48 protein-coding genes (2 of these 48 running past the window's edge) are annotated in these 57,671 nt (G+C 47.1%); 22 read left to right on the forward strand and 26 right to left on the reverse strand.

Annotated features, from left to right (window positions below; all coding sequences use genetic code 11):
- The 3 genes from QT979_RS00450 to QT979_RS00460 all read right to left on the reverse strand — a co-directional run.
- Positions 1-1,059: the start of a PAS domain S-box protein gene (locus QT979_RS00450; RefSeq protein WP_445304749.1), read on the reverse strand. It extends 2,886 nt beyond the left edge of the window; the window shows 1,059 of its 3,945 coding nt (coding positions 1-1,059); the start codon lies at positions 1,057-1,059; its stop codon lies beyond the left edge, outside the window.
- A 450-nt stretch (positions 1,060-1,509) separates the two neighbouring features.
- Positions 1,510-4,251: a family 10 glycosylhydrolase gene (locus tag QT979_RS00455; RefSeq protein WP_333344756.1), complete on the reverse strand. Its 2,742-nt coding sequence runs from the start codon at positions 4,249-4,251 to the stop codon at positions 1,510-1,512.
- Between the two features lie 457 nt (positions 4,252-4,708).
- Positions 4,709-7,447 carry an RNA helicase gene (locus tag QT979_RS00460; RefSeq protein ID WP_333307480.1) on the reverse strand — a complete coding sequence of 913 codons (2,739 nt, stop codon included), beginning with the start codon at positions 7,445-7,447 and terminating at the stop codon, positions 4,709-4,711.
- 373 nt (positions 7,448-7,820) lie between these two features.
- Here QT979_RS00460 and QT979_RS00465 point away from each other — a divergent pair, with 373 nt between their 5' ends.
- Positions 7,821-8,954 carry a succinylglutamate desuccinylase/aspartoacylase family protein gene (locus QT979_RS00465; protein ID WP_333307888.1) on the forward strand — a complete coding sequence of 378 codons (1,134 nt, stop codon included), beginning with the start codon at positions 7,821-7,823 and terminating at the stop codon, positions 8,952-8,954.
- 65 nt (positions 8,955-9,019) lie between these two features.
- Here QT979_RS00465 and QT979_RS00470 read toward each other — a convergent pair whose 3' ends face one another.
- Positions 9,020-9,784 carry a sulfotransferase domain-containing protein gene (locus tag QT979_RS00470; RefSeq protein WP_333307483.1) on the reverse strand — a complete coding sequence of 255 codons (765 nt, stop codon included), beginning with the start codon at positions 9,782-9,784 and terminating at the stop codon, positions 9,020-9,022.
- Between QT979_RS00470 and QT979_RS00475 the strand changes: the two genes are divergently transcribed.
- The 5 genes from QT979_RS00475 (at position 9,783) to QT979_RS00495 (ending at position 18,145) form a co-directional block, all read left to right on the forward strand.
- Positions 9,783-10,067 (forward strand): hypothetical protein, encoded by a 285-nt coding sequence (locus QT979_RS00475; protein ID WP_333307486.1) that lies wholly within the window; start codon positions 9,783-9,785, stop codon positions 10,065-10,067. The genes QT979_RS00470 and QT979_RS00475 overlap by 2 nt on opposite strands.
- Before the next feature lie 377 nt (positions 10,068-10,444).
- On the forward strand, positions 10,445-15,622 hold the full coding sequence (gene hpsA / locus QT979_RS00480) for a hormogonium polysaccharide biosynthesis protein HpsA (protein ID WP_333307488.1): 5,178 nt from the start codon (positions 10,445-10,447) through the stop codon (positions 15,620-15,622).
- 40 nt (positions 15,623-15,662) lie between these two features.
- A complete protein-coding gene (gene hpsB / locus QT979_RS00485; protein ID WP_333307491.1) occupies positions 15,663-16,331 on the forward strand; it encodes a hormogonium polysaccharide secretion pseudopilin HpsB in 669 nt (222 codons plus the stop codon).
- 58 nt (positions 16,332-16,389) lie between these two features.
- On the forward strand, positions 16,390-17,475 hold the full coding sequence (gene hpsC / locus QT979_RS00490; RefSeq protein ID WP_333307494.1) for a hormogonium polysaccharide secretion pseudopilin HpsC: 1,086 nt from the start codon (positions 16,390-16,392) through the stop codon (positions 17,473-17,475).
- Between the two features lie 58 nt (positions 17,476-17,533).
- Complete coding sequence (locus QT979_RS00495; RefSeq protein ID WP_333307497.1) at positions 17,534-18,145, forward strand: GspH/FimT family pseudopilin; 612 nt, start codon at positions 17,534-17,536, stop codon at positions 18,143-18,145.
- A 322-nt stretch (positions 18,146-18,467) separates the two neighbouring features.
- Here QT979_RS00495 and QT979_RS00500 read toward each other — a convergent pair whose 3' ends face one another.
- Positions 18,468-19,256 carry a cobalt-precorrin-6A reductase gene (locus QT979_RS00500; RefSeq protein ID WP_333307500.1) on the reverse strand — a complete coding sequence of 263 codons (789 nt, stop codon included), beginning with the start codon at positions 19,254-19,256 and terminating at the stop codon, positions 18,468-18,470.
- An 81-nt stretch (positions 19,257-19,337) separates the two neighbouring features.
- Between QT979_RS00500 and QT979_RS00505 the strand changes: the two genes are divergently transcribed.
- Positions 19,338-20,156: a tetratricopeptide repeat protein gene (locus QT979_RS00505; protein WP_333307503.1), complete on the forward strand. Its 819-nt coding sequence runs from the start codon at positions 19,338-19,340 to the stop codon at positions 20,154-20,156.
- A 307-nt stretch (positions 20,157-20,463) separates the two neighbouring features.
- Here the strand turns inward: QT979_RS00505 and QT979_RS00510 are convergent, their stop codons facing one another.
- Positions 20,464-20,700 (reverse strand): hypothetical protein, encoded by a 237-nt coding sequence (locus tag QT979_RS00510; protein ID WP_333307506.1) that lies wholly within the window; start codon positions 20,698-20,700, stop codon positions 20,464-20,466.
- A gap of 569 nt (positions 20,701-21,269) precedes the next feature.
- Positions 21,270-22,070, reverse strand: coding sequence for a TIGR01548 family HAD-type hydrolase (locus QT979_RS00515; protein WP_333307508.1), 801 nt, complete (start codon positions 22,068-22,070; stop codon positions 21,270-21,272).
- A 177-nt stretch (positions 22,071-22,247) separates the two neighbouring features.
- On the opposite strand from QT979_RS00515, the gene QT979_RS00520 reads away from it, so the two are divergent.
- The 4 genes from QT979_RS00520 (at position 22,248) to obgE (ending at position 27,098) form a co-directional block, all read left to right on the forward strand.
- On the forward strand, positions 22,248-22,559 hold the full coding sequence (locus QT979_RS00520; protein WP_333056906.1) for a 30S ribosomal protein PSRP-3: 312 nt from the start codon (positions 22,248-22,250) through the stop codon (positions 22,557-22,559).
- A 389-nt stretch (positions 22,560-22,948) separates the two neighbouring features.
- Entirely contained in the window at positions 22,949-24,109 is a 1,161-nt protein-coding gene (locus QT979_RS00525) for a class I SAM-dependent methyltransferase (protein WP_333307511.1), read from the forward strand.
- A gap of 416 nt (positions 24,110-24,525) precedes the next feature.
- Positions 24,526-25,422 carry a Mo-dependent nitrogenase C-terminal domain-containing protein gene (locus tag QT979_RS00530; RefSeq protein WP_333307514.1) on the forward strand — a complete coding sequence of 299 codons (897 nt, stop codon included), beginning with the start codon at positions 24,526-24,528 and terminating at the stop codon, positions 25,420-25,422.
- Positions 25,423-26,057: 635 nt separating this feature from the next.
- Positions 26,058-27,098 carry a GTPase ObgE gene (gene obgE, locus QT979_RS00535; RefSeq protein WP_333209984.1) on the forward strand — a complete coding sequence of 347 codons (1,041 nt, stop codon included), beginning with the start codon at positions 26,058-26,060 and terminating at the stop codon, positions 27,096-27,098.
- 280 nt (positions 27,099-27,378) lie between these two features.
- Here obgE and QT979_RS00540 read toward each other — a convergent pair whose 3' ends face one another.
- The 6 genes from QT979_RS00540 to QT979_RS00565 all read right to left on the reverse strand — a co-directional run bounded on the left by QT979_RS00540 (position 27,379) and on the right by QT979_RS00565 (position 32,279).
- The gene (locus QT979_RS00540) at positions 27,379-28,137 is read right to left on the reverse strand and encodes an HNH endonuclease (protein WP_333209986.1); all 759 of its coding nucleotides are present in this window, start codon (positions 28,135-28,137) and stop codon (positions 27,379-27,381) included.
- A gap of 93 nt (positions 28,138-28,230) precedes the next feature.
- Complete coding sequence (locus tag QT979_RS00545) at positions 28,231-28,659, reverse strand: HNH endonuclease signature motif containing protein (RefSeq protein ID WP_333209988.1); 429 nt, start codon at positions 28,657-28,659, stop codon at positions 28,231-28,233.
- Entirely contained in the window at positions 28,656-29,012 is a 357-nt protein-coding gene (locus QT979_RS00550) for a hypothetical protein (RefSeq protein WP_333209990.1), read from the reverse strand. The genes QT979_RS00545 and QT979_RS00550 overlap by 4 nt, the downstream gene beginning before the upstream one ends.
- A 113-nt stretch (positions 29,013-29,125) precedes the next feature.
- Positions 29,126-29,527: a hypothetical protein gene (locus QT979_RS00555; RefSeq protein ID WP_333232593.1), complete on the reverse strand. Its 402-nt coding sequence runs from the start codon at positions 29,525-29,527 to the stop codon at positions 29,126-29,128.
- A 65-nt stretch (positions 29,528-29,592) separates the two neighbouring features.
- Positions 29,593-31,185, reverse strand: coding sequence for a serine hydrolase (locus QT979_RS00560; RefSeq protein ID WP_333307519.1), 1,593 nt, complete (start codon positions 31,183-31,185; stop codon positions 29,593-29,595).
- A 305-nt stretch (positions 31,186-31,490) separates the two neighbouring features.
- Positions 31,491-32,279, reverse strand: a complete 789-nt coding sequence (locus QT979_RS00565; RefSeq protein WP_333209996.1) for an RNA methyltransferase — start codon at positions 32,277-32,279, stop codon at positions 31,491-31,493.
- Positions 32,280-32,334: 55 nt separating this feature from the next.
- Here QT979_RS00565 and QT979_RS28930 point away from each other — a divergent pair, with 55 nt between their 5' ends.
- Positions 32,335-32,607, forward strand: a complete 273-nt coding sequence (locus QT979_RS28930) for a hypothetical protein (RefSeq protein ID WP_445304747.1) — start codon at positions 32,335-32,337, stop codon at positions 32,605-32,607.
- A gap of 51 nt (positions 32,608-32,658) precedes the next feature.
- Positions 32,659-33,594, forward strand: coding sequence for an isoaspartyl peptidase/L-asparaginase (locus QT979_RS00575; protein ID WP_333209999.1), 936 nt, complete (start codon positions 32,659-32,661; stop codon positions 33,592-33,594).
- Positions 33,595-33,882: 288 nt separating this feature from the next.
- Here QT979_RS00575 and QT979_RS00580 read toward each other — a convergent pair whose 3' ends face one another.
- Positions 33,883-35,187, reverse strand: coding sequence for a WD40 repeat domain-containing protein (locus QT979_RS00580; RefSeq protein WP_333210001.1), 1,305 nt, complete (start codon positions 35,185-35,187; stop codon positions 33,883-33,885).
- Positions 35,188-35,330: 143 nt separating this feature from the next.
- Between QT979_RS00580 and QT979_RS00585 the strand changes: the two genes are divergently transcribed.
- From QT979_RS00585 to QT979_RS00595, 3 genes are all read left to right on the forward strand, one after another.
- Entirely contained in the window at positions 35,331-35,936 is a 606-nt protein-coding gene (locus tag QT979_RS00585) for a hypothetical protein (RefSeq protein WP_333210003.1), read from the forward strand.
- Positions 35,937-36,012: 76 nt separating this feature from the next.
- Positions 36,013-36,501, forward strand: a complete 489-nt coding sequence (locus tag QT979_RS00590) for a hypothetical protein (RefSeq protein WP_333307526.1) — start codon at positions 36,013-36,015, stop codon at positions 36,499-36,501.
- 496 nt (positions 36,502-36,997) lie between these two features.
- Positions 36,998-37,750: a hypothetical protein gene (locus QT979_RS00595; RefSeq protein WP_333307529.1), complete on the forward strand. Its 753-nt coding sequence runs from the start codon at positions 36,998-37,000 to the stop codon at positions 37,748-37,750.
- Between the two features lie 171 nt (positions 37,751-37,921).
- On the opposite strand, the gene glmU is transcribed toward QT979_RS00595, so the two are convergent.
- Positions 37,922-39,310, reverse strand: coding sequence for a bifunctional UDP-N-acetylglucosamine diphosphorylase/glucosamine-1-phosphate N-acetyltransferase GlmU (gene glmU / locus QT979_RS00600; RefSeq protein WP_333210009.1), 1,389 nt, complete (start codon positions 39,308-39,310; stop codon positions 37,922-37,924).
- Between the two features lie 484 nt (positions 39,311-39,794).
- Here glmU and QT979_RS00605 point away from each other — a divergent pair, with 484 nt between their 5' ends.
- Both QT979_RS00605 and QT979_RS00610 read left to right on the forward strand, forming a co-directional pair.
- On the forward strand, positions 39,795-40,763 hold the full coding sequence (locus QT979_RS00605) for a hypothetical protein (protein ID WP_333210010.1): 969 nt from the start codon (positions 39,795-39,797) through the stop codon (positions 40,761-40,763).
- A 26-nt stretch (positions 40,764-40,789) separates the two neighbouring features.
- A complete protein-coding gene (locus QT979_RS00610; RefSeq protein WP_333307532.1) occupies positions 40,790-41,614 on the forward strand; it encodes a sulfurtransferase in 825 nt (274 codons plus the stop codon).
- Positions 41,615-41,843: 229 nt separating this feature from the next.
- Here QT979_RS00610 and QT979_RS00615 read toward each other — a convergent pair whose 3' ends face one another.
- The 7 genes from QT979_RS00615 to QT979_RS00645 all read right to left on the reverse strand — a co-directional run bounded on the left by QT979_RS00615 (position 41,844) and on the right by QT979_RS00645 (position 49,390).
- Positions 41,844-43,316: an MBOAT family protein gene (locus tag QT979_RS00615; protein WP_333210014.1), complete on the reverse strand. Its 1,473-nt coding sequence runs from the start codon at positions 43,314-43,316 to the stop codon at positions 41,844-41,846.
- A 585-nt stretch (positions 43,317-43,901) separates the two neighbouring features.
- The gene (locus QT979_RS00620; protein WP_333210016.1) at positions 43,902-45,458 is read right to left on the reverse strand and encodes an ATP-binding protein; all 1,557 of its coding nucleotides are present in this window, start codon (positions 45,456-45,458) and stop codon (positions 43,902-43,904) included.
- The gene (locus QT979_RS00625) at positions 45,455-46,474 is read right to left on the reverse strand and encodes an ATP-binding SpoIIE family protein phosphatase (protein ID WP_333307536.1); all 1,020 of its coding nucleotides are present in this window, start codon (positions 46,472-46,474) and stop codon (positions 45,455-45,457) included. Before QT979_RS00625 ends, QT979_RS00620 begins: the two co-directional genes overlap by 4 nt.
- Positions 46,475-46,784: 310 nt before the next feature.
- The gene (locus QT979_RS00630) at positions 46,785-47,183 is read right to left on the reverse strand and encodes an anti-sigma regulatory factor (protein ID WP_333210020.1); all 399 of its coding nucleotides are present in this window, start codon (positions 47,181-47,183) and stop codon (positions 46,785-46,787) included.
- A 264-nt stretch (positions 47,184-47,447) separates the two neighbouring features.
- Positions 47,448-47,825, reverse strand: a complete 378-nt coding sequence (locus QT979_RS00635) for an STAS domain-containing protein (protein WP_333210022.1) — start codon at positions 47,823-47,825, stop codon at positions 47,448-47,450.
- A gap of 55 nt (positions 47,826-47,880) precedes the next feature.
- On the reverse strand, positions 47,881-48,750 hold the full coding sequence (locus tag QT979_RS00640; RefSeq protein WP_333056896.1) for an STAS domain-containing protein: 870 nt from the start codon (positions 48,748-48,750) through the stop codon (positions 47,881-47,883).
- A gap of 145 nt (positions 48,751-48,895) precedes the next feature.
- The gene (locus QT979_RS00645) at positions 48,896-49,390 is read right to left on the reverse strand and encodes an adenylyltransferase/cytidyltransferase family protein (protein WP_445300131.1); all 495 of its coding nucleotides are present in this window, start codon (positions 49,388-49,390) and stop codon (positions 48,896-48,898) included.
- Between the two features lie 796 nt (positions 49,391-50,186).
- Between QT979_RS00645 and hpsJ-B the strand changes: the two genes are divergently transcribed.
- Together hpsJ-B and QT979_RS00655 are read left to right on the forward strand one after the other, a co-directional pair.
- Positions 50,187-51,017, forward strand: a complete 831-nt coding sequence (hpsJ-B, locus tag QT979_RS00650; RefSeq protein WP_333210026.1) for a hormogonium polysaccharide biosynthesis protein HpsJ — start codon at positions 50,187-50,189, stop codon at positions 51,015-51,017.
- An 86-nt stretch (positions 51,018-51,103) separates the two neighbouring features.
- A complete protein-coding gene (locus QT979_RS00655; protein ID WP_333210028.1) occupies positions 51,104-52,021 on the forward strand; it encodes a glycosyltransferase family 2 protein in 918 nt (305 codons plus the stop codon).
- A gap of 391 nt (positions 52,022-52,412) precedes the next feature.
- Here QT979_RS00655 and glgB read toward each other — a convergent pair whose 3' ends face one another.
- The 4 genes from glgB to QT979_RS00675 form a co-directional block, all read right to left on the reverse strand.
- Complete coding sequence (gene glgB, locus QT979_RS00660; RefSeq protein ID WP_333210030.1) at positions 52,413-54,707, reverse strand: 1,4-alpha-glucan branching enzyme; 2,295 nt, start codon at positions 54,705-54,707, stop codon at positions 52,413-52,415.
- Between the two features lie 358 nt (positions 54,708-55,065).
- Positions 55,066-55,224 carry a hypothetical protein gene (locus QT979_RS00665; protein ID WP_333307541.1) on the reverse strand — a complete coding sequence of 53 codons (159 nt, stop codon included), beginning with the start codon at positions 55,222-55,224 and terminating at the stop codon, positions 55,066-55,068.
- A 132-nt stretch (positions 55,225-55,356) separates the two neighbouring features.
- Positions 55,357-55,581, reverse strand: coding sequence for a hypothetical protein (locus QT979_RS00670; protein WP_333307544.1), 225 nt, complete (start codon positions 55,579-55,581; stop codon positions 55,357-55,359).
- Positions 55,582-56,049: 468 nt separating this feature from the next.
- The gene (locus tag QT979_RS00675; protein WP_333210036.1) at positions 56,050-56,250 is read right to left on the reverse strand and encodes a serine protease; all 201 of its coding nucleotides are present in this window, start codon (positions 56,248-56,250) and stop codon (positions 56,050-56,052) included.
- A gap of 337 nt (positions 56,251-56,587) precedes the next feature.
- Between QT979_RS00675 and QT979_RS00680 the strand changes: the two genes are divergently transcribed.
- Complete coding sequence (locus QT979_RS00680) at positions 56,588-57,163, forward strand: hypothetical protein (protein WP_333210038.1); 576 nt, start codon at positions 56,588-56,590, stop codon at positions 57,161-57,163.
- 299 nt (positions 57,164-57,462) lie between these two features.
- Positions 57,463-57,671, forward strand: partial view of a penicillin-binding protein 2 gene (locus QT979_RS00685; RefSeq protein ID WP_333307545.1) — the 5' end (the start) only. It continues 1,720 nt past the right edge of the window; the window shows 209 of its 1,929 coding nt (coding positions 1-209); its start codon is at positions 57,463-57,465; the stop codon falls past the right edge of the window.

Genomic DNA, 57,671 nt, shown 5'->3' on the forward strand with positions numbered 1-57,671 from the left:
AGTCGTGCGCGTATTGGCGTTAATTTGTTCCATAAAGTCCGATTCTGGCACAACTACTACAATCAGCCAATCCAACCCTCGATCGTCTTTAAAAGGAGCTACCTGAATAAAATTTCGCTTGCCATCAACATCAAAAGTAAGTTGTTGAGAATTATTGATTTTAGCTAAGCTATCGTAGGATTTATCTAAATATTGTGCAGTTTGGCTAATTACCCGATTCTCGCTTTCTGAAGCTTTAATGCGCCTTGTTTCTTTACCTTCCACCACGAATTCTGGACTCGCCGTTGAAGTGGCAATTAACATCCCCGATCGCTCCATGACAAAAGTTTGTCCTGATTTTCCTATTTTTAGGCTAACCAGAAATTCTTTGATTCTGGAAAAGAGCAAATCGCTGCCAGCTACTCCTAACAATTTGCCAGCATCGTCGTAGATAGGCAAAGCAGCAGTAATTGCCAGTTCCCTGGTCAAAAAATCTGTATAAATTGGAGTCCAAATAGGTTTTTTTGCGGCAGCGGCAGCTAGGTACCAAGGACGAGTTCGCGGATTGTAAATATTGGGTGAAATTTGCACTAAGTGAACGCGATTTCCCTGAGAGTCGGCAGTATATCGAGCTAATTTATTGCCAGTAGAGCTGTCAGCAGCCGATATCAAAATCCCATCTTTAGTGCGAATTGCTCCAGAGTGTTCTCCATTTTCTTTGCCTGTGTAAATGATGCTGATAGAATCAAAATATTGAATTTGTTCGAGGAAATGATGTTCGAGTTTTGGCTTTTCTTCTAGGTTCAACTGCCCCAGTTTTATGCCTTGAACGTTCAGGTGATTGACAATGTGGGGAATTGACATATAATGTTCCATGCGGTCTTTGATACGATCGCTAATTTCTCCCCGCAACTGAGCGGCAACATCGTTGACTGCTCGCTGACCGTTTTGGAAAGATAGCCAACCTACAAGTCCTACCGTGCCGACAATTTGCACTAAAAAAGGAACCACAAGCACCGTTTGTAATGGAACTTTGCCGATAATTTTTGTAGCCAAACGATTGAGGGGTTTAGGAAACATATTCATCCTCAGAGGAATTGGGCATTGGGAATTGGGCATTGGTAATTGTTGGGAGTTTTGAGTGTAAATTATGTTCCCTTTGCCCTTCCTTTTCTCCTTATGCTGTAGTTTACTGACGACAGTACCGTCGATCAATTCATATCAAAATAGCGTATTTCTACTCAGAGTTTTTTCGTAACTACTGATACAGATCATTGGGCGCGATCGACCTAAGTCGAAATCATCTGATCTATTGCACCATTCTCAATTACTTATTTAGGAACAGGCTTTTCAGCCTGTTCGACAAGAGATGAATTTTATTGTGGAACAGGCAAGATTCCTGTTCCACAACAAGTACATTTTCTTGTGGCGTGGGCATCCTGCCCGCCCAGGGAAGGGTTATTGAGAATGGTGCAACATCTCAGTTTGAACAAACAGTAGCTAACAAGCACACACCCCAAAAATCTGTATTTATCTGCGATTCAACTCCATCCTTTCGCCGTAGCGTAAAAGCATATCCAAACTTTCCAAACGATTTTGCCAAGTTTGCACTTGATAGCTATTTTCCGCAGAATGCAAGCGCATCGAAGATTGAAATTGAGATTGAAAACTCCTTAACAATCTTTTAGTAGTTGCTAAACTTTCGGTAGAAGGATTTGCCGCCAACTTGCTCAAAGATTGCGCCAATTCATCCGCTCGACTTTGCAAAACTTTCAGTTCAGATTCGGACACCCGCAACTGATTGTTAGCCAATAAAAAACTCCATTCCTGCTTGAGAGCAGTATACCGCGAAGCCGCCGCCGCAAACGGCTGTCGGTAAGGAATCGGCTCCGCAGCAGAAGTGGAACGCACTGGGGTGCCTTGAGTGCGGTTAAAAAAGCCCTGCATCCCGCTGCTGATACTTTCCACCGCAAAAATAGCATAGCCCCCTGTCGGCAAATCGCGCAAAGCTTGGATTTGGTCGATCGCCACAACTTCCGGGAGAGTCAACAGCTTAACCGACGGAGAAATCAAAGCCGAACCTAGCATTTGTTCCTTTACCAGCGGTTCGGTGATACGCTGAAGTCGGTTCGTATCCAAAGCATAAGTCATCGGCACAATCAAATCTACAATGCCCTGACGAGCCCAAACTTCCCAATTTTGCTGAATTTTGTAAATCCGCTGACTTTCCGGGTGCGGAAACACTGCCACCGACAGAATTGTGCGCGGATAATTCTGCCGCAAAAGCTGAGAAACTTCAGCTACAAAACTATTAATTTGATTAGTTTTAAACTCAACCCACTGCCGCCACAAACTGCCATTCCTGGGGGAAATATTCACGGGATCAGCACCAGTCAACTGCCTAAATTGCTGCCTCGCAGCAATACCATAACCGTAAGTAAAATTTGCATTGTCATCTTGAAAAGGATAGCGAATATAGTCTAATTGCACCCCATCTACTTTGTAGTTATTGGCAATTTCGTTGACTATTTGTAGCAAATAATTCCGCGCTTCCGGGTTGGCAGGATCGAGATAAAATTTACCATCGTTAGGATTTTGCGTGCGTCCTTTATTGTCAATATTTGCCCACTGTGGATGGGCGGAAAGTACCGGGCCTGGATAAGAGCTAGGCTGGCCAATTAAAGTATTGTGGCGCTTATTTCCTGTGGCAAAAACCCAAACCCAAGCGTGCAGTTCCATGCCTCGATCGTGAGCTAATTTAACCGCAGATGCCAGCGGGTCCCAGCCAACAGTCAGGGGATTTTGTTGCGGTGCAACTTGACTGGGATAAATGGTATATCCGGCATTTAAAGTTTCAAAGAAAACGGTATTGATCCCGGCGGCGGCGAGCCGATCGAACACTGCAGCCAAACCCTGTTCCGATCGCGCTGCGACGATCGTCCCGCGATCGAGCCAAACCGCCCGAATTTCCGCCCCAACCCGCTGTCCTTCCTTCGGGTAATTTTCCCACAGCAACTGCCGCGCTTCCACCCACTGCGATCTCGCCTCCGCGTAGTTTTGCTGTTGCAGGAGTTGGTCAAAAGTTTGCAAAACCTGTCGCGCTTGGGCGATCGCCCGCACCCTGATCGCTTGCAGAACAGGGGGGCGGCTGGTTGTGGGGCCGCCTCCGCCCTGTTCTGCAGCCACCAGTTGAGGGGAGGTAGCAGCATTGAGATTGATGGCGGTATTGGCTGAATTAGATGCTGTCAGGGCGCTTTCAAACCGGCCGAGGAGGTTAGTGAGTTCTTGGCGCATCAAGTACGCTTCAATGCTGACGATCGGCTTATTGGAATTTGGCTGCACGTCCAAACCCGCCGACGCCGACTGATCCGAAGGGTCTGTAAAAGTTGCAGGTACTGGATCGGAAAGCGAGCCAGAGGGAGAAAGTCGGCTCAGCGGGGTAGTACGTGGCAAACTAGGGCTGTTTCTAGTGACTCTGGAGGGGGGAGTTGGCAGTGGGGTCGCGGCCGCAGTGGGCGGCGCTACAGGCCCAGAAGCGATTGTGCCTCCCCAGCGGGCGATCGAGGCTTGCAGCCAAGCCTTATCTACATTTGCCGAACCGTCGCTACCCCAGCGCCAGCCGAGATAGGTAGCGCGATCGGTGGCGATGGCTGCGGAGGAACCGGAACTATCTTTCCAAGTAGCAATAGTTTGACTGTTCGCATCAGCCGGAATTAAGACACCGCCTTGGACTGAGGCATTTTGTTGGACAGCGGGTATCCAATTGCTAGAAGCGGTGCAGGCGAGATCCCGACAGCGGCTGCGTGGTTGTGGCGTCGCTGGCTGGGTTAACGGAAAAGCCCAATAGGCCCCAAGGAGCGATCGCAAAGATTGGCGCACCAAGGCCGGGGAACTGCGGCCGACGGGGCCCGAAGCAATCAAGCGGCCACCCTGGGAGGCCCAAGCTTCTAAAACTTTAATTTGTGCCGGAGTCAAAGTTTCAATGTTGGGCAAAAACAGCACGTTAACGCCTGTTAAATCCGCCGTACTTTTGATTTCTTCGAGATTGATTGGTTTGTAAGCAATGCCGCTTTCCCAGAGGCGCGTGGTAATCTTTACCCAGTCGGGAGAATTCTCGGAACTGCGAACAACGCCCAGAACTACTTCTGCGAAACTCGGAGAGGGAAATAGGATGAAGAGATTGAGTAATGTACTCGCTATAGTTCCAATTAAGACTTTTTGCAAGAAAGTGAAAAAGCGAATTTTTTGAGCCTGGGAGCAGGCATCAGGCATTTGATCGGGCTTTTTGATTTGTTGCATCATAAAATAAGAGAATTACCCAGCGCACCGTTTCGGAAAATTTCAATAACAATTAAGATCGATCGATCCGCACCATACAATTTTCTATCCTGCCCTGCAACCTGAATCAGGAAAAAGTGCGATCGATCGATTTTAGATTTTAGATTTTAGATTTTGGATTTTGGATTTTAGATTTTGGATCTATTCCTCATGACTGTTGACAGTTGACTGTTGACAGTTGACTGTTGACAGTTGACTGTTGACTGTAAGCTGTCCGGCATCTAAATTGTATTTTGGGTTTTTCAATCCAAATGCACGCAGATTTTAATCTAATATCGTTTGCGGTTGCATCGGTATTGTTCAAATGTCCAAATGTCCGAACTGTCAACTGTCAACTGTCAACAGCCAACAGCCAACAGCCAACTGTCAACAGTCAACTGTCAACAATTTTCTAAGTTGCAGCTTCATTCACCGGGAATCTATCGATTAACTGCATCGCCCGACAAGCATTCCTCCGCAAAGAATCGGAAACATGAGGAACATGAGGAATCTGAGACAAGAAATCCAAAGTCCGGCGCAAAATCCGCACCACATCTCCTTCATCCAAACTCGTATGGCTAATCAGTTCCAGCCATTCAACGCCCAGAGCCCACTGTTCGACCAAAGTCACTAAATCCCGTTCCAGCCAAATCGGGATTGCAGCTTCATGACGGTACTGCACTTGAAACAATCGGCGACGCAAGCCTTTTTGTAGATTGTCCAAAGGTGCCAAAACTTCCGGCGACAGCGAGTAGTGAGTCCAACTGTCGGGCCTGGAAACTTCTGTAACTAAGGCGGCACAAGCAGCAGCGAGGTGGTGGGGGTCGAGTTCGTCAAACTCGGCAGACATCAGGGACAAACCCAGCCACAGTTCGTTATCGCCACGAATGGCGGCGCAAGCTTGGCCCAAGATTGTGGGCACCAACCTGTCAGAGGAGTCATCTCGGTTCCCATGTGCCGAAACTACTCTTTCCAAGCAGCCAAAATTCAGCAAGATATCGATTAAGTTGAGAAATTGCTCCCAGTAGCGAGCTCGTTGCTTTTCTAACTCTTGTTCGCTTTTGCGGATTTCTTTTTTCAATTCTTCCCGGCGGCGCTGGCGTTTGAGCAAAGTACCGGGATTCCCCCATTGTAGAACCGGGTGAATTTCTAGCTTAGCTTCTACGGCTGCGATTTTCTGCTGTTGCTCGATCGCCTCTGGGCTCGGTTCCGGTGTCGGCAATTGTGGGATCGATGCAGCAATTGCAGCAGTTTCTTCATTTGCCAAGCGGCACTGGCCGAGTCTCAGGGGCATTTCCGACGGCGGGTTCAAGGTATCTGCAACGCTCAAGCGAGGTAATTCGGCGTGCAAGGTAGCGACATCGCTAATCGCGACGACATACCAACGGTTATCTTTCCCCAAGCACACCAAATTTGGTGCTTGGCCAGAACCTGCGATTTTGGCAACCAATACGGCGGGTACAGGAGTTGTGTGCGATCGTTTGGCTGTCGGAACGTGTTTACCTTTGAGACTCAGAACCGTTCCGAGCACTGCAAAAGCCACAGCTACGGACATCTCCTTAAATCTGGCTTCTTCAGCTTGCTGCAATAGAGTTTTCAGCAAACGTTTGTCTTCTTTGAGTCTTCCCTGCAATTTTTCGTAATGAGCGAGCTCTTTTTCCAGGGTGGAGACATTTCCTCCCGCTGCCAGGGACTGTTCAAGCACCGCCAATTCTGCTTGCAATCCGTCTAATTCTTCTTGCTGCGGCTGCAAGTACAAGGTAGAAAGGTATTGACCGAAACTCCGCTCTACCAACTCTTGAGCTTCGTCGAGAGTGTGTGTTTGCAGCAAATTCAGCACCATGCCGTAGCTGGGAGTAAACTGACTGGCGAGGGGGTCGGCTTTGGCTGTTGCCAAATACGAGGCTTCTTTTGCGCCTTCAAAGCGCGTCTGAACTGCAACCACGTGCCCCAGCTTGTCCATGCCCCGCCGACCCGCCCGACCGGCCATTTGCAGGAATTCTGAAGCGTTTAGCAGTCGGTGTCCCTTGTCGGTGCGCTTGGACAGGGTGGAAATGACTGTGGTGCGGGCGGGCATATTAATCCCGGCGGCTAGGGTTTCGGTGGCAAATACGACTTTGATCAAACCTCTCCCAAAGAGTTCTTCTACTAAACCTTTCCAGGCTGGCAAAATGCCTGCGTGGTGGGCGGCGATGCCTTTTAAAAGTGCTTCTTTTTGACCGAAGCGTTCTGCTTCTGGGTTTCGCTGTAAAAAATCGTCAATGATGCGTTTGAGTTCGGCTGTTTCGGCTTCGTTAACTAGGGAGAAATTGCCGACTTCTGCGACTGCTTGGTCGCACCCGCGACGGCTGAAGATGAAGTAAATTGCTGGTAACATATCTCGATCGTCCAACCGAGCCAAAACATCGGTCAAACTCGGAGTGGGGATGCTGCCTCTTTCTACTTTTTGCTGCTTCTTTTTGGGGACTAACCGGACATTCGCTCTTTTGCCGGTCTCGTCTAGTAGGGGAAATATCCCTTTTTGGTTGGCGAAGTGGAATTGCAGCGGTACTGGCCGAAAGTCTGAGTAGACGAGTTCTGTGGGCCCGTGGACTTTGTTAATCCAGTCTGTGAGTTGGTCGCTATTGGCAACGGTTGCTGAGAGGGCGAGCAGTTGAATTTCGCTCGAACAGTAGATGATCGATTCTTCCCAGACGGTACCACGCTGGCGATCGTTCATGTAGTGACACTCGTCGAGTACCACGGTTTCGACTCCGGTGAGGGAAGTACCGACTTCTCCGATCGGCGTACCGTAGAGCATATTCCGAAATATTTCGGTAGTCATCACCAAAATCGGCGCATCTCGATTTACGGAGATGTCGCCCGTGAGCAAACCTACGTTGTCGTCTCCAAATTGACTGCGGAAGTCGCGCAGCTTTTGGTTAGAGAGTGCTTTGAGGGGTGTGGTGTAGAAGACGCGCCGCCCTCTGGAGAGTGCTTGATGGATGGCGTATTCCCCGATTAACGTTTTCCCAGAGCCTGTGGGAGCACACACGACAACGGATTTACCTGCATCGAGGGCGGCGATCGCCTCTCTCTGAAAGTTATCTAGCTCGAATGGAAATATGGTCTTCAGATCCAGCTCTGGGCGGTTCTGGGCAGTGTCTGGCACAAGGATTATTATAAGGTTGCAGGATAAGTATGCTTAAATCTTGCTGAAAGCAAGTCAGCAGAGGACTGTATTGATTTTAGACCAACGCCCGCAAATCGGCTATTAAGGAATAAGTCTGTTGGCAGTTGGCAGTTGGCAGTTGGCAGTTGGCAGTTGGCAGTTGACTGTTGACTGTTGACTGTTGGCAGTTGGCAGTTGGCAGTTGGCAGTTGGCAGTTGGCAGTTGACTGTTGGCAGTTGGCAGTTGGCAGAAGAAATAAAAAAAATTGTGCCTTCTTCCCTCTTCCTTATTCCTTCTTCCCTCTTCCTGACATCCGTTACATCCGTTACATCCGTTACAGAATCCGTTGCCGAACTTCCCTCTTCCTTCTCTATGATTCCAGTTATTTCGACTATTCCTGTGGTGCAGCTTGCTTCGGGCGATCGGCTTTCACTGCAAGTCTATCAGTTCCAAGGTGCGATTCCGGGCAAAAAAGCTTATCTGCAATCTAACCTCCACGGCGCTGAGATTAGCGGTAATGCTGTGATTCACCAATTAATTGAGTTTTTAAGGTCTTTGGACAGCAGCCAGTTAAGCGGGGAAATTTGGCTGGTTCCGGTTTGCAATCCTGTGGGTGTAAGTCAGCGATCGCACCATTTTTCTCCTGGTCGCTACAATCTTTATGATGGGGTAAATTGGAACCGAATTTTCTGGGATTTTGAAAAGCAAGGGGAAGATATTCTGGGTTTTGCTAATTCTCACATTCACCTCGATGCCGATACTGTCAAAGTTAATTACAGAAAAGCGATTGCTTTGAGTTTTGCGAAAGAGTTGGTAAAAATTAATGCTCCTAGTTGCCGCCCCTACAGCGAACTTTACCGATATCAGCTACAATCTTTGTGTTTGGATGCGGATTATGTGCTGGATTTGCACAGTTCTACGAATCAAAGTTTAGATTATCTTTACTGTTTTAATTCCCGCGAGGAGAGTGCGAAAGCTTTTTTGCTCGATCGCGCTATCTTGATGGATGAGTACGACGGCGATGCTTTTGACGAGGCGTTTCTCAAGCCTTGGCTGGCTTTGGAGAAGGTTTTGGCCCAGTTGGGAAGTGCGATCCAATTTGATGTGGAAGCTTGGACTTTAGAATTAGGTTCGGGGATGGAAATGAATCCCGATTCGGTGGCGAATGGCTTGCGGGGCATCAAAAATTACTTAGCAAGTAAGGGTTTATTGAAAATTGATGGATTTCCTCTGCCGGAAACTGCGAATTATCAAGTTATTTTCACCCCCAAGAATTCGGTGTTCAAATACTACGCGCCGGCGGGCGGGATGATTCAAAATCGAGTGCAATTGGGGAGTTTTGTCAAAAAGGGCGATCGGCTTTATCAAATTCTCAGCTTTAATAAGAATGGGGAATTTCCGAGTTTGGTTGATGTTTTTGCTGAGTCGAATGTTTTCATTTTTGATGTTTCGACCAATCAGTCAGTAAATCAAGGAGAGTATGTGTTGTCGGTGATGGCAGATTGAGAATACTAAGAAACCGCGATTTTGTAGGGGCGGTGCCAAGAATGCCCGCCCCCTCCCACTCAAGATTAGTCCCAGCCGAAGTCTCGATCGCACAATTCGGCTAGTCTTTGGTTGTGCGATCGAAAATATGCTCTCAATTGCTCGTATACTGTCTCGCTGATGGGGGGATATTGGGTGGCGTTGTATTTTTCGTAGGTTTGTAGTTGGTGCGGCGGTAAATCTAGAAATTCTAAGACGCTGTTGTATGTGCCGAAGGGATTGGTATACAAGTCTTCGCTTTTGAGGATTAAAAGTTGTGATTTGGGAAAAAGTTTTATCCAGGCTGGGAGTTGATCGGCGTAAATGCCGCGGGTTAGATAGCTGTGGTGTTGGTGTTCGTAACTGTAGTAGTTTGGGTTGGCTATTAGTTTTTCTATTTCGCCTTTGAGTCTTTCGGGCTCGGCGGCGATCGCACTTTCTAATGATAGCGATTCGTAGCCTATTTTGATATAGTAATAATAGTGGGAGATTGCGCGTTCTACTGGGTTTCTCAGCAGGGCGATTATTTTAACTTTCGGACATAAATCATAAATTCGCTGGGGAACTTGGGGGTGACAAATGTAGTAGGGGCTGGCTTCTCCGGTTACTAGATTTTCGCCTGTTTGGGGCTGGGGAAATTGGGCATAGTACCAGTCTGGGCTTTTGTCGAATTTTAAGTCGAAGTAATGGATTTCTTTTTGGGCGGCGGGGGCGATTTGGGGATGTTGGATTAAGTAATTGTACAGGGATGTTGTGCCGCCTTTTTGGGCGCCGATGATGATGAAGTCGGGAGGTTTGGAGGGTTGTTTCATGGGTGGGGATGGTAGGTTTATATTTTGCAATTGTACTGACAGTGTTTCGGATTTGGCATTTGTACCGATAGTCCGCCGGGGGGGCAAACGAAAATTCGATCGCACTTGGAGGCATTACCACAATTCGATCGCACTTGGAGGCATTACCACAATTCGATCGCACTTGGAGGCATTACGAAAATTCGATCGCACTTGGGGGCATTACGGCAACTCGATCGCCCAATTTACATTTGAGCGCACGGATACGCCTAATTACAATTCGATCGCCCACTCTACATTCTAGATTCCGGTGGTTGAAACCGAGCCTAAACAAACAAAGCCTGCAAGGGATGGGCAATACGTTGGATAAGATCGCGATCACTGTTTTTGGGTGATCAAATTCACTCGCGCTCTTGGTACTGACATTTCAATTTAACTCGATTAGAGTGGAGTTAGGGAGTTCTAATCCGTGCGGGGCAAATCTTTCTCTGAAAAATATATTATCGGTGGCGATTTTGCTTGGGGGTTTGTGGGTTTTATTTTTCAGCCAAGGTACAGATTTAAATTTGTGCAAGAGGCTGATATGCAAGTTGCAAAAAATGGGAACAATAAAGATGGGATTGTACTGTCGAGCAGTAAGTACCAGCAATACCATCTCTGAAATTATTCAGGAAGGCGTCAATGTTTAAGAGCAAATTATCCAGAGTTATCGTATCCCTGCTGCGGCGGATTGCTGGTGTTACCAGATCCGGGGCCAAGCGGCTGATGAGAGCAATGCTGCAAACCCTGATGGCTATGGGCCGGAGGGCGAGACTGCCGGTGGCGGGGTTTGTGCTGCCCACGGTGACGATGGTGTTGCTGGTAGTGATTTTGTTGACTGTGGCGATTACCCTACGATCGTTCGATCGGGCGAATACGGCGCGTAACGTGCGCGTGAACCAGCAGGTGCTGGCGGCCGCGACTCCCGCGCTCGATCGGGCGAAAGCGAAAATTGAATATCTGCTGCGGGAAGACCCGCAAAGGCCGACGGCGACTCCATCCGATGCAGAAATGTATCGCATTATGTCGTCTTATGATACAAATAATGACTTTTATACATTCGCGGGTGAGGAACGCCTTGTACTCCGAGCCGATTTAGATAACGACGGTACTCCAGAGCCTACCCCTGCGAACCTAAGAAGCTCGCTTTTTAGCGCACCCAACCAAGAAAATGAAGAGCTAAATACTGCTTGGAGATATCCCGTCGATACCAATAATGACGGGATCTTTGACACTTTTACTCTTTACGGAATCTATTTTCGTACTCCAAAAAGTGTAACTCCAAGACCGAGAAAGGAACTGGACGCCAGAACACGCCCAATGCAAACAGGAACCATCAACCCAGCCTGTGCTCAAGGAGAGGGTACGGTTGCAAGTTTGGTAGGGGACTCCGGTTGGGAAAGAATAACTGGCCGGCTCCAGAAAAGTTTCTTTGTTTACACGGTTAACGTACCGATTACACAGACAGAAGCTAGCACCTTGGGTTCGAGGTATCAAGCTTTCGCTGGAACCTCCAGCATATCAGCTCTCGAATACCAGCAAGATCAAAGCCGCATTCCCCTCAGCAACAATGCGGTTGTATATGAAGACGACTTAGATATATCGCCTGGACCTCCGTTGAATCTAAACGGGCGGATATTGACAAATAGCAACTTATTGGTGACAGGCTTAAATAATCCAAATAGCGTACAACTATATCAAGTTAGTAGCAAGCAATCTTGTTTTTACGATCAAGAAAATAGCAGAATAATCGTAGGCGGTAATGTTGTGAACGGGTGGGCGGGCACCAGTGGTAATCGAAATGCCGTGGGAGTACATCTTTTCAGAAGCATAAGCGACCCAAACCAACCTAATACAAATGCGCCAACAATTAACGGCGCCCTCAATCAATCTGTAGAGCAAAACAGCCTTCAGGTACTGTACAACAACAATGCTTACTCCCAGCGGTTAGCGGCTCTAGTAACCGCTCAACTAGCGAATGCACCAGGTACTGACCCGACTTCTGTTCAGCAAGCAAGGCTGACCCCCAAAAGCCAGAGCCGCGATCAAGCATTACAAGATTATTTTAAAGAACGGCTGCGGAAAGTTCCTTTTGGAGAGCCTGCGACGCCCGTGGCCCCTCCCTTCATTGAAGGAACTGGTAACACCCTTAGACCCAAAGATAGTCTGAACTGGAGCATTCCTACTGGAACTGCGACAGTAGGAAGTACCGCCGTCGGGCCGACGGGACTTACTATTCGTCCAGAGCAGCTACCAGCCGAAGACCCCGCTCAGTTAAAACTTACTGACAGCGAAAATTTCTTGGGCAATCGAGTCACGGTAGGCAACAACTTGCCAACACTGCGGTGGAACGGCACAAGCTTTACTAATGAGGATCAGAAAGTAGATAATGACATCACTAAATGGGCAAATAACGGCCCAATTCGCACCCGCACACCGCAAGTAACCAAACTGGCTGACGTGGGAGCAACTGACCGCGGCAACGGTGTCGGCGAAGCACCGGACCCCGCAAATCCTTTCCGAGATGGTTTCTGGGAAAAAAGCGCCACTGAAAAACCGAAAACTCCCCTTGACGGTGTTGGCGGTCTGCGGGTAATTACCAGTGCAGGAGTATACGATCGCACTAATTCCTTCCTGCCGCCACCTACCTGGATACATAGTGACGGTACAAGGAGAACGGGCCCCGCATCCATTGGTATCACTCCCATTCCTCCCGCCAATACTTACGACGACCCGGAAACTCCGGCTGTGGAACAGTACCGCGTCGTGTGGCCCGACTCGATGCCGATGTCACCGCTGGGCCCTGGTTCTCAAGTATGGAACAATACTACCGTTGGTCCTAACCCCGGTAGCTGGACTCCGTGGCCGGCTGCAGCAACGCCAGACGGTACTAACTTACCAGTAGCACAGAACAATCCTAATTTTGTTGCTGAGCTGGCCGACACGGCTCGCCAATTTGCCAAGGGCGACTTGCGGATGCGGGCAACCGCAGTGTATCAGTACGCAAATGGCTACGACCCAGTAGTACAAGCAGCAGCAGGAACCCAACCAGTTCAGACCCCCTTGGCCTGCGTCAGCAGCTACTACGACCCCAGCAATGCTTCGACAGCGAGAAACATCTCGGAGCCGCTGCCGTCAGGAGTGCTGCCCGATGTCAGCGGAGAGGGACAATTCGCACCAGATATGACAATACCCCAACCAGTTTCCGCAGTACGGGGAACACGGCAGGCTTTGATCGGCTCTCACAACGGCATCACATACGCCCCCCCGACAAGACCGCAATCGGCTGTTTCAAACCCCCCGAACGCTGCTGGCTTGCTGACCGGTGGAGACGCTATTTTGGAAGCTCAGGCAAATATGGTTTTTCCTGACGGTAGGTTTGCCAACGGGCCGTTGAGAACCGCCCTCCAAGTGGCTCCAGCCGCTCGCACCCTAGCACAACAAGCAGCTATTGACTCAACTAATTGTGCGCTACAAATACTTGACGGCTCGATAGGTGCTCCCCGGCCGGCACTGATTCCTCACGGGGCTATTCAAGAAGTAGCATTTATCAACGGCAGAGAAGTTAAGGCGATCGATCGCGACGACCCGAGGACGATAGTCAACGAAGCCTTTACCCTTAGCAGTCCACTGGGTACAGCCCCACCAGCAGCACAATTAACAGGCAATTACAACCAACCCCTAGAAGAACGGGAACCCCTAGAAATTCGAGCCACTCAGCTTGACTTAGCTCAACTTAAAAGATCGACCGCTCCAACAATTCCTCCTAATGGGCCAGCCACGGAATATTTGTTGCCAAACAGCGGGATTATTTATGCTAGCCGAGACGATGCGCTGCCCGATCGCAGTTCTCGATCTGCAATTCCATTGACGGACAAAACACTTAGTCCTGGAGACTACCTGCTCGACCCCAGCCGCAAGCCTAACGGAATTGTCCTGATTAACGGTCAGCAGCTATTTCGCGGTGGCGGAAACACCCCCATATCACCAGCAGGGAACTTAAATGCTGTAGTCATAGAAAAAGGGCTGACCTTGGTATCGAATTTGCCGACTTACATCAAAGGAACCTTTAACCTTCACGGCAACATCCCGCCCGCGGCTCCGGGTAGTACACCAACTTTTACAGAAGTGGAAGAGTTTACCCAGCGTGTGAATAACCCAGATTGGGGAAATTTTTACACCCGCAGCACCCTTAACCCCAGCTTTGCTTGCCGCCAGGGAGATCCTAGGCTGCCGAACTGTCAGGGAGACTTTTGGAGACCGGCAACAGTGCTGGCAGATGCAGTCACCCTCTTATCGCAAAATTATCGTTTTGGCTTCCGCAACGAGGGAGACTTTGACCTTAGAAACAATGCGGGCGCTGCTGCTGTATTACCCCGCAGACAGCAAGGATTTTTCAACAACAACTTTGCTACTAACGGGCTTTCCAGCGGGGCATTTTTAACCAACGGCAATTTAGCTCCCGCCAATGCTCCTGCTAATACACGGCTAACAGACGCTACCTACGCGGCGGCCGTCGCTCCAGCAGCTCCCCCGCTATGGAGTTCGTACTTCAACAACTTTGTCTCCCCCGTCCAGCGGCGGGGGTCTTTCCCAGAGTATGTAATGGAAATTTGTACAAAACTGCCGGTTTCTGAGTGTACGGATGCCGATTGGTACGTAAATCCAGCATTGGCGGCGAACCCACCCACAGCAGCAGGTAAGGCAATAGTTGGTCCATACACAGCCGCTGCGTATCCAGCGGGAACAACTGCTATTCCGCCAGCGCCAGAATTGCAGCGCTTCCCCCGCCGCGTAGCTTTTCAGAGAAACAGTGCAGCACCTTTCGATCTGACATCCCTGCCTAATCCACAGCCTTTGGGGCTTAATACAGCAGGCACCCAAGTCATACTAGGTCCACAGCGTATAGGAACAAACGCTCTTTGGTTTGCAGCCAAGAGTGGGACTGATGTAGCTTACGATGCTACCAATCCTCCGTATCAGATCAACACTAACACTACTGCTGTCGGGACTACAGACGGCAGCAAAGTACCTCTACCAACCCTCGCCGCAGCAAGCACTGTACCATTACCAACAGTAACAGTACCGCCAGCAGCGTACAACGGGTCGCAGCCGCTATTGGTGCCAGTCCCGCAGCTCATGGGTGTAACAGCAGCCACCCCAGGCCAGCCAAGAGGTACAGCAGCCGTACAAACAACAGGCTGGATACCCCAGGCTGTAAGTAACGGTACCACATTTAATCTGATCGTTGGAGCGGGCGACACTCCTTCGAGGGCGCTAAACGGTGCGTTGGGTGACTTTAACGGCGGTTTGCAAAACTTGCCTCGATTTTTGGAGGCTTGGAGTAATAGCGCTGCAAACACTTCCATTGCTAATAACATCAAAGGGTCTTTCGTCCAGCAAAACCGCAGCGCTTTTAGTACCGCACCCTATCTGCCAATTTTGCCTACAGGCTTTCTAACTGGGGCAGATCAACTCGCAACTCTGTTCGCCCAAGCGCCTAATCCTAATGCAGCGCCTGTTGCTCTTGCAGGTAGCCAGGCACTAATTAACTACAACATACAAGGTGGTCAGATTCCATACTTCACCCCACCCGCTCGGAACTGGGGTTTTGACGTGGGCCTGCTATCTCAGCCACCTGACTTGTTTACTCAAAGGTTCACTACTCCTTCGACAAATACTCAGCCTGCTGAGTATTTCCGGGAAGTACCTCGCAATGACCCGTGGGTAACAACTTTGATGTGCGGCACTGTGGCGGCCGATCAGGGGCCGAATGCGAATCAAAATGCCACTTCCCTTCGCAGTGGCTGCCCGACTTAACCCTCTAACTTCCCGCCGCGCAATTACTGGAGTCCTATTTATGACTAAGCGACAACAACAGCAAAATTTATCCCAGTCACGAGATGGTGGCTACACGATTATCGAGTCATTGGTAGCGATGATTGTAGTTTCGGTGCTGATGATTGCGATCGCCCCGGTGATGGCTTACTCAGTAGCGACTCGCGTACAAGCGCGGCGGGTGGAACTGGCCACCCAGGCAGCTACAGCTTACATCAACGCTCTGAGAGTGGGGGCGATCAAACCTCCAACTAATCCACAACCTACGATCGGTTTTCCTGCCCCATATACGTCTGGTAATAATGCTGCTCAGCCTCCGGCTTCTAGCAACCCTCAGAGTAATTTGTACTGCGTTAACTTGGATGAAAACCCAGGTTGTACTGGTAGCAAAGAGTTTTTTGTTCAAGGTGTTTGGCGAAATCCAGCTAATACAACCACTGATCCGACACCAACAGGCTATGAGCTGACTGTGCGGGTTTACCGCGCGGATGGGTTTACCGGGGCGACGATGACAACTGTACAGCAATCAGTTGCTAATTCCGCTCTGGGCAATCCTCAAGCGCCTTTGGTGGTAATGAAAACACAAATTCCCCCTACTACACAAGGAACTGCGTCCGCGCGTCAGGCATTATGTTCTCAACTTAACTCTCCCTCTAACCCTACAGGAGTTAACACCACTCTCTGCCGTTAATCCAAGTCGTGTTATCAAATCATAATCGCTCCTCCATTTGACAAAGGAAAAAGTCAAAATGAAAACTTTACTCAGGTTGCTTCTAAAAAGTCAGCACCAACAAAACCGCTCCGGGCCAGTTCAAACCGAAAAGGGCATGACTCTGGTCGAGCTATTAGTCGGAGCAATTATGGCATTTTTAATCATTACGCCGATGCTTGGTTTTGTAGTGGATATGCTAAATACCGACAGGAGGGAACAAGTAAAGTCAAACACCGAGCAAGACGTTCAGGCGGCACTTGATTTCATAGCCCAAGATTTGAGTCAAGCTATTTATATTTATGATAATAATCCCGCTACTACCAGCACTGCCACCACTACCGCTACAGGCATCCCTGCACTCCTAGCAGGGAATTTCATCCCCGCTCCAGATGCAACTCAAACCCCGATTCTTGTATTTTGGAAGCGGCAGATTCTCCCGAATTCTATTCCTCTGGTTGCCGGTGCCCAACCAAATACTTGCACCACAACAGCAACAGGCGCAAATACGTGCAACGATACCTATGTTCTAGCATTAGTTGCCTACTACCAAGTTAGAGATGCTAACCCTACTTGGTGTCAGCCATCAGGAGCCCCTTGTCCTACCCGTATTGTTAGGTATCAAATTCAGGACGGGTTGCGAGATCCTAACTCGACAGATCCAAATCCCTTACTACGCTACTTTACTGGTGTAAGTACGGGTCAACAGCGCAGTCTTGCCTTTTTCGCAGGTGGTCCCAATCAAGCAGGTTTTGACATCAGTAACCCCACTCAAAATGTGACGACAGGAGGAGCTAATTTCGGGAATCCTGAAGTATTGGTTAATTACATTGACCACAGCCCAGGGCCGGCACTCACAGGCAATGAATGTAGGACCGCTCTTGGCAACCCCACCAATACCACAGGAGTTACGCCAATACCAATCCCAGAAACAACTTTAATAATACCCAACCCAACAAATAGCTTTTACGCTTGTGTAGATACCTCTAAAAACATAGCCAGAGTAACTATCAGAGGAAACAGCCTGCGTCGCATTCAAGCCGATGCGGATTACAATCCCAACAAATCGGCATATTTCCCAACAGCAAGCGTGCAAGTACAAGGTCTGGGTGCGCGAGGAAGGTAACTTATGCCTCAAACACATTTCGGAATCGCGGCAGTAGCATATAAAACAGGAGAGTAAAATGAAAACCCCAATATTATTAAAAGTTTTGCAGATTTCTGCAACAAAAGCAAACCCCAATTACAAAAATACTGCATCCAGAAAGGGCGATCAGGGATTCACCCTTCTAGAAGTGCTGGTGATAGCGTTGATCGTAGGTATATTAAGTTCGATCGCCGCTCCAAGCTGGGTGGCATTCATCAACCGACAAAGAGTTCGCACCGTGAACGATCGAGTTTTCCAATCATTGCGATTTGCACAAAGCGAAGCAAAGCGAACTAAGCGCGATATCACAGTTACATTCAATTATATTCCAAACAATCCGGTAGCTGACCCACCAACAGTTACGATCGATACCGTTCCACCTGGCGTCAATTCGTCAGGACAACCACAACCTTTACGAACAGAGACTTTCAGCAGCGGAGGCGAAATTAAACCGCGCACTATTATACTTTCAACAACTGCACCCTCAATCACTTTTGACTACCAGGGTAATCCCTCCCCAACTGGGTTTGTGGTCACAGTTGCTCCAGCTAATGCTCCTAACCGCTCTGCCAGACAGTGCGCGAGGGTAGAAACTCTCATAGGAGGAATGAGAACTGCTGAAGGAAATGATTGCCCAACGCTACCCTAGTTTTCAATAAATTTAATCTTAATCTCTAACAGCAATTCCGCATAAGTTGTGAATTGCTAAAATATATTAACTTAAATTATTTTATATTTCAACTCCTATTAAAACAGTCCAAATATGCAGCTAGAACTAAAACAAATAATCGTCCAGCCAGGAAATCAACTATTACTCAAAGACATAACCTGGCCGATGTTTGAAACCCTACTAATATCATTTCCGGTGACACCGGAATGATGTTGACTGTTGACTGTTGACAGTGAACAGTGAACCGTCAACAGTCAAAAGTGAACTCGAATTTACTATTCCGATGCTAACGAATTTGATATTATAACTGCTTAACTAACCAAGCGATCGCCCCTGCAACATCAGCAACCTGCTCAACATCCCCAATCGGCGGCCGCTGCACCATCACCACCGGAATTCCCAGTTCCCTAGCCGCCACAATTTTCGCATAAGTAGCACCGCCCCCGCTGTTTTTACTAACAATCGTATCAATCTGATATTCTAATAATAATTGACGCTCATCTTCCAAAGAAAAAGGCCCCCTTGCTAATAACAATTTACCATTAGGAATAGGAGAATTGAGTGCCGGAGGATCGATCGCGCGCATCAAAAACCAAATAGCATCCAAACCAGCAAAAGCAGCCAATTCCTGCCTACCAATAGTGAGAAACACCCGCTGAGACTGCCCTAATAAAGCCTTTGCAGCCTCCGAGTGGCCCGCAACATCAATCCAGCGATCGCCCTCCACCCTCTCCCAAGCTGGACGCACCAGCATCAAATAGGGCACATTACATTCAGCAGCAGCAACAGCAGCATTAGCAGAAATCTGAGCCGCAAACGGATGAGTAGCATCGATTAAGAAGTCGATCGGGCGATCGACTCCGTTGGCGTAGCCCCCGTAGGGGCGGGCTTCGCTACCGAGCAAAAACGCCGCCAGCCCAGCCGCCCCACCAAACCCTCCAATTCGCACCGTACCCGTTTTTGGGGTAAAAGGCTGTTGAGTGCGTCCTGCCAGCGAAGATACCACCTCAATTTCAGCAATTTGAGACGCTCTGACCGCCAGTTCAGCAGCATCCCCCGTCCCGCCCAAAATTAGCAACCGTTTTTTCACCGAATTATCCCTAACTTATCCAAGCAACGCCCGCAATTTCGGTTAATAATATGTTTAGCAAAGTTTAAACGACCAACAACAATGATTCGCTCACTTTTCACATTTTTTACAGTATTAATTGTAACCGGGTTAGTATGGTTAGGAAATATCGCGCCCGTTGCCGCCCAAGTACAACCAACAGATATCACCGATCCCCAACAGGAATTGGGAGAACTCGTTCAAAAAGCTTTTGAAGCTACAAATGAAGGCAAATTTCCCGCCGCAGAAACTTTTTGGACTCAAATCATTGACAAATTTCCCTCAGAAGCCGCCGCTTGGAGCAACCGAGGCAATTCTAGAGTCAGCCAAAACAAACTACAAGCAGCTATTACCGACTACGAAAGAGCGATCGAGCTAGCACCCGACGCCCCCGATCCCTACCTCAACCGCGGCACCGCCTTAGAAGGTTTAGGACGCTGGGAAGAGGCGATCGCCGACTACAATCATGTACTAGAATTAGACTCCCAAGATCCAGCCGCCTACAACAACCGAGGCAACGCCGAAGCAGGTTTAGGAAAATGGGAAAAAGCAATAGCCGACTACAGCAAAGCCTTTGAATTAGCCCCCGAATACGCCTTTGCCCGCGCCAACCACGCCCTCGCACTTTATCAAAACGGGCAAACCAAAGAAGCAATTCGCAACATGAAAAACATCGTCCGCAGATACCCCCAATTTGCCGACATGAGAGCCGCCCTCACCGCCTGTCTTTGGGAAGCAGGAAATCGCGGCGAAGCAGAGAGCAATTGGGTAGCAGCCATCGGCCTCGACTCCCGCTACAAAGACCTCGATTGGGTTGCCAATAACCGCCGCTGGCCACCACTTGCAGTCAGTGCATTAGACAAATTCTTGCACTTAAAATAATCTCACAACACCAATGAAAAATTGCGAGCATCCCGATAATTGTGGCATATAATTCCTCAAAGGGATGATCCAAAAACTTGTCAAATGTCACCCGAAGATATATAGCAATCCTCGCATCATTTGTGAATTTCTTCTTACTCCCTCCCCTTGATAAGGGGAGGGTTGGGGTGGGGTCAAACCTTTACGACTCCTGCAAGGATTGCTATAGCAAGAAATAAACTATTGAAGAACAATTCTAACTCTTCTTCCCTGTTTCTTCTTTCCTCAATATTCACCAGTACACCGCTCGTTGCCAAATTCTTTATTCTCAAAACTCGTATTCCACATCTCCAGCAACAATCCTATCCGTCACCAACATTCTGTATAGTTCCAGTTCTTCAACAGTAACTTTTCCGTCAGCCCAAATCGCTTTCTTGATGTCTTCCATTTCTTGCTTAGATATCTTGCCATCAGCAACAGCTCGCTCGATTTGGACTTGGAGCTTTTCTAGTTGCCGAGTTTCTTCCAGCGTAGGTTGTTTATCAGTCGATCGTGAAACTAACATAGTGGCACTCTCCTAGAGATTGACCTCTACTCTGTACTAAGCCGCCGCAGCAGATATTGTCAACTCAAAGATGCAAAAATTGACAAATAAATGTAACAAAACTACATTTACTTGTCAATAGGATAAAGTGCAAAATTACTTAACAAAATTACATTAGACATCTTGCAAAAATGCTGAGACCCCTCCCCAACCCTCCCCTTAGTAAGGGGAGGGAGCCTAATTTTTCTTGCTTCCCCCCTTACTAAGGGGGGACTGAGGGGGGTGAGTTTTTGACTTTTGCAAGAGGTCTATTTGTTTGTAAATAATACGATGTCAAATCCGCGCTTCATCGTCGGGCGTAAAGTCGAATCAACCTGCCAACAAATAATTCGCGCAATTTTCATTTTATTGACCCCGATTCATACCGATTTAATGTGAACTTGCACATATCTCGATCCCCCTAAATCCCCCTTAATAAGGGGGACTTTGACCAAGCTCTTGTCCCCCCCTTATTAAGGGGGGCTAGGGGGGATCGGATTCTATGCAACCTCATAAAAAATTGGTATGACCCCTCCTTCAACAGTCAACAGTCAACAGTCAACAGTCAACAGAACTAATTCCCAAATCCGCGCAGCCGTCAACTCCTCGACATTCCTGAAAACCGCTGCTGCACCCGCATTTTCCAACACCGCAGCATAAGCCTCGCAGCGCACAGCATTATCCAAAACATGAGGCGGCAAAATACCAGCCCCCAGCCAAACCCGATTTGGTTGCACTTCCCGCGCCTTCACAACCGTGTAAATATCCGCAACAGTATCTCCCGCATAAATCACCGGCAAATTTTCTTCTAAACCGTGCAGATTTTCCAACTGTTCAATTGCCGCGAAAAGTCCAGCCGGATCGGGTTTTCCCGGTGCATCCTCCATCGCCACCAACACCGGAGAATTTAAACTCAGTTTCCCCGACAAAACATAAGCAGCTTCATCCCGCATCGCCCCGCTAAAAAAGCCCCAAACCATGCCCCCAACCGTTAAATTTTCCAGGTAAGCCGGACTTAACAACAGCGGTTCATCACAAATGTAACCCGTCCAATTTTTCTCATCAGGCCCGCGATAGCGACTTTGGAAAAAAGCCACTAATTCGTCATAATTGAGAGCGAGTTCGTTTCTCGATCGCCCAATCCCCTCAAAATAACGGCAAACTAACTCGAAAGACGCCTGCCAGTCATTATTCCACACTCCCTCCGACTTCAGAGAGTCGATATCGAGAGAATTCGGACGAAAAGCACCCGCCGTGAAATGTTCCACCGCATCCGCAATTGCCCGCCGGTAGGAACCGGACACATCCCTCACCACACCGTCAATGTCGAAGACTAAAATAACTCTGTTCACAACTTAACCATCCTTGTACCTAGGGCCGGTGAGAACCCAAATTTTATCTGTTCCCAGCCCCTGAGTGGCGCTAAAACCAGCCGCGCCAGAAAACTTTTCATGGCCGATGACCAATTATCGAACAGAGTGTGCTACGCTTAGCGATTGTAGAAATTTTTAACAAGTTCGATCGGAACCCTGGAGGTTTGCTTGTCCAAGTTCATCTTAAAAGTTCTCTGGCTAGAAGAGAATGTTGCCCTCGCCGTTGACCAAGTTGTCGGCAAAGGAACTAGCCCGCTGACATCCTACTTTTTCTGGCCCCGCAAAGATGCGTGGGAAGACCTCAAAAACGAACTCGAAGCCAAACACTGGATTGCTGACAACGATCGTGTCGAAATCCTCAACCAAGCCACAGAAGTCATCAACTACTGGCAAGAGGAAGGCAGACGGCGCCCGATGACTGAAGCTCAGTCAAAGTTCCCCCTAGTGACTTTTACCGGCAGCAACTAAGCCCAGCTTTAATTTGCTACCCATATAAATTGCCTGTTATGGCTGACGAGGGGAAGGATAGAGGGGAGAAGGCGAGAGGATTTGACGCTTTTTCCACCTCGCCGTGAAAGATACAATTTAAATCCGCTACAGCTTTTCTTGATACTAACTCCGATTTTGGAACCTACTGGGGTTTTGGGCTAGGTCGATTTGAGATTTTAGACTTGAGATTTATCCAAAATAAAGCTCTCAAATCTGATTTAATACAATCTAAAAAGACTAAGCAACCAAACCAAATAAATCTAAAATCGGCTTTTTTATACTCTTGAATTGTACAGTCAGCTCTCAACGTAATTCCCCCGAACCTCCAACCTCAAGCCTCAAAATCCATCGGTTAAATCCGTTAAATCTTGTACACGGATTCCTTCTTCCTGACATCCGTTACATCAGTTAAACAATCCGTTGCCGAACTTCCTTCTTCCTTCTTCGCGGAATCTATGGGCGCCGAAAGTACGATCGACCAGACCGAACAGCTACCGCTGGTAGTAAATCCCGACATTCTCCAGCAAGCAATCCTCTACAAAATTAATACTCGCATAAACGCTCGCGGAGAATTAATTTTCCCCTGCATACCGGGAATGCTAAACCACTATCTCAAGTCCATAGAAAAGCTATTTAGCACTCTCGACAGACCCCTGCCCGAAGACCGCAGAGACGAACTCAGCAAGCTTTTAGCTACCAAGTTAGAACAAGGCTACCGCACCTCTACAGCATCGATGCTGATCCTGCAATACGAATCAGTGCAGCCACCGCAAACCGGTTTAGCTTGCAAAGTCATTGTTACTAGCTCAACAGTTGGAGAACAGTACAAAAGCTGGGTAGACACCAGAGAACCTCCGCTTTTCGGCTCTCATCCCGATGCAAAATTAATGACCACGGCTGCTAAATTGGGTACACCCGATCGAGTGCGGATTTTGGACGTGGGCGCTGGTACCGGCCGCAATACCTTGCCCCTGGCGAGACTGGGCTATTCTGTAGATGCGATCGAACTAGCCCCAGCTTTTGCAGAACAATTGAAAGCCGCAGTAACAGCCGAAAACCTTCCCGTGACAGTGACTGAAGGCGATGTGCTCGATCCCTTAATGCGGATGAAACCAGCCCGCTACCAGTTGGCAGTTGCCGCCGAAGTCATCTCACATTTTCGAGACAGCGATCAAGTACGGCTTTTCCTCGCTAAAATGTGCGATTCCCTGTCTCCCGGAGGCCTGTTGCTGTTCAGCACCTTTTTAACCGTCGGTGACTATCAGCCAGATGCCCTCGTGCGACAAGTTGCCCAACTCTCCTGGTCTACTTTATTTACCCCCCAAGAACTCGCCACCGCCATGGAAGGGTTGCCCTTAGTCCCAATATCCAACGAATTGGTGTTTGAATATGAACGCCACCACCTGCCGGAAGAAGCCTGGCCACCAACGCCCTGGTTTCCCAGTTGGGCCACCGGTCGAGATGTCTTCCCAATGGCAAACGCCCGCCCGCCAATGGAATTGCGCTGGATTTTGTGCCGCCGAAGTTAAAGTTTTTCTCATTTTTAGGCGGACACAGCAATCACAACGGTTAACCGGCAGCAACAGTTTCCTCAGATATTTTTATTTCAACAGCTTAAATCCGGCTAGCTGTTAATATGACGCTGCCGGCACAGAAAAATTTACAAAAATATATATTAAAATGTAAAGAGAGCGAAGTTCGATCGCCCCTGGGTGACAAACCCAGTGTCTGATTAGATCCAACCCTTGCCAACCTTTGATTTCTTGCGAAAAATTGGGTGGCTAATGGCAATCGGGCTTGCATAAAATTCGATCGTCATCTTGATGGGTGCAACTAAAGTTAAGATGAATTCAACAAACCTATTCCTCTCGATAGATGACTTTTTATGGAATAGGATTAGCCAATAGATTAGCTCGCTAGTCAGCGATGCTGCTGAGAAACAAATATGCTTTTAACACGTCCACTACAAGCGTTTGGAGCAATCTTCAGGCACAAACCTTCCACAAATAGATCATCGATCGACCAAAAAACCAGTAAAAATTATTGGGAGGGGAATATTGAGTCCGCTATAAACGAACAAATTGACTGGTACATCCAAGTGGAAATGCTAATGAGTAACGCTAAATCTTCCTGCACCAATGAAGAGATTACTGCTTGGCTGCGGGGATTGCTGACAATTGCTTGGGCAGACGGCAACTTTGACGAAGACGAGCAAAAAATGATTGCAAATCTAACTCAGGATGAACTACACCCGGTATCTTTTGACGAGGGCTTTGAACCTATTGCCCCAGAGGAATTAGCCGCTGTGTTAGGGAAAGACACCGCCAAAGGCGAGGATTTTTTAAGGACAGCAGTCATGGTAGCTTTGGCAGACGGTACCTACTCGCTCAGCGAAGACGAGGTAATCTCTAAATTTTGCACAGCTTTGGGGCACAATGTAGAGGCGATCGAAGCTCTGCGACACACCATCGAAGACAGCAAATGCGATGATTCGCAGGGGCCCAGCAGCCAAATAGTTTTTGATGCGAATGTCGCCCCCGCCGCCGGAACACCCCTTTCATCTCGGCTACCTCAACCTCACCACAAAAATGTCCTGCAACCCGTCAAAGACTGGCTTGACGGCTGGGAAATTCACGACCCAAAATTGGCACACTTTGTCTGTAAAATTATTCCGCCCCAGTGTCCGTTTGAGCGAGATATCGTGTTATTTGGTCGCAAAATCGTCCATATTCCGGCGATGTGCCAGATTAATCCGCTTTACGAACAGTTAGTCGGGATGCGCTTTCGAGCTCTCTGCTATTTGGCAGATGAATGTAAGGAAGATGTATCGTCCTATTGTTAGTAGTCAGTAGGCAGTTGTCAGTAGACAGTTGTCAGTAGGCAGTTGTCAGTAGGCAGTTGTCAGTAGGCAGTTGTCAGTAGGCAGTTGTCAGTAGGCAGTTGTTAGTAGTCAGTTGTTAGTAGTCAGTTGTCATTCTTGTGAAATCTTGGATTAATGACTATAACTATTAACCAAGGACTACTAATTAGTCCAGGATGCAAAAACCGGGTTTTTCTAGGACAAAACATCGTTACACCCATCCGCGCCCGTAGAAAAAGCCAGTAGAAAAACCCGGTTTATTCAGTTTTTGTAGGTAAGTCTTGCTAAGAGAAAATTTGCTTTGATACTACTTCAATAAAAGTCTTAGTACAATCCTCAATCTTATACAAATTATTAAAAATCGCAAATTTTGGAGCCGGACACAGCATTGCCGTTTCTCTACAAATGCTCGCTTACAATCTCTCGCTCTGCACTACTTTTAAAAATTGGTATAATTATAATTTTCGGGCAACTGTAAGTTGCAACTAAACTTGGCTGGCGTCTGCCGACCCGGACTAAAGAAAAAGAGAAATATGGTACTTGGATCTGGTATCATAATAACTACTGACTATTGACAACTGACAACTGACAACTGACTATTGACTACTGACTAAATTATGCAATTTATCGATCGAGCAGATATTCAAGTCGCAGCCGGCAAAGGCGGCGACGGTATGGTAGCTTTTCGCAGAGAAAAGTATGTACCGGCGGGCGGCCCCTCTGGCGGGACGGGCGGCAAAGGCGGTTCCGTGTATATGGTGGCAGTGGAAAGCCTGCAAACGCTGCTAGATTTTCAGTACAACCGGATTTTTAAAGCCGATGACGGGAAGCGGGGCGCGCCGAAAAATATGACCGGTGCCGGTGGGGACGATCGCACGATCGAAGTTCCCTGCGGTACAGTTGTTTACGACGCTGAAACTCAGGCAATCTTAGCAGATTTAGTGACGCCCGGACAGACTTTTTGCGTAGCTAAAGGCGGCAAAGGCGGTTTGGGAAACAAGTGTTTTTTGACCAATTCCAACCGTGCTCCAGATTATGCGATGCCGGGAAAAGAAGGTGAACACAAATTTTTGCGTTTGGAATTGAAGCTATTAGCTGAAGTGGGAATTCTGGGGATGCCCAATGCTGGCAAATCCACCTTAATTTCAGCTTTGTCTGCGGCTCGCCCCAAAATAGCAGATTATCCGTTTACAACTTTAGTCCCAAATTTGGGCGTAGTCAGAAAACCGACTGGAGACGGTACGGTGTTTGCAGACATTCCGGGATTGATTGAGGGGGCGCACGAAGGTGCTGGTTTGGGTTACGAGTTTTTGCGGCACATTGAGCGGACTCGGTTGTTGCTGCATTTGATCGATATTACCGATGAAGATCCGATCGCCAATTATGTCACAATTCAGGAAGAATTAAAGGCTTACAGGCGTGGTTTAGCCGATCGACCGCAGATTTTGGCTTTTAATAAAGTAGATGCGATCGACCTCGAAAGCGAAGAAATCGGTAATTTAATCAGCCGAATTAAAGAAATTAGTGGCGCTCCTGTTTTGTTGATTTCCGCCGTTAGTAGAGTTGGATTGGATGAATTGATGCAGCAAGTTTGGCAGAAACTCGACGAGATGAACGAAAAAGAGGCGGCGGAACAGTTAGCAGTCGCGAGTGTTTAATCGCTTTCTGGTTCCTGAAATTTCCGTGAATCGGTAGGTGCTTTTTTGAGGGGTCAATCGATTTTAGATTTTCGATTTTAGATTTTCGATTGAAGCATTGACCCCACGGATCAATTCGGGGGCTGGTTTATCGGATACAGATTTTTTATTTCTGGACAGATGAATCCGGGGGCTTGTATCCTGGATGCTTGATTGTCAAATCTTTCGGCTGTATGGCTTGTGCGGCAAGGGTTTGAGCCTCTATGATCTCATAAAATATCTTGGACATCTATCTACGAAGTCAGTTTTTACTAAGTAAATCTTTAATTTTTTCAATAGTAAATGGAGGATATTTCCTATGAATCATTGCATGACAGTTAGGACATAGTGGACATAAATCTTGAATAGGATTAACTTCATATTCTTGATTAATTTCAGATAAAGGAATTATATGGTGAACATGAATAAAACCTTTACCTATTTCTCCAAAAACTTTTTCAAAGTTAAACTTGCAAACATAACAATTTAGCCCATAATGTTCAATACATTCTTTGCGAGCTTGATTATTTCGTTCATAAGCATTAACTTGTATTTGACGGATAGAACCTTCTTTAAAAGTTTTAGTTTCCTCTGCTTCTCCGACTTCATCAGGAAATATTAGCGTATCATCGGAGACACTAAAAGAATCGAAAAGCTGTTCAAAATCAAGCTTGGGTATAGTTAACATTTTGCAAACTAAAACATAGAGTTCTTCTTCAGAATATTCTTTAAATCCTTCATAAATTTCTTTCTCACAACGCCATAACTCTCTCTGCCACCAGCCTCTACGCCTATTTTCATGGTAAGGATCAAAAGCATCTCTCAAATTTTTGATTGTATTAGCGGAAATTCCAAGTAGAGAGCCTATTTTTTCATGGGTATCAGTCCTATTACCAAATCCCAATTTCTGATAAGCATATCTATCAAATCTTGAAAGATAATAAGCTACTATATAAGCATAGGGGGAATTACAATCACCCAAGGAGTCTATAAGACGATTCCAGTTATAAGGTTTTTTCACAATTAAAATTATTCATTTGTTTTGTAATACCACTTCTCTAAATTATTGCTATAATCTGCATCGTTAAGTTGATTTCATACAATCACCTACTGTTTATGTGGTTTGTGGGCGGGGTGCTGGATATTGCCCCATACTGATAAGTTGCTCGCGTTCGAGGATGCGTTCTAGGAGGTTAAATTGCAGAATTTTAGCGGTTACGCGCCCTTCTGGTGTCCGTGGGACGATTACTCCTCCTTCTAGCCGAAAGTGGTCTGACCATTCCTGGAGGCGGGGATTAAAAAAGGGAGTTAGCTGTCCTGTCTCAGGGTCGATGGAACCTAGGTCAGTTCCTTTGAAACGGTTGCAGCAAGGACAGGATAACGCTAGGTTTTCAGCTTCCGTGACCCCATCATGTTTTTCAGCAATGATGTGTTCCATTTCAAAAGCAAAGAGTGAAGCCGTTTGGGGAAATCGACAATACTCGCATTGCTCTCCGGCGCGTTGGGTGACGACGCGACGCAGAGTGGCTGGTACATAACTCATGCTTCTGTCTGTAAGCGTTTGTAGGCGTGAGCTTTGGCTAAACGCACCCAATGTTCTAACAGCAAATAGCGATCGAGTTCGACTTCCTCTCTGGCCGAAATAGTGCCGGATTTATTGCGATCGAGCAGTTGGCTCATGCGGGCTTGCAACGCAGGTGTGGGGCGGATTGCGAGGATTTCTTCTGGGCTGGGTTGACTCGCTAGCAGTTCGACGATTTGGCGATCGTCTTGGTAGGGGATGGTTTCTGCGGGGGCGAGTTCCCGAAGTGCGCGATCCAGGGCTTCCGGGAGACGATCGCCCAATTGTTGCAGTTTTTCGCCAAGGATATCGGGAACTTCTAGGATAATTTGCATTAGTGCTGATCTGAGGATGGGAATTCCCTTGATTGTAACAAAGGGAAAAAATGCCGTTAACTTAAATTTCGATCGAGGATTAAAACTGCATAGCCCGATATTTACACAGTTGTTCACAATGGAGATAACTGGCGAATTTGCCCATTGTAATCAACTCTGATTCGGCCATCTTGGGAAACCGTAACAACCGTTTCTACCGTAAAGACAGACGAACCAGGCTTGGAACCCTTAAAAGTAAAAGTCCAAGTTCCATCGCCATTGTCTACAAAAGGCGATTCCCTAGAAATACCGTGCATAGAAGCTTCAGCTCGATAGTTGCCTAAACCCCCATTAGCCCTTTCTGCTGCTTGACGGGCTAAGTTTTTTGCCCGATTGAGTTCGATATTATTGTTGATCACTCTCACGCCGTCCGTCTCAGATTCAGGAGCAGGATTAGCATTACTCAAGGTAGGGAAGACTCCAACGGCTAAAGTTGAGAGCGCTACTAGACAAGCAAGGCGGATGTTTAGTTTCATAATACAAACTGATTTATAGTTTGATAAAGTCTACAACACTTGCCTGAAAAAACCCGGTTAAATTTTCAATTTTTAATTTTCACTTGTGAATCGGCTGGCGTTTCCCCACCGTACAAATAGCGGTAACTCATCCGAGAAATCTCCCGAATCAATGTTTGAGCTGGCTTCTCTGTTTCCGGTGAATGCTTCACCATCACCGCCACCAAATAACGCTTACCATTCGGCAAATCCACCATCCCCGCATCCGCCAGCATTGTATCAATGTTGCCGGTTTTGTGAGCAATAACTGAACCTTCGCCTAAACCTTTCGGCAGCAAAGAATCATTTCTAGTTTGGCGCATGATTTGCAAAATGCGATCGCGCGACTTGACGGATACCAAATTACCCCGGTCAATCTGGGCTATGATATTAATCAAATCCTGCGGACTGGTAGTGTTAGTTCCCTCCAAATCAGGCAAATTATTGCGGAGAACCGTCGCCCTCAAACCCCAATTGGCAAACTGCTGATTCAACATCTCAGCACCTCCCAACAACTCAATCATCATATTTGTCGCCGTATTGTCACTGACAACAATCATTTTTTGGGCAACTTCCAAAGCCGAATACTTCTTGCCAGGAGCCTGGTCTTGCATATCCCCAGAACCGCCGACAATGTGTTCGGACTTCAGCGTCAGCACCTGATCTAACTGCACTTTGCCCTCATCTACTGCTTGGAAAAAAGCTACTAAAATTGGCACTTTAATCGTACTAGCTGAAGCAAAAGCAGTATCGCCATTAAAATTTAGGTAGCTTCCAGTATCTAAATCGACTAGAAATATTCCGGCTGTCAAACTAGGATTTTCTGTTGCTAAAACCTGAACTTGGGTTTTCAAAGCTCCTAATTCTTGATTCAGTTGCAGCACTTCTCCTGTCACCGCTGCTGCAGATGCGCTGTCGCCTGCATCTGGGTTTTTCTGCCCTGCGGTGGTTTGTTCTTCTGGCGCTACAGTGGATGCTCGACTCACAGCATTTACCACCGACAGCAGCGTACCGCAAATCACCGCTATGCCAACTCCCAGAATCAGCAAGCGAGTAGCGTACACCAACGGCGGTACGCTCCGAGGTGCAGAGCGTTTACCCGGTCTCTCACTCGCTTTTGGGCGCGGTTTAGGCACGGGGGGTTTTTTGGCATCTGCGGGGATTACCGTGTCTGAAATGCGAACTGGGGGCGAACTGGGACGACTTCCACGGGTTGCAGGGGGTGGGGCAGTTGGCGGCTGGCTGTTGGGATTGCTGGCGATCGAACTCACATTTTCCCGCTCCTGATTCGGATCGGGAAACTCAAACATATCAACAGCAGCGAGGCCTTTTTTGCGGGGTTGGCGAGTCTTCGACTGCGGAGTTTTGCTGGTTCTGGGTTTTCTGGGGTTAATTGCCGATCGAGGATCGGATAAAAAGTCTTGTGTAGTAAATTCTTCCGAAGATGTGGGAGAATTGGCTCCATTTCTGCTGCCGCGGCCCTGTTGCTGTGGCAAAGTCGCAGGTTCGGGCGATCGGATTTCTGGGTTGCCGTTTTGCGGTTGCGGAGGGCGGCGGCGGCCCGATTTGCCAGACTGACTTGCTTTGCCGGACTTAGGCTGCTTTGAGCCGGAGTTGGGAGAAGATATCGAGGATATCACGGATAATATCGATCCTTTGGGAAACCGCTCTGCCACGTCTTACTCCTTCATCACTAATGTAAAGTTCAAGTTTAAGATTTTTCAGCTTGCCAGCCAATCAATTTTAAATTTTAGATTTTAGATTTTAGATTTTAGATTTGCCCCAGACGCTGCAGGATATCAGCAACCGGGTTTATTGCTCGCAAATTATCGCAAAGCTTAGGTTTTTAGTCAAGAAACTCTGTGATGAAGGTGACAAGTGGGTGCAGGAAAGTTCTCTGTGAAAAAAATCCTCAATCTCACATCCCCAATTATCAGCATTTCTGCTAGCTATCCATTAGATTTTCCGGCAACGCCCCATCCAGAGTATCAGAATTTGCCTCTCGTGGGTAAGTTTTGATTGCCCATTCTGTTTGGCGGAGGACGCCCCGCAGCATGGCGACTTCATCCACTGTGGGATAGGCTCTGTTGTACAAACGCCGAAATTTTTCCATCCGGCTTGCTGCTGTGTGCGGCTGCAAATATTTTATTTTGAGTAACAGTGTTTCTAGTTGCTGGTAATATCCCTCTAAATTTTCCAAGGGAGCCGATTCCTTCTGGCCACTGACAACTGACAACTGACAACTGACAACTGACTTGTATAGTTCGTAACAGCAGATAGCGACGGCTTGGGCGAGATTTAGGGAAGTGTAGGCATCGCTGCTGGGAATGCGAATCAGGCGTTGAGCGCGGTTTAATTCGGCATTGGTCAAGCCGCAGTCTTCTCGGCCGAAAATGAGGGCGCTGGGGGCTTCTAGGAGCCAAGGCAAGGCCTCTGCGGGTTCTTCTAGTTGTGTTGGCAACGATCGACTATCATCTCCTGTAGTTGCGATCGCTCTGACACACCCAACCAAAGCAGCGGGCAAACTCTCGACTACTTTCGCCGTTTCCAATATGTCGGCGGCGCGAACTGCCATCAGTCGGGATTCTTCCCCTAAATAATCGCATTGGGGATTTACCAAAACTAATTGGTGCAAACCCATATTTTTCATCACGCGGGCAACAGAACCCACATTCAAGGGCCCTGCTGGTTCGACTAAGACTATTCGGATGTTGGCCTCGGCCTTTTCGAGCATTTTTATTTGGGAGGTGTTTGGCAGAAATTATGTTGTTTCCTTAGCAACAGGCAAGATGCCTGTTCCACAATCAAATTTAACTATGAGTGGAACAGGCATCTTGCCTGTTCATAAAAATGGTACAAGATGTGAATTAGTTAATCTCTTGTCAAAATTAGCATGGCTAAGCAACGATCGAAATCTGATTTACCAACAAAAATGTGCCCGGTGTGCGATCGACCTTTTACTTGGCGCAAAAAATGGGCCAACTGCTGGGATGAGGTTAAATACTGCTCCGAGCGTTGTCGTCGCCGCCGTTTCGCCGCTTAAGATTAATAATTTACGGTAATTTGCTCGATCAAAGCTAAGATTGCAAAGGAAAAATTTTAGGTTAAAAATTATGGCATCGCTACAAGTGCAACCAAAGCTAGTTATTCACGGCGGTGCCGGCAGTTCTCTACATAGTAAAGGCGGAATTGAGGCGGTGCGGAAATCGCTTTACGATGTTTTGGAGGAAGTTTATCCGCTGCTGAAAGACGGTGCAAGTGCCGTAGATGCAGTGGTGCGGGGGTGCCAATTATTGGAAGATGACCCGCGATTCAATGCCGGTACTGGTTCTGTAGTGCAGTCGGACGGTCAAATTCGGATGAGTGCTTCCCTGATGGATGGTTTGATGCAGCGTTTCAGCGGGGCGATTAATGTTTCTCGCGTTCAACATCCGATCGAACTTGCTCAATTTTTGCAGCATTCGGACGATCGAGTTCTCTCTGATTTTGGTTCGGCGGAATTGTTGCGAGAACTTCAATTGCCGATTTACGATCCGATGACGGATTTGCGTTTGCACGAGTGGATGCAGGAACGCCAAGGCAATTTTAGTAAAGCAATGGCTGACGTGGTTGCCGAACCGGCCGGTGTGGGTACGATCGGAGTCGTAGCTTTGGATGTACATGGACGCTTGGCTGCTGGGACTTCGACTGGTGGCAAGGGTTTTGAGCGGATTGGGCGGGTTAGCGACTCGGCGATGCCGGCGGGAAATTACGCGGCCCAAAGTGCGGCGGTAAGCTGTACGGGGATTGGCGAGCACATTATGGACGAGTGTTTGGCCGCGCGAATTGTGATTCGGGTAACAGATGGTTTGAGTTTGAAAGCTGCTTTTGAGCGTTCTTTTACTGAAGCTGACGAACGTCAACGGGATTTTGGCGCAATTGGAATTGATGCTAGCGGGGCGATCGCTTTCGGCAAAACTAGCGAGGTGATTTTGGGTGCTTTTCACAATGGTATGGAAATGGGCGATACTTTGGAAATGAGCAAGGGAACGTTGATTTTTATTGCTTAAAAGGGCGATATAAATTGTCAGTATGTGGTTCAGATACCCGACTTGTTCAAAAAGTCGGGTATCTCGATCGGCGTTAGTTTTATATCAAATCCGGTGGCATCATAATTGATATTATATCAATTCCGGCCTCGGCCGGAATGATATCAAATCCGCGCTTCATCCTCGGGCGTAAAGTCTAATCAAGCTGCCAACAAATAATTCGCGCAATTTTCATTTTTTTGACCCCTCCTTCTACAGTCAACAGTCAACAGTCAACAAGCACGGACGGTGCAACCGGAATTGATATTCTTAAATCCGCAGTTGCCAAAGTTTAACAGTACCATTCTCCCCGCCGCTGACGAGAATTTCGCCCAAAAGCCCGATCGCCACCGCAGACACAGGGCTAGAATGTCCACCTAAAGTGTGCAGCAATTCGCCGCGAAGATTCCAAAGTCTAACAGTACCGTCAAAACACCCCACTGCAAAGTATTTCCCATCAGGGCTAATTGCGGCGGCAGAAGTGATGCGAATTCCTGTTTGCAGCGAATGCAATAATTCGCCTGTTTGCAAATTCCAGAGTTTGATAGTTTGGCCGCCGTGACTGACAAGAATTTGGCTATCGGAAGAAATCGCTACATAATTTTCGCTGCCAAAAGTTCGCCTCACTTCGCCTCCCGGCAATTCCCACAAAGTGACTGTGGCGCGACAGAAACCGCTGGCTGCATTGAGTCCGCTGGCTACTAGCATTTTGCCGTTGGGACTCAGGGCGATCGCACTTATGTCATCCCCTTGATAGCCTTCCAAAACTTGCAGCAGTTGGCCGCTGTTGAGGTGCTGAAGCTGGATTGTGCCGCGGGTGGTGCCGATCGCCAAAATTTGCCAGTCGGGGCTGACTGCGACGGATTCGTGGCGGTGCACCTCTGCCAAACGCTTCAGCAGTTCGCCATTTTGCAGGTTCCAGAGTTTGACTGTGCCCGCGCGCGATCGTGTCAGCAGCGTTTTGCTGGCGGGACTGAAAGCAACTAGCAACACGGCTGTTGAATGTCCGAAAATTGTCTGCTGCAGTTCCCCGCTGTGCAAACTCCAAATTTTCACTGTACTCTCCTCAGAACCCGTTGCGAGGAATTGTCCGTCGGGACTGATAGCCGCAGACAAAATCCTGTCTGAATGGTGGAGAGTAGCTTTTAAGATGGCGCCGGTTGAGGTTTTTGGCTGCGTTTTATATCCGGCTATTTCCAGCCAGTCGATCGCATCTCTCCAATTTTTGAGAGCATTTCGGGGTCGATTTGTCAATAATTCTATATATCTGTACAAAGTTTTTGACAAATCAACTTCGACACCTTTGATTTGTTTGTTGAGAAATACCGCAATTTCGGCTGGGCTGTAGCCGCACAGCAAGCCGCAGAGATGCCGCTTTTCTACGGGTGTCAGCCCTCTTCTGGTGTGGGGGGCGAATTCTTGTTTGGCATTTGCCAAGTCGCTGTAAAGCTTTTGGATGTCCCAGCCGGTGCTGGCGCGTGCAAATGGTTCTTCGGGTCGATCGAGGGTAGAGGGTATCATTTGCGGCAGTCGCGATCGAGTTCCTAGTCTAATTCCTAACCAAAATCCTAACATTCGCTGTGCGCGATCGAACTGTTGTCACCGCTAATCTATTTTTAACACAGCAAACAGGGGAAAGAGTTTCAGGTTGAAAATGTGCCTCAATCCTTACGTTTACAGTTTGTCAAATAACTTTACACAAACGGGAGCAACAGAAAATGTCTATCTATTCAATCGTTTTCTTTTTTGGCGGTCTGGGCTTTATTTTAATTTTGGTTGGTTATATCTGGGGATTATCTCAAGCTATTGAACAAGAAACTCTGTGGGGATTGGTTTACTTTTTTGTTCCCTTTGCTTCCTGGGTATTTCATATTAAAAATTGGAGTAATAAAAAAGTTAGACAACCATTTTTACTTCAACTTGCTGGATTCCTAATGTATTTCTTGTTAGGCATTATTATTGCATTATTGCCTGTAATAGGTATTCTCGGAACCGATGCTTCAGCGCCTAATGTATATCTGGGGTCTAACGAGCAATCGCCATCTTCTTTTTCTTCGGATTTCAATACTTATCCCTCACTCTCTCAAGAGCCATATCCTACTTCTGCTGCACCTGTAACTAATCCTAATTCTGCTCGTGTTGCTGCTCAAAATTCGGACTTCAAACAATCGATGAAACTCGGCTATATCTACTACGGACAGGGAGACTATCAAACCGCTTTAATCAATTTTAACAGAGCGTTACAGGTACGTCCGGGCGATGCTTATGCTGTCAAGTCTGTTTACAACACCAAAAGTGCGATCGTCCAAACCAGTGTTAAATAATAATCCGTGCCTGAGCAATTGGATATAGCGGATAGATAAGTAATTCACCTTGTTGGTGAAAATCCAAAATGAACTAATGAAAATTCTCAACCAAACACCGACTAAACTAACAATTCAATCTTCGAGCGCCTGGGATGGTTTGCTATTAATTTGTCCCTTCATCGTCATTGGATTATTGCAGATAATTTTAGCATCAAATTGGATAGGTGGAGGCATATTTCTGTTGTTTTCGCTGTCTTTGTTGGACGGCGCGATAGATGAAACATACATTTTTGATAAAACTTTTAGCAAAATGACCATTAAACGACGGGGTGTGTGGCTTCATGATGTTACCGAATGCTCAACTCGCGAGATTTCTGCGGTGGAATTAGAGGAAATAGGAGATAGCGAGGGAAATCGTAGCTATTATGTTGATTTGTTGATGTTCGGGGGCGATATCATCTGTTTAAGAAGCTATTCACTAACAGAACAATACAAAATGGCTGACTTGATTCGCAGCTATATCTCGATTAGCGATAATCACACGATTAGTAATGTATTTGCCCTACAAAGCCGTGAACCCTAGCTATCCCGTAGGGAATCGCCCAAATCAATAACTAACGATAATTAAGTAGGCGCAAATAAACCTGACCATGTAACAAAATGTAAACCTGTACTCATCTGCGTGATTAAATTCCTACGGAGGGCAAAGCTAACGTTTCATTCCCCATATAGTAATCCTAAATCATTTGTGAACTTCTTACTTCCTCCCCGCGAGTTCGGGGAGGGTTGGGGTGGGGTAAAAAAATTACAACTCCTGCAAGGATTCCCATAACATAATTAATATATTTTTAAGATTCATCTACTTTAAATCACGAAAAGCTATATTAAACCCAGCCGCAGGTAAACAGGTAAACTCGCGACCTAGGTGGTCGGCAAGACATTTTAGTGCTAATCTATTAGCAAAATAAAAGGGGTCATGGCAAAGGACGACTTCAAATAATATATAAGTTAACAATTTGGCTCATCGGGGTCGGTAAGTCGATATGTAGCCTCATTTTTGGAATCAAAAGGTGAGATAAATGAAAAAAATCAAGGAAACAGCAAGTGAATTAATAATTCAGACTCAAAGCATATTTGATTTTTGGTTCCCTAGTTGTTTATTCATGACATTTGGACTGATATCGCTGACTTTTGACTATCATGCAGCAAGTCTGAGCTGCCAGCGATTGCAGGCAAAACAAGGAAAGTGCCAGATTGTGCGATCGAATTTACTGGGATCGAACATCCAAGAAATTGAGCTGGATTCTTTGCGGGGAGCTAAAGTTGAAAGATGCGGCTATAAAACCAGAGTTGTACTTTTGACTTCTGTTGGCAATGTTCCTTTCACTGCTAACTCCACTAATTGGGGAACCCAAAACGCTGTGGCTTCTGACATCAATTTTTTTGTTAACAATGCAAAAAATCGATGGCTGCGCTTAAGCCAAGACGATCGCTGGTTGGGATGGACAGGAGGCATATTTTTGCTCGCAGGAATCGCAGTGATCGTCTTGAGAAATAATGAAATTTACAGCTTCGATGGAACTTTAAACACCTTGACTATTAAACAGCGGGGTTTGTTGGCACGTAAAGTAACGGAATACTCTCTGTGCGAGATTTATGGCGTGGAAGTCGATCGAACAAAAGATCGGGATAATGACACTTGGTACGAAATCAGACTGTTAGTTTGTGGAGGCTCTCGCATCTCCCTACCCCGCACGATGAACCCATACCAGCAAGCAAAAATCGCTAAAGCGATTAACAACTATCTGCACCAACAAAATAACCAAAAATAGCCGATCGCGATGGACCCGATTTCTCAAGGTGGCGGACTTACACAAAAACCGGGTTTTTCACTAAAATCTCTTCTATATTGCCATCGCTTCCGTTATAAAAACCCGGTTTCTTTGGTATCCAGTGCGAAACTCGCGATTGGGTAGAAACTGATCATCTAAAAAGTAAATGGTTCACTTTTTAGGTTCTTTCAATTTCCAACCTGGTTTGACAACTTGCCGGGCACGGGCTATTACTAAACAATCATTCGGCACATCTTCTGTCACCACAGAACCCGCCGCTACAGTAACATCTTCCCCCACAGTTATCGGTGCAACCAGCACGCTGTTAGAACCAGTTTTACTTCCATCGCCTATTTGAGTTTTGTGCTTGTTTTTTCCGTCATAATTCGCCGTAATTGTCCCAGCACCGATGTTGACTTTTTCTCCCAAAGTCGCATCGCCTAAATAAGACAAGTGAGCTACATTAGTTCGATCGCCGATTTGAGTATTTTTCAATTCTACAAAATTGCCGACGCGGCAGTTCGCCCCAATTTCTGCGTGTCCCCGCAAGTGGGCGTAAGGGCCAATGCGGGAATTTTCAGCAACCATACTGTCAGAAACTACCGAATAAAGCACAGTCACATTTTCTGCAATCTGACTGTTTTCGATCAAACTGCCGGGGCCGATGCGACTCCCAGAGGCGATCGAAGTGTTTCCCCGCAAGTGAGTTTGCGGTTCAATTACCACATCCGGCTGCAACTCTACGGTATCGTCAATGGTGATGCTGTTGGGATCTAGCAGCGTCACTCCCGCCGTCATCCATTTGTCCTTTATCCGCGTTTGCAAAATATCGCAAGCTGTGGCTAAATGTTTGCGATCGTTAATTCCCAATATTTCTTGATAATCTTCCACATCCACCGCCATCACCGGATTGAGGAAATTTACCGTGTCAGTTAGGTAATATTCTTTTTGGTCATTGTCTGCCTTCAATTCTGGCAAAATTTTCTCTAAATCCGGCCAGTGAAAACAGTAAACACCTGCATTAATTCGGTGATTTTGCTTTTGAGCTTGTGTGCAGTCGCGGTCTTCGACAATTTGCTGGACTAAGTTTTGACTGTCGGTAAATACTCGGCCGTACCCTTGAGGATTAGGCAAATTAGCTGTCAATAAAGTAGCAGAGTTTTGGTGCTGTTTGTGAATTACCATCAATTGTTTGAGAGTTTCTGCCCTCAGCAAAGGTACATCCCCATTTAATACCAGCAAATCTCCTTGAAATCCCTCTAAGTGAGGCAGCAATTGTTGAATGGCATGACCTGTTCCCAATTGTTCGGTTTGTTCGACAAATTCTAGGGGAGGAGATTCAAGATTTTTTCCTGATCTTTCTTGACATCCAATCAGAGATTCTTTAACGAGTTCACCTCGATAACCGACGATGACAAGTCGCCTCGTAATTTGAATTTCTTGACAACTTTGGAGGACTCGCTCAACTAGCGATCGACCGCCCAATTCGTGTAGAACTTTAGGCAAGTCAGATTTCATGCGCGTGCCACGTCCAGCCGCTAAAATTGCTATTGCTACCATTGTGCGATCGAGTTATTTGCTATAAAAACTTGAATATTGACTAACTGATGATATCACTCGCTGTCCGCCGATGGCACTGCGATCGCACAAATTTTTCATCTAAAATTTCCCATCTCGCATCCGCGCGATTAAGGATTTTTCCAGGCGGATGCTGGTTTTAGGGGCGATGCTTGCAATATCTGGACTGGCGCGCCTGGTATCAAAAACCTAGTTGCAGCAGCAGTAGCAGTATTTGGCGGCTGACCAAGACGACTTGCATTCCTCACTAAAAACCTGAGTTCGTTTGGCAGTAAGGAGTGCGAGTCTTTTCCCAAGGGCGGGGAGGGAGAGCGACAGTGATAATTTGCATCTTAGGGCTGGGATTTGCCACGATACATTATACTATTTGTTGAATTTCAGTTAGGGTGTTTTCAACTTTAAAAAACTATTTCTGACTTTTTCATTCTTTCTGCCTTCTACCTTCTGCATTATCAGGTGTCCAGCTATGACAGAGCTTAATTTTCAGGAACTTGCCAAGCAGGGAAATCTCGCCAGTGCTATCGCATCTTGGCTAAACAGCCAGTTGCAATCTGAAGGCATCACAGCCTCCGCGAATCTCGACGGCGACTGTTTGGATGTAATTCTTGAGGCCGAGCAAGTACCCATAGAAAATACATTAGTTGATTTGGTTCGCACCGAGCTGACAAATTTGCAGCCGGATTCGATTCGCAAAGTGAAGGTTGAGGGCCGAGAAAGCGGTCAGATTGCTGTTGCTTGGAGTCAAGAGTTTAGTTTAGAGAACAGTAATTTTGAACCACAAAGCTTTGCAGGAGAAGCTGTACCAAATACTGCTGTTGCTAATATGGACGATCGCACAGACATGGAGAACAATATTGAGGAGGAAAAACCGTCGGAACTTGCAGCATTTGAGAACCGACTGCGCTCGACTTTCATTGTAGTGGGGCTAGTAACGGGTATGTTGGCGATCGCGGTGGTGGCGTTTGTCGGTAAAATTTTGAACCAGCCAGCAGCAACTGCGGGGAATAATCCCGATGAAACAGCAAATTTAGCAACTGTACTGGATACTGCACCAGATACTTTTCGAGAAGCCGTTAACAGTGCACTCAAAGCAGCAGAGTTAGGGCGATCGGCAAAAACCAAGACCGATTGGACTACAGTTATCGATCGTTGGCAAGAAGCCGTCTCATTAATGAGAAGAGTACCAGTCTCTAGCCCCAACTATCAACTAGCTCAATCAAAAGTAATCGAGTATCAGAAATATCTGCTTTACGCTCAAGAAGCAGCCGTAACTCCCCCTCTGCCAACTCCAACTCCCGCACCCGTCGAAAAATCACCTTCGGAAAAAGCAACTCCTAAAAAATTAAATTCTGAAAAAAGAGCTTCGGAGAAAGCAAATTCTAAAAAATCTCGTACCGACAAAGCAGAACCCGATAAAAAAGCTCCTTCCCGATAAATGTTAAAACATAGATGTGAAAAATTATGACTGACAACACTTTAATCATTTCTCCTGAATGGTTAGCCACCAATACCGACAATCCGCAAGTTGTAATTATTGACTGTCGGTTTTCCCTTGCCGACCCTGAATTGGGACAAAAACAATATCAAGAAAGTCACATTCCGGGAGCTTTCTATTTAGATTTAAACCGCGATCTCGCGAGTTCAGTGGGCAAACACGGCGGCAGACATCCGCTGCCCAATATTGAAGAATTAGCTGATAAATTGAGTGCGATCGGCATTAATTCACCAGAAACTTTAGTCGTCGCCTATGACGATTCGCGGCTGGCTTTTGCCTCTCGTTTGTGGTGGCTGCTGCGATATATGGGACACAGCAAAGTCGCTTTGTTAGACGGCGGTTTCAGCGCATGGAAAGCGGCGGGCTATCCGGTAACAAATACTTTGCCAGAACCCCGTGAGGGTAAATTTGTTGCTCATTTGCAGCAGGATTTGGCGGTAGATATTGAGGCGGTAAAAGAGCGTAAAGACTTGCCGGGAAAGGTTTTGGTTGATTCGCGAGAAAGTGAGAGATATGAAGGTTTGCGGGAGCCGATCGACCCCATTGCAGGTCACATTCCGGGTGCGGTTAACTATCCTTGGCAAGGGGTGACGGATGAAACTGGAAAAGTGCGATCGGCATCCGAACAAAAACAGCGCTGGACAGAATTAGAAAAAGCGGAAGAAATTATTGTTTATTGCGGTTCCGGGGTGACGGCTTGCGTTAATTTACTGTCTTTAGAAATCGCCGGAATTCCCGATGCTAAACTTTATGTCGGTAGCTGGAGTGACTGGTGTTCTTATCAGTTGTAGTGTGCCGGAGTCCGATGATTGTTGACTGTTGACTGTGATTTCTAGGATGGTCATCGCGCACCAAAGCGGGGAATCACTTCGGCGCACCTTACGGGGAATAAAAGGAAAATCAAATATAGCAACAGCCAAGACGGTTAGGACGTTGTTAATGGCTGAAATGATTGATTTTATTGCTTCTTCCTTCTTTCTTCCGACTTCCATCGGACTTCATTCCTTCTGCTATAATACCCTAAAAATCAAAATAAATATAAGGCAAACCCCCTTCGGGAGCCAACACCCAAACGGCATACAAACAAAGCGGCACTAACACCAATTTCAGCGGCCAATTTAACTCTAATTTCAAACCCCGACTCAACGCATAATTCCCCAGCATCGCTGCAGCCAAAGCGGCCAGAATCCAAGTTAAATGCACTCTTTCCAAACCCAAAACTTCGCCATAAACTTTCTCAGCAAACTGCACGTCAGCAGTGTGTCCCCACAAATGCGAAATCGCCCATCCAGAATCCTTTAAATCGGGAAGACGGAAAAATATCCAACTACCAAAAACCATCGCCTGAGTCAACAGCCAACCGATCGCAATACCGATCGGATTTTCCCACAAAAACTCGATCTGCAATCGCTTAAACAGCACATCAGTCAGCCTGTGAACAGCCAAAGCTAAACCGTGTAAACCCCCCCACACAATAAATCCCCAAGCTGCCCCGTGCCAAATTCCCGCAATTAACATCACGATCGACAAATTCAGACAAGTGCGCCACAAACCGACTCGCGAACCGCCCAAAGGAAAATACAAATAATTGCGTAGCCAGTCGCCTAAAGTCATGTGCCAGCGTCGCCAAAAATCCGCTATGCTGGCACTAAAATAAGGAAAATCAAAATTTGGTGGCAAATACCAACCCAGCAGCAAAGCAGTACCACGCGCCATGTCAACATAGCCACTAAAATCGAGATAAAGTTGCAGCCCGTAAGCAAAAATAGCCAGCCACAGATCCTCGCTACCCGCCCGCTGCAAGTTGGTAAAGCTTAAATCGACATAAATTCCCAAGTTATCTGCGAAAAGACCTTTTTTTACTGCACCAAAGGCGATCGTCCAAAGTCCCTCAGAAATGCGATCGGGCGTCGGAAATTGCTGGGTTTTCAGTTGATAGATCAAGTTGTGATACCGAGTAATCGGGCCGGAAATCAGTTTTGGAAAAAACAACTTGTAAGCAGCAAAGTGCAGCAGCGAAGTAGCAGCAGGCGCGCCTCGGTACACATCAATCAAATAAGCAATGCACTCAAAGCAAAAGAAACTCAATCCCAAAGGTGCGATGACGTGACTTTTCACCCAGTCAGCGCCGTCGATAGCTACAGGCCAATTGAACAAAGTGCCGATCGAACTCAATAAAAAAGGCACATACTTAAAGCCCAGAAGCAGCAACACATTCAGGCAGATACCTATCCAAAGCAGCAACAAACGGCGGCGGTTCCAAGATTCATTAGCAATCCGCCAATCCAGAGGTTCCCCAATCGCCATCCCCAAGCAGTAATTAAACAAAGCAGCGACTAACAGCAGAGGAATGTACCAAATTTGCAGCGAAGCGTAAAAAATTAAACTACCCGCCAACATGATGAACAGCCGCCACCACCGCACCGGAACCAACCAGTAAGCCGCGAACAAAACTAACAGAAACAGGGCATATTGAAGGGAGATGAAAGTCATACCATTTTAGATTTTAGATTTTAGATTTTAGATTTGGGAATGGCTTATTTTGTATGGGTTTGGATTACGGGTCTACTGTTGCATTATTTTTATTAATCGAGACTTTGCTAAGAACGAGATTTATCAGGGATTTTAGCCGATCGCCGACACGAAAACAGGCCCTCGGTAAGTCCCTACTATATAGTCGGCAACTGAGAACTGCTACATTTTACAGCACAAAGGTTAAATTCTGTTGCAAATTAAATAAATATTGCCTGCTATAAATTAACTCTCTTACGAACCATATAAAATTCTGGTAAAAAATATAATTAGGTTTCCAGCATCGGACTTCAGTCCTCAACAGCTACAATTCCTGATATCGTTTCCCTTCGCATCGGAATATATTTTTTATCTTGCACTCCTAGCATCCCGTACAGCAAAAAAGTGATGTAACCCAAAATGTTTTGAATTCATCACGATAGCAGGTATTTGACAAGTAGTTCGATCGCACTTCAACGCTTCCCAAACCTCAAATTCGGTCAGATGCGGTATCATAATGTCGATAAAAATTGCTTGCGGTTGCTCAAAGAGCAGTCGCACCCACCATCAGCGCCGTTGGCGACCTATATCGCAGTACAATGAAGTGGTGGCAAGTTGTTCAGCAAATACCGAAAAACTATCTTCATCCTCCCCACTCAAAACTTTGGCTGCTGAATCCGACGCTGGCGATGACCCGGAACCGCGCAAGCTACGAGAATTTGCGCTTTTGGGCGATATTTCCTCTCCCTTAGCAGGGGACATTTCCAAAGGGTTTTCTTCCTCTCCAGGATACAGAATCGGCAGTGTAACAAAAAAAGTCGAACCCACTCCGGGTGAACTTGTGATTTCAATGCTTCCCCCCAGAAATTCCGCCAGTTTTTTGCACAGAGACAATCCCAATCCCGTGCCTTTGACGCGCTTCTGCAAGGGGTTTTCGAGTTGGACAAATTCTTCAAAAATCTGCCTTTGGTCGGCTGGGGGAATGCCAATGCCCGTATCTGCTACTGAAAAAGTAATTGTTCCCTCCTCTCCTATTTCCGCAGCAACTCGAACTTCACCTGCTTCGGTAAATTTGAGGGCATTAGAAATCAGATTTCGCAAAATCTGAGAAACTTTGCCCTCGTCGGTTGTGAGGATTGGAAGTTCGAGAGGATCTTCAAAAATTATAGACACGGCAGAGTTTTGGGGAAGCAGGGGGCGCATCATTCCTCGCAGGGCGCTGAACAAATCTTCGACTTCAAAATCAGCCACGCGAACAGTTAGTTTTCCGGCTTCCACTTTGGCTAAATCTAACGAGTCGTTGACAAGTTCTGCGAGAGACTCGGCAGATTTATGAATGTAATTTACTTGCTTTTCCTGTTCGGCGGAAAGTTCTCCGTCTAGGCGATGTAACAAGATTTCGGAAAGGCTCAGAATTGCCGTTAGCGGAGTGCGAAACTCATGGCTCATATTGGAGAGAAAGCTGGTTTTGAGTTCGCTGGCGCGGCGGAGAGATTCGGCTTTGTCGTTCAATTCAGCGTAAAGTGCCAGGACTCCGCGATTGGTATCTTCTAGTTGTTGATTTAATTGTACGAGTTCTTCTTGACGCTGGCGGAGTTCGTCTAAAGTGCGTAGTAATTCTTGATTTTGCTGCTGAATTTCAGCGTAGGGATCTTCGGGAATTTGGCGCGCTAGTTTGTCAACTAATTGATTGAGTTCGATCGCACTCAGCGCCGGCATATTTTTGGAAAACTGTTTAATTAATTGTACAGCCGTTCCGCGATCGGGCGCCGAGTCGATTTGCACTTCGTCCATCAAGCGTTTCGCTGCTGCTAAACCAAGTCCCGCGCCGGTTTGCGATCGAAAATTGGGGCTTAACACAGCCGCTAAATCAGCAATTCCCGGCCCCGTGTCGGAAATCCGAGTCCGAAAAATTTGGGGCGATTCCCCTTCCACAATGAATTCTACTTTGCCACCGCCTGCATATTTGAAAGCATTGCGGGCAATTTCGGAAACTGCTGTGGCGATGCGGGTTTGTACTTGGGAATCGAATCCCAGCCCTTTAGCAATTTGGCGAGCTCTTTGGCGTACTTGTACGATGTCTTGTTCAAAACGGACTTCCGTCGTCAGGATTGGGTAACTCACGCTGCTTCTCTCACCTTGGCTACTATAACTGTCATGTCATCGCGAGTGCGTTTGAAGTCCCGGTAGAGCACGGCTGCGATTAAAGCAGGATGCCTGGAGGCTAAACCCGGGTAGCGGTTTAAATTCCACTGCGCCGCCAAACCGTCGGAGTGCATGATGAGTAGGGACTGCTGCGACCAAGGATAGACAAATTCTGCTACTTTTCGCATCATATGTCCAACTGTGCCGTTGTAGGAAACCATGCTGCGGCTTTGGTTATCTGTGACAACTACACCGCTGATGTTGCCAATTCCGGCAAAACAAATTGTTTGTTGAGTAAGATCGATTTGGGCGATCGCCGCCGCCGCTCCTCTGGTATTTTTTAAAGCAGCGTGCGCCTTTTCTAAAATTGCTTTCGGCCCAAGTTTGGCGTTTTCCTCAAATACCCGCACTGCTTCCTGAGACGCTTCCTGGGCCAAATCCCCGTAGCCGAGCCCGTCTGCAACTAAAATCAGGTTTTTCTCACAGTGATTTTCTGCCGCCCACGAATCCCCGCAAATTTGCTCTCCTGCTTTCGGTAAGTGGATAACCCCAAATTCCAAGTAATTGCTGTTTTGGGATGCTTCCCGGCTATTTTTGGTCGGTTCCAGCCGCGCTAATAAGGCTGACCCCAGTTTTGGTACAGAATGAATATCAAAAAAAGTAGAGAGGCGTTGAATTGCCCCCAGTCCCGTTCCAGGGCTTCCCGCTGTAGAAAAACCGTCCCGTAGACACAGCGCGACATTTGCCATTCCCTGCCCCCTATCGAGCGCTACTATTTCAATGCTATATCCTGCCGTTGTTTTTAATGTTCGCAGCAAAATTTCTCCTTCGCGGGCGTGCTTGACCACGTTTTTTGCTGCTTCGGTGGTAATAATTGCTACTTTACCGCGATCGGTCTCGTTAAATCCGACTTCAGCCGCCAGGGCGACTGCGATTCGGCGCGCTTCTCCCACTTGACTTTCTTCTGTTACGGGCAGGGCTACGGCATCTATCATTTTTTATCAGTTCTCATAATGAAATCCTCCATACGCCAACCCTCTCCGGGTATGGTGTGGCATTCCCAGAATCACTTCTTGGCTTTGCTGGTTGCTATTTATACCAATTTTAAAAAATAATACAACTATACGCAAGCTCCAAGCCCCGATCGTCCTCAGTCAATCGATTTTAGATTTTAGATTTTAGATTTTAGATTAAAGAATGGAAGCATTGAACCCACGGATTCATCCGGGGGTTTGTATCCTGGATGCTTTCACTCATTCCCAATGCTGTAATCTAAAATCTCAACTCTCAAATCGTATTACTTACTCACCGCCAGCGGACGATCGCAATTTTAGTCCCCTTACCCACTTTGGAAACAATTTCAAATTCGTGCATCAACCGTTTAGAACCACTGAGTCCCAAACCCAAACCCTGATTAGAAGTATAACCGTCAGTCATAGCCAATTCGATGTCGGGAATTCCCGGGCCCTTGTCTTCAAATATCAGCCGTAGCCCTTTGCGGGTGCCTAATTGGAGTGTTTCGAGAGTTACAGTTCCCCCTTTGCCGTACTCTACAGTATTGCGGGCGAGTTCGCTGGCTGCGGTAACGATTTTCGTTTGGTCTAGTAAACCGAATCCCATTGCTACAGCCCAAGTTCGCACTTGCTGTCGGACGTGGACTATATCGGATGACGATCGGATTTCTAGTGTCTCACGTTTTGACATGGCGGCTACTGTACCAAAATAGAACTTCTCCCCAAAATATAGGACTTAGACTCATCCACTTAGTTTCTCCTAATAAGACTTACGCACTTACTACGATTTTCTCTCAAAAGAGAAGATAGTGCAGGAATCTCAAACCCTTGATTTAACCCCCTTGAGTGCGTAAGCCCTCTCCTAAGAAATCTTCAGTTTGTCAACAAGGTATGTACAAACAAACTAGGTTTCGTGATTGCCTGTGCCTCAGTCAGGGGACAATTAATCGACTGCTTACGCTTGCCCGTCAAGAGACAAACCCAAGGATTTTCGCAACAAAATCATGCCCTTTTCAACGCTTAAAGCTGTGCGAACTCCTGTCAGGGAAAGGCCCAACTCAACGAGGGTAATAGCAACCGCTGGCTGCATCCCGACTACAACTGTCTCCGCATCTAAAATTCGTGACATACTAGCGATATTGTTGATAATGCGACCGATAAAAGAATCAACAATTTCGAGGGAAGAAATTTCTATTAACACACCTTTGACACCTGTTTTGACGATGCGGTTCGTCAGGTCATCTTGCAGCGTCATTGCTAAGCGATCGTGCATATCTACCTGAATTGTTACTAGCAAAAATTCTCCCATTTGAAGAATCGGTATTCGTTCCACAAATTTACCTATTCGTTAAGTTTTACTTGGGTTTACCTGTCAGACTGCAATATATTTATCTTTCCTCTTTAAGATTTTTTATAGTTAAACCTTGGCGCTGCAACGCGACCTTAAAAGCATCTGCTAAAGTAGCTTTTGTGAGAATATCCTGCAAGTCAACTCCCAAATGAACTATGGTTTGAGCTATTTGCGGACGAATGCCACTGATGATGCACTCAGTACCCATTAAACGGGCGGCGGCGACAGTTTTTAATAAATGTTGAGCAACTAAAGTGTCAACAGTCGGCACGCCTGTAATGTCTAAAATTGCAAATTCTGAGCCGGTTTCCATGATTTCCTGCAACAGAGTTTCCATGACTATTTGAGTGCGGGCACTGTCGAGAGTCCCGATCATGGGTAAAGCGAGAATGCCTTGCCAAAGTTTGACGACGGGTGTTGACAATTCGAGCATTTCTTGCTGCTGGCGTTCGATGACTTCTTCGCGAGCTTTGAGAAAAATTTCTGTCACCCAAAGGCCTAGCTGGTCTAATAAACTGGTGGAAAGCCAAAGTTGTTCGACAAGTGCGTCGCGGTTTTGTGTCAGTTCATGACAAAGCCGATCGAACAATGGCTTTTTGAAGCATAAAATGAAACTCGCTATCTCTGAGGGAGTAAAGCCTCTCTGAACGCGCGATCGCGAAACTTCTGCTAGCAACACCCGCATATTTTCCCATTCGGGTGTCTGGATGTCGCTAAAGTTACCGTGCCCCACTGCAATGTGGAGCAATTGCAGGAACTCTTGACACTCGGAGCGCAATTCTTTGGCTCTCATCAAGTCGTCCCGCCGCAGCCCGGTATTTTGCAGTTCTTTGAGCCAGTCTGCTAGTAACTCTGCTTTGTGTCTTTGTAGGATTTCCGCGATCGTGTTATTGCTTGTGAGTTCCATTAAAATTATCTCCTGCTTAGCAATTGGAATGAAGTTGTACGAGCGATTCCCTACGGGATAGCTTCGCACGCGCGCACCAAGCGTGTTTTTTGATGATGGGGCAACTTCTGAGTTTAGCTCACTGTTTGCTGTTTTCGATCGAGGGTTAAGTACCTAATTGTAAAATGCGTTTGACGATCGCACTCGTAGAACTCGGAACTTCTATTTCGATTAAGGAAATCTTGCCACCTCCGGCGATAACAGCCGGTGCTTCTGGCAGAGTTTCGACTTGATAGTCGCCTCCTTTAACGTATATATCAGGCTTCAGGATATTTATCAGTTTAATTGCTGTAATCTCGGCAAAAATTATTACGGCGTCTACTGGTTTGAGGGCGGCCAACACTTCGGCTCGCTGATTTTCCGGTACGATCGGGCGGGGTGGCAATCCCGGCTGCTGGGGTTTGATAGCTTGCACGCTGGCGTCGCTATTCAAGCCCACCACGAGCGATCGCCCCAAATTTTTTGCTGCCTGCAAATAGCGGACGTGACCGCAGTGCAGGATATCGAAGCACCCGTTAGTAAACACGAGCGGACGCCACTTGTCCGGATCGGATGCGAGCGATCTTTCAAGTTCTTTCAACGTGTAAACATTAGAAATCATTGCAGTCATTACCACCAAATTTGAACAGCGAGCAAAATTATCCTACCAAAAAATCTGAATTCTTGCACTTTTAATATTGAACAATAAATCCTTCAACCTGGCAATAATTAATAGCTGTAAATGACTAAATAGGCATTAGTAATCTGTGACTATTAAGCAAGAATATAGAAGTAAAAATTACCGGCGACGAAGCTGATATGGCAAACAGAATTTCCAAGTAAAAAACCGCTATTCGTGTATTTGTGACTGCCGTATCGTGCTGTTGGTAATTGGATGTTAAAAAGGTTGGTAAACAATTATTTATTCCCGCCCTCTCTTATATCAATTACTATAAGACAAGGGATTTAGTTCCCCCGCATCGGGCAGGCGATCGGGGTGTGAGAGCCCTAGGGGGTGAAACCCAACGAAACGCGCTCCTCCTGTGTCTATTATTTCTGACACCGCCGCGCGAGCGAAAGCTAGTTAAAAGCACCGAACCCAAGCGTGCAGAACTCATCTTTACGCTGGATTCGTCAGACTATAGAAGAAGCCAGCAGTTGCTTGCTGCCGTGTCTGGGCGCAATCTTGACCAAGCTTTACAGCCAACCCAGAAGCGCACAGCCTTCTGTGTCCAACTCTATATAGCTGTGCAAAAACTCGACCTTTTGGGTCGTAACCGCAGCCTGTGAAAACCCAGAGGAAAGTCGAGTTCGGTACTCGAAGCAGCTATTTTGGTGGAAAATAGCTAAACTCGTTCAACAAAATCCACTCAACTACCCCTTTGAATCTAAGGGTGTAGAATTATCTAACACGAATTATGAAAGCAAGTAATAGCCGTCAATTTTCTTCAGTAGCTGCTCGAACTCTCAAAGTAGTGGGGATTATCTTGATTCTCTCTGCTTTGCTTGACTGCATTGTTCTGTCGCTGCCGGGAGAAACTTCAGACCTTCTCAATCGAGGCTGGCAGTTGACTGCAGCAACTCAGATAGTTGACAAGGGCATTATTCCTTTGATCGGTATCGCCCTCCTGATGACTGGCTTTTGGGTGGACAGCAGCAGTGGAGTCTCTATTGAGCGACGCAATGTTTGGCTGGACTTGCGATTCTGGGCCCTGTTGATTTCCAGCTTGTTAGGTCTAGTTTACCTATCTCTGGTTCCCGTTCACCTCAACAATACTCGTTTGGAACTCAAGGATGCTCTGACTCAAGTCGATCAAGAAGCGGGACAAGCGGAAGGTCAACTTGAGGCACAACTTAAAAGCCCTCAATTTAAAGCTCAGGTAGAACAGCTCAAAAGCCAGCGTCGCAGCCAGATAGGGGCGCTGCTGCAAGACGACGGGAAGCTGCAACAAGCACTCAAGAGTCCAGAGGTTCCCAAGGAATTGAAAGCTGTGCTTGAGGAGTCGAAAAATGACCCGAAAGCCCTCGACAAGTTCCTGGAACAGCAAGCTCAATCACTTCCCACTCAAGCTCGCAACGAGATTCGCACCCGCAAGCAACAAAAAGAGAAAGAGTTAAGAACTCGATCGAGAAATTCGAGTTTGCAGACGGGAATCACCAGTTTGCTGTTAGCGATCGGCTACATTACTGTCGGTTGGACGGGATTGAGAAGTATGGGAATTCTGCGGTTCGGCCGCCGCAAAAATTGACCAGCGCTGGCAGGGATCGCGCTGGTCGAGACATCCCTGAGAAATAGTTTGTTTACCAAATAGTTTGCCCTTACTGAAAGCTGGGAATGTTCTCAATTTATATTCTGACTTACAACGAAGAGATTGATATCGCCGCTTGCATTGAATCGGCACTGCTTTGTGACGATATCATTGTAGTTGATTCTTTCAGCACCGATCGCACCCTTGAGATTGTTCAGAACTATGCCGTGCAAACAGTGCAGCACCCCTTTGAAACTCACGGACGCCAGCGGACTTGGATGCTCCAAGAAGTCCCGTGCAAGTACGAATGGGTTTACATCCTCGAAGCTGACGAGCGGATGACGCCTGCACTGTTTGCTGAATGCTTAAAGGCGATCGAAAGTCAAGAATATATCGGCTATTACGTAGCTGAAAAAGTAATATTTATGGAACGCTGGATTCGCCGCAGCACTCAATATCCGCGCTATCAAATGCGCCTCTTTCGCAAAGACCGAGTGTGGTTTACTGACTACGGTCACACTGAACGCGAAGTCTGCAACGGTCCTACTCACTTTTTGAAGGAAACTTACCCTCACTATACTTGCAGCAAAGGTCTTTCCCGCTGGATTGAAAAGCACAACCGCTACTCGACTGACGAGGCGGCTGAAACTCTCCGCCAATTAGAAGCAGGTCAAGTAAATTGGTGGGGTTTATTGTTTGGCGCGTCGGAGGTGGAAAGGCGCCGCGCTTTGAAAGATTTTTCTTTGCGCTTGCCTTTGCGGCCTGTGGTGCGCTTTTTCTATATGTATATTTTACTGGGCGGATTTCTTGACGGCCAAGCGGGATTGGCTTGGTGCACGCTGCAAGCTTTTTATGAATATCTAATTTTGCTAAAAGTTTGGGAAATGAAGCATCTACCACTGCCAAAGTTAGAGGTAGCTGCAGAACAATCTCTTTCGGAAGTAGTAACAGTTGAGCAGTCAAAAGTTTCTTATAATCTTGGCGCTTCCGATACTCGAAATTAAAAATTGGTAATGGTTCAGTTGACAGTTGACAGTTGACAGTTGACAGTTGACAGTTGACAGTTGACCGCACGCGGGGCGACCTCTACCTGGAAGTCCGAGGATTGGAGTAATGAGTAGTCTTCTTTTAATTTCTCCCGATCAGGCTTGGGGCTTTAAACCAATTCTTTCTGGTAATTGGTAATGGGTAACTGGTAATCAGTAATTGGGAATTAGTATTACATCCGTTACATCCGAAGAAAGCCAATCCGTTGCAGAACTTCCTTCTTTCGCCACAACAACAAAACAAAAAAAAACCGGTTTCTTGGAGAAACCGGGTTTCGGAATAGCTTCAAAGTTTTAGGTTTAATAAAGTTTTGATTCTTCCTAACTCAAAACTCTCATGACTCACAACTTAAAACTGTTGAGATTTTGCTGTTGTTTTTGCCCGATCGAGCTTTAAGATCAAGACCCCCAAAGGTGGCAAACACAAGTCGATCGAATAAGCACTGTTGTGGAACCACCACTCCTCAGTCCACTTGCCCCCCAAATTCCCCATATTGCTACCGCCGTATTCCCGCGCGTCGCTGTTAAACAACTCCGTATAGAAACCTGGTTCCGGCACTCCTACGCGATAGTGAGAGTGCGGCTGCGGCGTAAAATTGCACACCGTCACCACAAACTCGTCGCCATCCTTCTCTCGGCGCACAAATGCCACGACACTGTGTCGGTTGTCACTGCAATCAATCCACTCAAACCCATCCTCAGCAAAATCTTGACTGTAAAGTGCCGTTTCGCTGCGGTACAAATTGTTCAAATCTTTAAAAAACAGCTTCAACTTTTGGTGCGGCTCGAATTGCAGCAAACGCCACTCCAAATCCCCCCAAACGTTCCACTCTTGCCACTGGCCGAACTCCATCCCCATAAAGATCGTTTTCTTTCCGGGATGAGCAAACATAAAAGTAAACAAACACCGCACGTTTGCAAACTTTTGCCATTCGTCCCCTGGCATTTTCCCGATGATGTGGGCTTTGCCGTGGACTACCTCATCGTGGGACAAAGCCAGCATGAAATTCTCGCTGTGGTTGTACCACATACTGAAAGTTATGTTGTTCTGGTGGAACTGGCGGAACCACGGGTCCATGTGGTAATAGTCGAGCATATCGTGCATCCAACCCATGTTCCACTTCAGGTTGAAACCCAAACCCCCTACATAGGTCGGCCAAGATACCATCGGCCAAGAGGTAGATTCTTCGGCGATCGACAACGCACCTGGGAAATAGCTAAAAATGACGTGATTCGCCTGACGCAGAAAATCTGCCGCCTCGATATTTTCCCTGCCCCCGTACTGGTTGGTCAGCCATTCTCCAGGTTCGCGACAGTAATCCAAATAAAGCATCGAGGCTACGGCATCTACGCGAATCCCGTCGATGTGGTACTTGTCAAACCAGAACAGAGCGTTTGATACTAGGAAATTCCGCACTTCGTTGCGGCCGTAGTTAAATACTAGGGTTCCCCACTCTTTGTGTTCGCCCTTGCGGGAGTCGGCGTGTTCGTACAAGTGAGTTCCGTCAAAGAAAGCCAAGCCGTGGCCGTCTTTGGGAAAATGTCCTGGTACCCAGTCCACCAGTACGCCAATACCGTTGGCGTGACACTGGTCAACAAAATACATGAAATCTTCAGGTGTGCCGTAGCGGGAGGTTGGGGCAAAATAACCGGTGACTTGATAGCCCCAAGAACCGTCGAAAGGATGTTCGGCGATGGGCAGCATTTCGATGTGAGTGAATCCCAAATCTTTGACGTAGGGTATCAGCCGATCGGCTAATTCCCGGTAAGTCAGAAAGCGCGCCCCAGGATTGAGTTCCGAAACCTGCACGGCGGGTTGTATTTCCCCATTTGGTAGCACGGCGGGTTCGTCAGTAGCCGCGTGCAGCCAAGAACCGATGTGGCATTCGTAAACCGAAATCGGCTGCGTCAGTGGGTCTGTGTGCCGCCGCTTTTCGATCCAAGCGCTGTCGTGCCAAGTGTAGGTGTCTAAGTCGGTGACAATTGATGCTGTTTTAGGCCGCACTTCTTGCTGGAAACCGTAAGGATCGGACTTTTCGTAGGGATGTCCGTCTTGGTTTTTCACTTCGTATTTGTAGGAAGTTCCCACGGATAGTCCCGGAATAAATAATTCCCAGATGCCGTTTTGCGACTTCCGCATTTGATGTTTGCGGCCGTCCCAATAGTTAAAATCTCCTAAAACAGAGACGTTGCGGGCATTCGGAGCCCAAACGGCAAAATATACTCCTGTGATGCCGCCTACTTCGGTGAGGTGCGCCCCGAGTTTTTCATAAATGCGGTGGTGATTGCCTTCTGAGAATAGGTGCTGGTCGAATTCTGTGAGTTTGGGTGATCGAAAGGCGTAGGGATCGTAGATGAAGCGCTCATGTTCCCCTTCTTTGACCCGCAATTGATAGTTTGCTAGTTCTGGGGTGTCGATCGTACATTCAAAAAAGTGAGGGTGATGTTCTGATTTCATCGGGTATTCGGCCCTGGCCTCCGGCAAAACTACGGATACCGCATCCGCATTCGGCAGATAAGCTCGGACGACCCAGACTTTTTTGCCATTTTCTTCGATCGCGTGAGGGCCTAGCACTTCAAATGGATCGTGGTGCTGATTCCAAACAATTCGGTCAATCTGTTCAAAGGGGACGGTCGCGGGCATAAAACTACTTACCTCAATCTTTTAACTAAATGGCTTTCAAAACCTAGAGCGGCGCTGCACTTTACATTTGGATACATTTTTGATCGCTGATCCTACCACTGATTAGCATGATCTTGACTGCTGCAGCTCCAGCGCGCGCCCTTGCACACACGGCAGGCTGTTGCCTTGCCGGCGGCAGAGCTGGGGTTTTGCTGCTAACATCTAAGTATAGAAATATTAAAACAAATTGAAAAATTTATATTTTTCTGAAATATCCTTGACTTATTATTTAATATGTGATACGAAAAATTTTCAAACTATTGTTGATTTGCCGCGGCAGGAGGGTCAATCCTGTAAGTGTGGGACAGCAGTTAATAGTTTACCTGGAATTTTCAGGTAGGGAGGATAGCCTGATCGAGCGACTTTCAGATTCTGGAGGCTGGGTTTCCCCACAAAGTCCGTGAATTTGGGCAATACGCTCAAACAGCCAAGGATGCTTAACTCGGTATTGAGGAATCAAAGCTAAAGCACTGAGCATGGCGACAGCAGCAAGCAATATCTGCCATCCTTAAGGAATTGCCTACCAAACTAGCACCATCCTACCAGCGACGGTGCAATAGGTTTAAAGCAGCACTGAGGCGCAACTGGAGCGAGTTTTGCCGAGGCAGGGTTAATACCGAACTGGTGCGGCGCCAATTGAATCACTAAACTTGCTCAAAACAGACGGCTCGATGTGCTGGACCGCACAGACGCGAAACTCGTAGTCAACAAATCGAGTAGCAATGCCGATGCTGTCATCGAGCCAGTTTTCGACGAGAATCCAAGTCTCTGCTTGCTTTCCTCTCGTCTGTGGGAACAGTTGCGGGGAAGGCAAGGGAGACTGGATAGAGTGCAAAATTTGCGTCGAATCTCGCTTGCCTCCGGTGGATATTCAGTTGAGGCAGCAGTGGCAATGTCCTCAAACATCCTGTCACAGGTTTGAGTTTCAAGACCTGCAGGCCGGGAGTCATTCGATTTGAGATTTGAGATTTGAGATTTGAGTTTGACACCACGGATAAATCCGGGGGCTTGAGGATGCAAGGATTTTGGATTTGGGATTGATTCCACGGATAAATCACGTGGCGGGTACCATCAAGAAATTATTGGTCAAATTTTCTAGTTGAAAGGGAATGTTTTTGTAACGCAGCGAATCAGCGGACTTTGCTGCGGTAACGGGACGTACTGAACTTTAGTAGTAAAAGCATCAGACAATCACTACCACCCAACTTGAGACCTAGACCGATGAGATGAAAAAATGCGAGGAGCGAACCATTTTTCACCCCGAGGCTAGGCTCGTTGGGTACCGACTCGGACAGAGCCCTTGTTAGGGCTTTTTAGGAGTAGGGGCAGGGCTAGTAGTGGGAGTGGCCTTTGGAGATGGAGAAGAAGCAGCAGGAGGAGTAGTAGTAGTAGTGCCAGGTCCGCCCGGAGAAGGGCTGGTGGGGCTGGTGGTCTCACCTCCGCAGGCGCCGAGGGCTGCGGCCAAGCCCACTACCAAAGTCAAACGAATTAATCCCTTGTTCATAAAAACTCCTTAACATTGAAAACCCATCGCAAGGAAGGGAATAGTGTACTTGAGAAACAATGCTGGCACGAATAGCTCAACGATTCGCTCGTTGATTACAATACTGCATTTATTAATAAATTTCACATAGATTATCGCTAACCAGCAAAGATTTCTTTTTTTTGGCAAATCCTGAAGTCAAAGAGACCAGTGGTAGGATGGGTTGGTTGGCTTGTGAGGTATCCTTGGTAAGGATAACCGATCGAACGCAGATAGCCACCACTGGCGATCTCGGAGACCAAAAACTTTTAACCTCAATCAAGCTGAAGCTACCCCACTTTACGTATTGGTGAACTCTATGACCGCTGCTATCAGATCCCCCGATTCTCCCCGCTCCCGATCGACCCGCAAGCCCGCTGCTGGCGCTGCCAAAAGCAAAGTTACTTCTATTGCCAAAGCTAGGCGGGCGAAGACAGGGCCGGTATTGCCCAACTACTCGCCAGCAGATGAACAGGCTCAGACTCGATCGTCCGCATCAGTGCTGAAAGTCTTGCCCAATCGCCAGCAGCAGCCAGTGTGGTTACGATCGCTCCTGCAGGCACAGCGCGCCTCCTCAGTGGTAGCGCTTATGCTTTTGGGCGGTGCTCTGAGTCTCTACGGCTTGACAGTTTACGGCGAGCAGCGCTGGAGTCAGGAGTATCAAAAACTGGAAACTCTGCGCCTCCGGGAACAGCAATTGAGTGCTTCTAGCGAAGTCTTGAAACACCAACTTGCTAAAGAAGCCCAAAATTCCGAAACGGGTTTGGTTCCACAGAATCCTGGGGACACGATTTTCTTGCAGCCAGCCCCTGAAACTCGATCGCCCCTTGCGGCACCAAATTCTGAGCCCGCTCTCAAGAGTCGAGCCGGTGTGGAAACACCGCTGGGCTATTAAACCTGTGTCAAAGCGGAGAGCGCCCGAGGGCCTGAGTGTCCGAGGGCTTGAGAATTGGAGGATCTAATTTCCTTTTTGACTTTTTTGCAAGTCGCGATCGATTTTCTGCTTCCCGCCGTAAGTTACAGATTAAAAATAATTAAGACCACTTCAAAAAATAGAATGCAAGTGTAGGTGATCCAAACCCTGATAGGGAATGCTCATTCCTAAGTCGTAAATTTTATCTTTTAAGATTTAAGTTATAAATTCTAAATTCTAAATTCTAAAACGCTCTAACTTGCTATTGAATTTTTAATGCCATGAGCTACGACCCCCGTTTTGACCGCTACAGATCGCCGAATTTTAAACGCAAAAAACAGGCGGGCGATTCCCTACGGGATAGCTTCGCCACGCGTACTGGGTGGGAAAAACCAGCCAAACCTAGATCTTCCGGCAGTTTCGGCCGATCGCCACAACAGACGGCTGCATCTTGGGGGCGACCGGTGGAGCGTTTAAAGCGCAGCAAGTT

Origin of the sequence: Microcoleus sp. w2-18bC1 (assembly GCF_036700365.1) — a bacterium.
Classification (GTDB): domain Bacteria; phylum Cyanobacteriota; class Cyanobacteriia; order Cyanobacteriales; family Microcoleaceae; genus Microcoleus.

Coding starts and splice junctions, on each gene's coding strand:
- QT979_RS00505 (WP_333307503.1), top strand. CDS start 19,338: ATGATTCGCTCACTTTTCACATTTTTTACAGTATTAATTGTAACCGGG.
- QT979_RS00530 (WP_333307514.1), top strand. CDS start 24,526: ATGCTTTTAACACGTCCACTACAAGCGTTTGGAGCAATCTTCAGGCAC.
- glgB (WP_333210030.1), bottom strand. CDS start 54,707: ATGCCCGCGACCGTCCCCTTTGAACAGATTGACCGAATTGTTTGGAAT.
- QT979_RS00465 (WP_333307888.1), top strand. CDS start 7,821: ATGATTCCAGTTATTTCGACTATTCCTGTGGTGCAGCTTGCTTCGGGC.
- QT979_RS00585 (WP_333210003.1), top strand. CDS start 35,331: ATGTCTATCTATTCAATCGTTTTCTTTTTTGGCGGTCTGGGCTTTATT.
- QT979_RS00595 (WP_333307529.1), top strand. CDS start 36,998: ATGAAAAAAATCAAGGAAACAGCAAGTGAATTAATAATTCAGACTCAA.
- QT979_RS00470 (WP_333307483.1), bottom strand. CDS start 9,784: ATGAAACAACCCTCCAAACCTCCCGACTTCATCATCATCGGCGCCCAA.
- QT979_RS00605 (WP_333210010.1), top strand. CDS start 39,795: ATGACAGAGCTTAATTTTCAGGAACTTGCCAAGCAGGGAAATCTCGCC.
- QT979_RS00615 (WP_333210014.1), bottom strand. CDS start 43,316: ATGACTTTCATCTCCCTTCAATATGCCCTGTTTCTGTTAGTTTTGTTC.
- QT979_RS00610 (WP_333307532.1), top strand. CDS start 40,790: ATGACTGACAACACTTTAATCATTTCTCCTGAATGGTTAGCCACCAAT.
- hpsB (WP_333307491.1), top strand. CDS start 15,663: ATGACTAAGCGACAACAACAGCAAAATTTATCCCAGTCACGAGATGGT.
- QT979_RS00510 (WP_333307506.1), bottom strand. CDS start 20,700: ATGTTAGTTTCACGATCGACTGATAAACAACCTACGCTGGAAGAAACT.
- hpsA (WP_333307488.1), top strand. CDS start 10,445: ATGTTTAAGAGCAAATTATCCAGAGTTATCGTATCCCTGCTGCGGCGG.
- QT979_RS00655 (WP_333210028.1), top strand. CDS start 51,104: ATGTTCTCAATTTATATTCTGACTTACAACGAAGAGATTGATATCGCC.
- QT979_RS28930 (WP_445304747.1), top strand. CDS start 32,335: ATGCCTGTTCCACAATCAAATTTAACTATGAGTGGAACAGGCATCTTG.
- QT979_RS00495 (WP_333307497.1), top strand. CDS start 17,534: ATGAAAACCCCAATATTATTAAAAGTTTTGCAGATTTCTGCAACAAAA.
- QT979_RS00550 (WP_333209990.1), bottom strand. CDS start 29,012: ATGCAAATTATCCTAGAAGTTCCCGATATCCTTGGCGAAAAACTGCAA.
- glmU (WP_333210009.1), bottom strand. CDS start 39,310: ATGGTAGCAATAGCAATTTTAGCGGCTGGACGTGGCACGCGCATGAAA.
- QT979_RS00590 (WP_333307526.1), top strand. CDS start 36,013: ATGAAAATTCTCAACCAAACACCGACTAAACTAACAATTCAATCTTCG.
- QT979_RS00565 (WP_333209996.1), bottom strand. CDS start 32,279: ATGCTCGAAAAGGCCGAGGCCAACATCCGAATAGTCTTAGTCGAACCA.
- hpsC (WP_333307494.1), top strand. CDS start 16,390: ATGAAAACTTTACTCAGGTTGCTTCTAAAAAGTCAGCACCAACAAAAC.
- QT979_RS00680 (WP_333210038.1), top strand. CDS start 56,588: ATGACCGCTGCTATCAGATCCCCCGATTCTCCCCGCTCCCGATCGACC.
- QT979_RS00625 (WP_333307536.1), bottom strand. CDS start 46,474: ATGATAGATGCCGTAGCCCTGCCCGTAACAGAAGAAAGTCAAGTGGGA.
- QT979_RS00645 (WP_445300131.1), bottom strand. CDS start 49,390: ATGATTTCTAATGTTTACACGTTGAAAGAACTTGAAAGATCGCTCGCA.
- QT979_RS00665 (WP_333307541.1), bottom strand. CDS start 55,224: ATGCTCAGTGCTTTAGCTTTGATTCCTCAATACCGAGTTAAGCATCCT.
- QT979_RS00640 (WP_333056896.1), bottom strand. CDS start 48,750: ATGGAACTCACAAGCAATAACACGATCGCGGAAATCCTACAAAGACAC.
- QT979_RS00580 (WP_333210001.1), bottom strand. CDS start 35,187: ATGTTAGGATTTTGGTTAGGAATTAGACTAGGAACTCGATCGCGACTG.
- hpsJ-B (WP_333210026.1), top strand. CDS start 50,187: ATGAAAGCAAGTAATAGCCGTCAATTTTCTTCAGTAGCTGCTCGAACT.
- QT979_RS00545 (WP_333209988.1), bottom strand. CDS start 28,659: ATGAGTTATGTACCAGCCACTCTGCGTCGCGTCGTCACCCAACGCGCC.
- QT979_RS00455 (WP_333344756.1), bottom strand. CDS start 4,251: ATGCCTGATGCCTGCTCCCAGGCTCAAAAAATTCGCTTTTTCACTTTC.
- QT979_RS00630 (WP_333210020.1), bottom strand. CDS start 47,183: ATGTCAAAACGTGAGACACTAGAAATCCGATCGTCATCCGATATAGTC.
- QT979_RS00475 (WP_333307486.1), top strand. CDS start 9,783: ATGGGTGGGGATGGTAGGTTTATATTTTGCAATTGTACTGACAGTGTT.
- QT979_RS00575 (WP_333209999.1), top strand. CDS start 32,659: ATGGCATCGCTACAAGTGCAACCAAAGCTAGTTATTCACGGCGGTGCC.
- QT979_RS00555 (WP_333232593.1), bottom strand. CDS start 29,527: ATGAAACTAAACATCCGCCTTGCTTGTCTAGTAGCGCTCTCAACTTTA.
- obgE (WP_333209984.1), top strand. CDS start 26,058: ATGCAATTTATCGATCGAGCAGATATTCAAGTCGCAGCCGGCAAAGGC.
- QT979_RS00675 (WP_333210036.1), bottom strand. CDS start 56,250: ATGAACAAGGGATTAATTCGTTTGACTTTGGTAGTGGGCTTGGCCGCA.